Annotated in this window: 51 protein-coding genes and 4 pseudogenes (2 of these 55 cut by a window edge); 32 read left to right on the top strand and 23 right to left on the bottom strand. The window is 63.4% G+C overall.

Annotated features, from left to right (window positions below):
* Positions 1-142: the 3' end of a type II toxin-antitoxin system HipA family toxin gene (locus EAG14_RS16765; protein WP_121729553.1), read on the top strand. 1121 nt of this gene lie to the left of the window's left edge; the window shows 142 of its 1263 coding nt (coding positions 1122-1263); the start codon falls outside the window, past its left edge; it ends in the stop codon at positions 140-142.
* A 71-nt stretch (positions 143-213) separates the two neighbouring features.
* On the opposite strand, the gene EAG14_RS16760 is transcribed toward EAG14_RS16765, so the two are convergent.
* The gene (locus EAG14_RS16760) at positions 214-1089 is read right to left on the bottom strand and encodes a LysR family transcriptional regulator (protein WP_099658135.1); all 876 of its coding nucleotides are present in this window, start codon (positions 1087-1089) and stop codon (positions 214-216) included.
* Positions 1090-1168: 79 nt separating this feature from the next.
* Between EAG14_RS16760 and EAG14_RS16755 the strand changes: the two genes are divergently transcribed.
* The 4 genes from EAG14_RS16755 to EAG14_RS16740 all read left to right on the top strand — a co-directional run bounded on the left by EAG14_RS16755 (position 1169) and on the right by EAG14_RS16740 (position 6982).
* Positions 1169-2098, top strand: a complete 930-nt coding sequence (locus EAG14_RS16755; RefSeq protein WP_121729552.1) for a DMT family transporter — start codon at positions 1169-1171, stop codon at positions 2096-2098.
* 156 nt (positions 2099-2254) lie between these two features.
* A complete protein-coding gene (locus EAG14_RS16750) occupies positions 2255-3466 on the top strand; it encodes a DNA polymerase IV (RefSeq protein WP_240457068.1) in 1212 nt (403 codons plus the stop codon).
* Between the two features lie 155 nt (positions 3467-3621).
* Positions 3622-5181 (top strand): PAS domain-containing methyl-accepting chemotaxis protein, encoded by a 1560-nt coding sequence (locus EAG14_RS16745; protein ID WP_121729551.1) that lies wholly within the window; start codon positions 3622-3624, stop codon positions 5179-5181.
* Positions 5182-5419: 238 nt separating this feature from the next.
* Positions 5420-6982 carry a methyl-accepting chemotaxis protein gene (locus EAG14_RS16740; protein ID WP_121729550.1) on the top strand — a complete coding sequence of 521 codons (1563 nt, stop codon included), beginning with the start codon at positions 5420-5422 and terminating at the stop codon, positions 6980-6982.
* A gap of 89 nt (positions 6983-7071) precedes the next feature.
* Here EAG14_RS16740 and queF read toward each other — a convergent pair whose 3' ends face one another.
* From queF to EAG14_RS16720, 4 genes and pseudogenes are all read right to left on the bottom strand, one after another.
* The gene (queF, locus tag EAG14_RS16735; protein WP_121729549.1) at positions 7072-7920 is read right to left on the bottom strand and encodes an NADPH-dependent 7-cyano-7-deazaguanine reductase QueF; all 849 of its coding nucleotides are present in this window, start codon (positions 7918-7920) and stop codon (positions 7072-7074) included.
* A 61-nt stretch (positions 7921-7981) separates the two neighbouring features.
* Positions 7982-8877: pseudogene (locus tag EAG14_RS16730) on the bottom strand (2OG-Fe(II) oxygenase).
* A gap of 43 nt (positions 8878-8920) precedes the next feature.
* Positions 8921-9696, bottom strand: a pseudogene (gene yaaA / locus EAG14_RS16725) (peroxide stress protein YaaA).
* A 378-nt stretch (positions 9697-10074) separates the two neighbouring features.
* A pseudogene (locus EAG14_RS16720) lies at positions 10075-13109 on the bottom strand (ribonuclease E/G).
* Between the two features lie 582 nt (positions 13110-13691).
* Here EAG14_RS16720 and EAG14_RS16715 point away from each other — a divergent pair.
* The 4 genes from EAG14_RS16715 to EAG14_RS16700 all read left to right on the top strand — a co-directional run bounded on the left by EAG14_RS16715 (position 13692) and on the right by EAG14_RS16700 (position 16999).
* Complete coding sequence (locus EAG14_RS16715; protein ID WP_121729547.1) at positions 13692-14702, top strand: RluA family pseudouridine synthase; 1011 nt, start codon at positions 13692-13694, stop codon at positions 14700-14702.
* Between the two features lie 10 nt (positions 14703-14712).
* Positions 14713-15384, top strand: coding sequence for an HAD family hydrolase (locus tag EAG14_RS16710; RefSeq protein ID WP_121729546.1), 672 nt, complete (start codon positions 14713-14715; stop codon positions 15382-15384).
* A 52-nt stretch (positions 15385-15436) separates the two neighbouring features.
* Positions 15437-15805, top strand: coding sequence for a Rieske (2Fe-2S) protein (locus EAG14_RS16705; protein ID WP_369827673.1), 369 nt, complete (start codon positions 15437-15439; stop codon positions 15803-15805).
* A gap of 117 nt (positions 15806-15922) precedes the next feature.
* Entirely contained in the window at positions 15923-16999 is a 1077-nt protein-coding gene (locus EAG14_RS16700; RefSeq protein WP_121729545.1) for a S49 family peptidase, read from the top strand.
* Between the two features lie 135 nt (positions 17000-17134).
* Here the strand turns inward: EAG14_RS16700 and EAG14_RS16695 are convergent, their stop codons facing one another.
* Complete coding sequence (locus tag EAG14_RS16695) at positions 17135-17950, bottom strand: SAM-dependent methyltransferase (protein ID WP_121729544.1); 816 nt, start codon at positions 17948-17950, stop codon at positions 17135-17137.
* Entirely contained in the window at positions 17947-18546 is a 600-nt protein-coding gene (locus EAG14_RS16690; protein WP_121729543.1) for a Maf family nucleotide pyrophosphatase, read from the bottom strand. Before EAG14_RS16690 ends, EAG14_RS16695 begins: the two co-directional genes overlap by 4 nt.
* 25 nt (positions 18547-18571) lie before the next feature.
* Between EAG14_RS16690 and EAG14_RS16685 the strand changes: the two genes are divergently transcribed.
* The 22 genes from EAG14_RS16685 to nagZ all read left to right on the top strand — a co-directional run bounded on the left by EAG14_RS16685 (position 18572) and on the right by nagZ (position 38449).
* Positions 18572-19123 (top strand): DUF177 domain-containing protein, encoded by a 552-nt coding sequence (locus tag EAG14_RS16685; protein WP_099740221.1) that lies wholly within the window; start codon positions 18572-18574, stop codon positions 19121-19123.
* A gap of 101 nt (positions 19124-19224) precedes the next feature.
* Positions 19225-19407, top strand: coding sequence for a 50S ribosomal protein L32 (rpmF, locus tag EAG14_RS16680; protein ID WP_005794249.1), 183 nt, complete (start codon positions 19225-19227; stop codon positions 19405-19407).
* A 104-nt stretch (positions 19408-19511) separates the two neighbouring features.
* A complete protein-coding gene (gene plsX / locus EAG14_RS16675) occupies positions 19512-20564 on the top strand; it encodes a phosphate acyltransferase PlsX (RefSeq protein WP_099658149.1) in 1053 nt (350 codons plus the stop codon).
* Entirely contained in the window at positions 20564-21541 is a 978-nt protein-coding gene (locus EAG14_RS16670; protein WP_121729542.1) for a beta-ketoacyl-ACP synthase III, read from the top strand. Before plsX ends, EAG14_RS16670 begins: the two co-directional genes overlap by 1 nt.
* Positions 21542-21599: 58 nt before the next feature.
* Complete coding sequence (gene fabD, locus EAG14_RS16665) at positions 21600-22544, top strand: ACP S-malonyltransferase (RefSeq protein WP_121729541.1); 945 nt, start codon at positions 21600-21602, stop codon at positions 22542-22544.
* On the top strand, positions 22541-23287 hold the full coding sequence (gene fabG / locus EAG14_RS16660) for a 3-oxoacyl-ACP reductase FabG (RefSeq protein ID WP_121729540.1): 747 nt from the start codon (positions 22541-22543) through the stop codon (positions 23285-23287). Before fabD ends, fabG begins: the two co-directional genes overlap by 4 nt.
* A gap of 104 nt (positions 23288-23391) precedes the next feature.
* On the top strand, positions 23392-23631 hold the full coding sequence (gene acpP / locus EAG14_RS16655; protein WP_044397886.1) for an acyl carrier protein: 240 nt from the start codon (positions 23392-23394) through the stop codon (positions 23629-23631).
* A gap of 47 nt (positions 23632-23678) precedes the next feature.
* The gene (gene fabF / locus EAG14_RS16650; RefSeq protein ID WP_099658153.1) at positions 23679-24923 is read left to right on the top strand and encodes a beta-ketoacyl-ACP synthase II; all 1245 of its coding nucleotides are present in this window, start codon (positions 23679-23681) and stop codon (positions 24921-24923) included.
* 780 nt (positions 24924-25703) lie between these two features.
* Complete coding sequence (rpoE, locus tag EAG14_RS16640; RefSeq protein WP_099658155.1) at positions 25704-26330, top strand: RNA polymerase sigma factor RpoE; 627 nt, start codon at positions 25704-25706, stop codon at positions 26328-26330.
* Positions 26331-26466: 136 nt separating this feature from the next.
* Complete coding sequence (locus EAG14_RS16635; protein WP_121729538.1) at positions 26467-27066, top strand: sigma-E factor negative regulatory protein; 600 nt, start codon at positions 26467-26469, stop codon at positions 27064-27066.
* Between the two features lie 61 nt (positions 27067-27127).
* Positions 27128-28168 (top strand): MucB/RseB C-terminal domain-containing protein, encoded by a 1041-nt coding sequence (locus tag EAG14_RS16630; protein WP_371414369.1) that lies wholly within the window; start codon positions 27128-27130, stop codon positions 28166-28168.
* Positions 28169-28348: 180 nt separating this feature from the next.
* Entirely contained in the window at positions 28349-29812 is a 1464-nt protein-coding gene (locus EAG14_RS16625) for a DegQ family serine endoprotease (RefSeq protein WP_371414368.1), read from the top strand.
* A gap of 188 nt (positions 29813-30000) precedes the next feature.
* On the top strand, positions 30001-30264 hold the full coding sequence (locus EAG14_RS22900; RefSeq protein ID WP_162996021.1) for a hypothetical protein: 264 nt from the start codon (positions 30001-30003) through the stop codon (positions 30262-30264).
* 12 nt (positions 30265-30276) lie between these two features.
* Positions 30277-32085, top strand: coding sequence for a translation elongation factor 4 (gene lepA / locus EAG14_RS16620; protein ID WP_099740228.1), 1809 nt, complete (start codon positions 30277-30279; stop codon positions 32083-32085).
* Complete coding sequence (gene lepB / locus EAG14_RS16615) at positions 32085-33059, top strand: signal peptidase I (RefSeq protein WP_099658158.1); 975 nt, start codon at positions 32085-32087, stop codon at positions 33057-33059. The genes lepA and lepB overlap by 1 nt, the downstream gene beginning before the upstream one ends.
* Positions 33060-33097: 38 nt before the next feature.
* On the top strand, positions 33098-33463 hold the full coding sequence (locus EAG14_RS16610) for a DUF4845 domain-containing protein (RefSeq protein ID WP_121729536.1): 366 nt from the start codon (positions 33098-33100) through the stop codon (positions 33461-33463).
* Between the two features lie 3 nt (positions 33464-33466).
* Entirely contained in the window at positions 33467-34150 is a 684-nt protein-coding gene (gene rnc, locus EAG14_RS16605) for a ribonuclease III (RefSeq protein WP_121729535.1), read from the top strand.
* Positions 34147-35184 (top strand): GTPase Era, encoded by a 1038-nt coding sequence (gene era / locus EAG14_RS16600; protein WP_099740231.1) that lies wholly within the window; start codon positions 34147-34149, stop codon positions 35182-35184. Before rnc ends, era begins: the two co-directional genes overlap by 4 nt.
* A gap of 105 nt (positions 35185-35289) precedes the next feature.
* Entirely contained in the window at positions 35290-36054 is a 765-nt protein-coding gene (recO, locus tag EAG14_RS16595) for a DNA repair protein RecO (RefSeq protein ID WP_121729534.1), read from the top strand.
* Positions 36051-36827 (top strand): pyridoxine 5'-phosphate synthase, encoded by a 777-nt coding sequence (locus EAG14_RS16590; RefSeq protein ID WP_121729533.1) that lies wholly within the window; start codon positions 36051-36053, stop codon positions 36825-36827. Before recO ends, EAG14_RS16590 begins: the two co-directional genes overlap by 4 nt.
* A gap of 57 nt (positions 36828-36884) precedes the next feature.
* Entirely contained in the window at positions 36885-37307 is a 423-nt protein-coding gene (acpS, locus tag EAG14_RS16585; protein WP_121729532.1) for a holo-ACP synthase, read from the top strand.
* 50 nt (positions 37308-37357) lie between these two features.
* Positions 37358-38449 carry a beta-N-acetylhexosaminidase gene (gene nagZ / locus EAG14_RS16580; protein ID WP_121729531.1) on the top strand — a complete coding sequence of 364 codons (1092 nt, stop codon included), beginning with the start codon at positions 37358-37360 and terminating at the stop codon, positions 38447-38449.
* A gap of 49 nt (positions 38450-38498) precedes the next feature.
* On the opposite strand, the gene EAG14_RS16575 is transcribed toward nagZ, so the two are convergent.
* From EAG14_RS16575 to EAG14_RS16520, 12 genes are all read right to left on the bottom strand, one after another.
* A complete protein-coding gene (locus tag EAG14_RS16575) occupies positions 38499-39164 on the bottom strand; it encodes a mechanosensitive ion channel family protein (protein WP_121729530.1) in 666 nt (221 codons plus the stop codon).
* Positions 39165-39192: 28 nt separating this feature from the next.
* Positions 39193-40737, bottom strand: a complete 1545-nt coding sequence (lysS, locus tag EAG14_RS16570; protein WP_099658167.1) for a lysine--tRNA ligase — start codon at positions 40735-40737, stop codon at positions 39193-39195.
* A gap of 150 nt (positions 40738-40887) precedes the next feature.
* Positions 40888-41508, bottom strand: a complete 621-nt coding sequence (locus EAG14_RS16565; protein WP_099658168.1) for a sugar transferase — start codon at positions 41506-41508, stop codon at positions 40888-40890.
* A 29-nt stretch (positions 41509-41537) separates the two neighbouring features.
* Entirely contained in the window at positions 41538-42704 is a 1167-nt protein-coding gene (locus EAG14_RS16560) for a DegT/DnrJ/EryC1/StrS aminotransferase family protein (RefSeq protein ID WP_121730525.1), read from the bottom strand.
* A 5-nt stretch (positions 42705-42709) separates the two neighbouring features.
* The gene (locus tag EAG14_RS16555; RefSeq protein WP_121729529.1) at positions 42710-44044 is read right to left on the bottom strand and encodes a UDP-glucose/GDP-mannose dehydrogenase family protein; all 1335 of its coding nucleotides are present in this window, start codon (positions 44042-44044) and stop codon (positions 42710-42712) included.
* On the bottom strand, positions 44041-44781 hold the full coding sequence (locus EAG14_RS16550; RefSeq protein WP_121729528.1) for a class I SAM-dependent methyltransferase: 741 nt from the start codon (positions 44779-44781) through the stop codon (positions 44041-44043). The genes EAG14_RS16555 and EAG14_RS16550 overlap by 4 nt, the downstream gene beginning before the upstream one ends.
* Before the next feature lie 20 nt (positions 44782-44801).
* Positions 44802-45833, bottom strand: a complete 1032-nt coding sequence (locus EAG14_RS16545) for a glycosyltransferase family 2 protein (protein WP_121729527.1) — start codon at positions 45831-45833, stop codon at positions 44802-44804.
* A gap of 63 nt (positions 45834-45896) precedes the next feature.
* A complete protein-coding gene (locus tag EAG14_RS16540; RefSeq protein WP_121729526.1) occupies positions 45897-46979 on the bottom strand; it encodes a glycosyltransferase in 1083 nt (360 codons plus the stop codon).
* Between the two features lies 1 nt (position 46980).
* Positions 46981-47619, bottom strand: coding sequence for an acyltransferase (locus tag EAG14_RS16535; protein ID WP_121730524.1), 639 nt, complete (start codon positions 47617-47619; stop codon positions 46981-46983).
* Positions 47603-48883, bottom strand: a complete 1281-nt coding sequence (locus EAG14_RS16530) for a lipopolysaccharide biosynthesis protein (protein ID WP_121729525.1) — start codon at positions 48881-48883, stop codon at positions 47603-47605. The genes EAG14_RS16535 and EAG14_RS16530 overlap by 17 nt, the downstream gene beginning before the upstream one ends.
* Positions 48884-48896: 13 nt before the next feature.
* Complete coding sequence (locus EAG14_RS16525; RefSeq protein ID WP_240456811.1) at positions 48897-50870, bottom strand: nucleoside-diphosphate sugar epimerase/dehydratase; 1974 nt, start codon at positions 50868-50870, stop codon at positions 48897-48899.
* Between the two features lie 2 nt (positions 50871-50872).
* Positions 50873-51508 carry an LON peptidase substrate-binding domain-containing protein gene (locus EAG14_RS16520; protein WP_121729524.1) on the bottom strand — a complete coding sequence of 212 codons (636 nt, stop codon included), beginning with the start codon at positions 51506-51508 and terminating at the stop codon, positions 50873-50875.
* Positions 51509-51772: 264 nt separating this feature from the next.
* On the opposite strand from EAG14_RS16520, the gene EAG14_RS16515 reads away from it, so the two are divergent.
* Complete coding sequence (locus EAG14_RS16515; RefSeq protein ID WP_099658176.1) at positions 51773-52336, top strand: YggT family protein; 564 nt, start codon at positions 51773-51775, stop codon at positions 52334-52336.
* A 150-nt stretch (positions 52337-52486) separates the two neighbouring features.
* On the opposite strand, the gene accD is transcribed toward EAG14_RS16515, so the two are convergent.
* From accD to EAG14_RS16495, 4 genes and pseudogenes are all read right to left on the bottom strand, one after another.
* Positions 52487-53359 carry an acetyl-CoA carboxylase, carboxyltransferase subunit beta gene (accD, locus tag EAG14_RS16510; protein WP_099659040.1) on the bottom strand — a complete coding sequence of 291 codons (873 nt, stop codon included), beginning with the start codon at positions 53357-53359 and terminating at the stop codon, positions 52487-52489.
* A gap of 173 nt (positions 53360-53532) precedes the next feature.
* Entirely contained in the window at positions 53533-54366 is an 834-nt protein-coding gene (trpA, locus tag EAG14_RS16505; RefSeq protein ID WP_121729523.1) for a tryptophan synthase subunit alpha, read from the bottom strand.
* Positions 54363-55639 (bottom strand): annotated as a pseudogene (gene trpB, locus EAG14_RS16500) (tryptophan synthase subunit beta). Before trpB ends, trpA begins: the two are co-directional and overlap by 4 nt.
* Positions 55617-55967 carry the final stretch of a phosphoribosylanthranilate isomerase gene (locus EAG14_RS16495; protein ID WP_240457067.1) on the bottom strand. The gene runs 357 nt beyond the window's last position, so the window shows 351 of its 708 coding nt (coding positions 358-708); the start codon falls outside the window, past its right edge — the gene reads right to left on this strand; its stop codon occupies positions 55617-55619. The pseudogene trpB and the gene EAG14_RS16495 overlap by 23 nt, the downstream one beginning before the upstream one ends.

Below are 55967 nucleotides of genomic sequence, written 5' to 3'. Positions count from 1 at the left end.
ACTCATCCGGCAGGTGGTGCGTGTGGTCGATGGTTGGCTAGCCCACTTTGCACGGCAAGGCGTGGGCCGCACCGACATGGAGCTGCTGCATGCCAGCATTGACCGAGAGGCACTGCGAGCCCAACGCCGGGCCTTTGCCTGAGAGCCTGTTTGCGGTTTGTGGTTTGCAAGGGGCGTGCGCCGGGTGGTTCGAGCCGGTGCAAGTTGGGTGGGCTAAGCGGGCAAGATGCCCGATGGCCGCAGCGTCTGCACCAGCAACGCCTGCAGCCGGTCTACGGCTTTGGCTCCGCGCGAGGCGCGGCTGCGGTACACGGCGACCTCCATGGGGGCCAGTGGCCCCAGGCCATGTTCGGTGCCCAGCACCTGCAACTGCGGCGGCACGCTGCAGTGGGTGAGGGCGGCCACCGCCAGGCCGCTCTCCACCGCTGCAATCTGCCCGGCCAGGCTGGAGCTGTGATAGACCACCTTGTAACGCCGCCCTTGCTGTGCCAGCGCCTGGATGGCCCCGCGCCGCGCCAGGCTGGCGGATTCGTACACGGCAATGGGCAGCGGGTCGCGCGCCCACACATCGAACTGAGCTGAGCTCACCCACACCATGGGCTCGTGGAACAGCAGCATGCCCCGGCGTGCATGGTCGCGTGAGATGAGGGCCAGGTCCAGATCGCCGTTGGCCACGCGTGGGATCAGCGCGGTGGACTGCTCGCAGTCCAGCTCAATCTCCACCCCGCTGTGGCGCGGTGCAAAGCGCTGCAGCACGGGCGTGAGGTAGCGGGCAGCGTAGTCATCGGGTACGCCCAGCCGCACGCGGCCGGTGAGGGGCGCGCCGTGCATGGCGTCCTGTGCTTCGGCGTGCAGTGCCAGAATGCGGCGCGCGTAACCCAGCAGGGTTTCGCCCTGTGGCGTGAGGTGCTGTTTGCGTGCGTCACGCTCCAGCAGGCGGTGGCCTACGGCGTCTTCCAGCTTCTTGAGTTGCATGCTGACGGCGGATTGCGAGCGGTGCACCTCAGCGGCTGCGCCCGACAAAGAGCCCGCGTCCACCACCGCCACCAGGCATTGCAGCCAATCGAATTGCAGGTCTCGGTACGTCATGGGATGTATTCGATATTCGAACGGATGGGTTTTGAATAATGCGCTTTGCTGGCGATGATAGGCGGCCCACACTGCCGCCATGCGTTCATTGGCCTCTCGTCTCTTGGCTGTGTCTGACCGCCCTGGCTCCTTTGGGTTGCCTTCGGTGGTGTCGGGCACCTTGTGGTTCCTGCTGGGCAATGCGTTGCTGGGCAGCATTGGTGTTTTTGTGCACGAGGCGCAGGCTGCGCCACTCACCACCACCTGGTTTCGGTGTGCCTTCGGCCTGATCGGGCTCACGCTGTGGATGCTTTGGCGTGGGGCATGGCGCGACCTGTGGGTGGGTTGGCGCGCATTGCCCTGGGTGTTGCTGCTCAGTACCGGCATGTTGGCCAGCTGGTGGCTGTTCTTTACGGCCATGCACCATGTGCCTACGGGCATGGCGGTGGTGCTGTTCCATGTGCAGCCCTTGTGGCTGCTGTTGCTGGGGGCCTGGTGGCTCAAAGAGTCGGTATCGCGCCAGCGCTTGGCTTCTGTGCTGTGCGCCATGGTGGGGCTGGTGCTGGCCACGGGCGTGCTGCAGGGCAAGGCCGCTGCCAGCCCGGGCAGCTATGGGCTGGGTGTGGGGTTGTGCCTGCTGGGGGCGCTTTTCACCGCAGGCGTGACCTTGGTGGCCAAGCGCTTGCAGGCCCTGCCCGTGGGGGTGTTGGCCTGGTGGCAATGCGCGCTGGGCACTGCGGTGCTGTGGCTAGAGCCCTGGCAGCAGGGCTGGCCCGCCTGGGGGGCGGCCTGGGGGTGGTTGGCTGGGCTGGGTTTGGTCCACACGGCGTTAGCCTATACGCTGATGTATGTCGGCATGGCCCGCTTGCCCACAGCGCGTGTGGCGGTGCTGCAGTTTGCCTACCCTGTGGTCGCCATTGGCATGGATGCGGTGTATTTTGACGAGCCACTGCGTGCGCTGCAGGTGCTGGGTGTGGCACTGATGCTGGGTGCCATGGCCTTGGGAGAGCGGCGCAACGCAGCGCGTTGACCGTTGCAGGCCCATGCGTTGGGATGTCAGCAGCCTGTCTTGCCTCCGCGCAAAATAGACGGCGTGACCGCTGAACCCTCCGCAAAGCCCACCGCCGATACCGCTCCTACTGACGCCCCTGCGCCTGTCGGGCGCCGCCGCATTGCGCACCTGGACATGGATGCGTTCTATGCCTCGGTAGAGTTGTTGCGCTACCCGCAACTCAAGGGGTTGCCTGTGGTGATCGGGGGCGGGCGGCGCAAGGTGGATGACTTGCTGTTGCAGAACCCCGATGGCTCGGGGCCCAGGGAGCCATGTTTCATTCCTGTGGAGGACTTCCCGCTGCTCAAGGACTATGTGGGCCGGGGCGTGATCACCACGGCCACGTACGCGGCGCGGCAGTTTGGTGTGGGCTCGGCCATGGGCATGATGAAGGCGGCCAAGCTGTGCCCGCAGGCGATTGTGTTGCCGGTGGATTTTGAAGAGGTGCGCAAGTATTCGCGCACCTTCAAGAGCGCCATCACCGAGATCGCCCCGGTGATGCAGGACTGGGGCGTGGACGAGGTGTACATCGACTTCACCGATGTTCCCGGTGGCCAGCGCGAAGGCGGGCGGGTGCTGGCGCGGCTCATTCAGAAAAGCATTTTTGAAAAGACGGGGCTGACCTGCTCCATCGGCGTGGCGCCCAACCGGCTGCTGGCCAAGATGGCCAGCGAGTTCAACAAGCCCAACGGCATTTCCATCGTTTACGAGGAAGACCTGCAAAGCAAGGTCTGGCCGCTCAATGTGCGCAAGATCAACGGCATTGGCCCCAAGGCGGGCGAGAAGCTGGCGCGGCTGGGGATAGAGACCATTGGGCAACTGGCGGCGCAGGAGGAGCAATGGTTGATGGGGCATTTTGGCCAGTCCACCGGGGCCTGGATGCACCGCGTGGCCTGGGGCCGCGACGACAGCCCGGTGGTGACCGAAAGCGAGCCCGTGAGCATGAGCCGTGAAACCACGTTTGACCGCGACCTGCATGCCGTGCGCGACCGGGCCGAGTTGTCGCGCATCTTTACCGACCTGTGCCAGCGCGTGGCGCAGGACCTGCAGCGCAAGGGCTATGTGGGCAAGACGATTGGCATCAAGCTGCGCTATGAAGACTTCAAGACCGCCACGCGAGACCATACGCTGCCCGTGGCCACCAGTGATGCGGCCCTGATCCGGCGCACGGCGGGGCAGTGCCTCAAGCGCGTGCCGCTGGACAAACGCTTGCGCTTGCTGGGGGTGCGGGTGGGCACTTTGCAGCCTGCCGATGTCGAGGTGACGGAGTCCAAAGTGGGGGCTGCCCTTACCGTGCCAGCGCCCAAACCACGCCAGCGAGATGTGCACACGGCCCCTCTTTTTTGAATTGTCACCACAAAGTCAAATTCGTGTAACAAGTGGTTAAACTTGACGGGTATCAACCTGCGGCGCCGTGAATGAAGTGGTTGCGGCACAGGGCGCATGGAGCGGGTGCCTTGGGCCAGGAGGCGTTGGCGGTACAGACAAGAGAAGGAGACCGCATGCGCATCAACTTGCCCGTCACGCAGCAGCCATACGATTTTTCGGGCGATGAGTTGCTGGTGTCATGCACCAACACCAAGGGCGAGATCACGCATTGCAACCCGGCCTTTGTGCGGGTCAGCGGCTACCGCTACGAGGAGCTGATGGGGCAGCCCCACAACATCATCCGCCACCCCGACATGCCCGCCGCCGCCTACAAGGACCTGTGGCGCACCGTGGGCCGGGGGGAGCCCTGGACCGGCTTGGTCAAAAACCGCTGCAAAAATGGCGACCACTATTGGGTGCGGGCGAACGTCACGCCCATCATGGACGCCGGACGTCCCCGTGGCTACATGTCGGTGCGCACCAAGCCCACAGCGCAAGAGGCCGCTGCGGCTGAAGCCTTGTATGCGCAAATGCGGGCCGATTCCGCATCGGGCCAGGAGCGCTTTCGCCTGGAGGCCGGAGAGTTGCATGGCGTGGGTGTGCGTGGTGTGGCGCAGCGGCTGGGGCGCTTGTCCCTTACCCAGCGCATGGCGCTGATGTTGCTGTGGATGGCACTGCTGGTCTTGGTGCCCGATGCGCTGGGCTGGCAAGGCGTGGAGGCGGTGGCGGCACGGGGCGCGATTTTGCTGCTGGCTGCGGGTGCTGTTTTGTGGCGCTTTCAGGTGGCCGTGGTGCAGGGCCTTGAAGAGGCCAGCCGTTTTGCGGCGGACATCTCGGGTTGCAACCTCACGTCCACCGTGCGGGCCGATTACCCGCAGCCGCTGCAGGGCCTAGTGCACCGCCTGCAGCAAACCCAGGTGAACTTGCGCGCCGTGGTGGGCGATGTGCGCACGGAGGTACACCACTTCACCGAAGCTGCGGCAGAGATTGCGCAAGGCAGCCACGATCTGTCGGCACGTACCGAATCGCAAGCGAGCAGTTTGCAAGAGACTGCAGCGTCCATGGAAGAGCTGGCCAGCACCGTGCGCCAAACAGCCGACACGGCGGCCAAGGTTTCGCAAGAAAGTGCGCAAAGCAGCCAGATTGCCGCAGACGGTGGGCATGCGGTGCACGAGCTGGGGGAGGCCATGCGGCAAATGCAGCAGTCGTCGGCCAAGATCAATGAGATCGTGGGGTTGATTGAGGGCATTGCGTTTCAGACCAATTTGCTGGCGCTCAACGCCGCCGTGGAGGCGGCACGCGCAGGTGAGCAGGGCCGTGGCTTTGCGGTGGTGGCGGGCGAGGTGCGGGCCCTGGCGCAGCGCAGCGCTGGTGCGGCCAAAGAGATCAGCGGCCTCATCCATGTCACTGTCAACCAGATTGCCAGCGGAGCGCAGCAGATGGACCATGCGGGCGCCACCATTGGCGGGGTGGTGGATGCGGTGCAGCGCGTCAGCACGCTGGTGCAGCAAATCACTGCTGCCACCAAGGAGCAGGCCATTGGCATTGCGCAGGTGAATGAGGCCGTCACGCAACTCGACACCGTGACGCAGCAAAACGCCGCTTTGGTGGAAGAGTCCACCGCGTCTGCCCAAAACCTCAAGTCCAGCGCACACGCGCTGGGGTTGTCAGTCGATGTTTTTAAGATGAATTGAGCTTGAATCTTTTCCGAATTGTTTCTTGCTAAACCATGGCCCTGCAAAGCACAAGGCCTTGTGGTTGAAAAGCGTCCGATTGGCACAACGGGCGCGATGTGAGCGATTGCTTTAGGTCAATGGCGGGCGGTTGCGCTGCATTTGGCATGCCCGCAAAAGGGCGTTCTCTGGCACCTTGGAGGGCTGTTGCATCTACTAACAACTGCCGGATGCACAGATCCTCCAGCCTTCGCCGACCATGCGTACCAACCTCCCTGTCTCCCACAAAGAGTATTTCTTCCCTGAGTCTCAACTGCTGGTGTCCACCACCGACGCCAAGGGCTGCATCACCCACTGCAACACGGCGTTTGCCGAGGTCAGCGGCTACAGCTACGACGAACTCATGGGCCAGCCCCACAACCTGATTCGCCACCCCGACATGCCGCCGGAGGCCTTCAAGGACATGTGGGCCACGGTGGGGCGAGGGCGCCCGTGGTCGGGCATCGTCAAAAACCGCCGGGCCAATGGCGACTATTACTGGGTGGAGGCCAACGTCACGCCCATCCTCGATCACGGCAAGCCTGTGGGCTACATGTCGGTGCGCTTTCGGCCCACGCGCGAGCAGGTGGCGGCGGCCGAGGCGCTGTATGCCAAGGTGGCGCAGCAGCGTGAGAGCGGGCGCCACACCTTCAAGCTGCATGCCGGGCGCGTGCGGCCCCTGGGCTGGCGTGATCTGCTGGGGCCGCTGCACCGCATCACCCTCACGCAGCGGCTGGCGCTGGGTGTGGCTGCAGTGCTGGGTGTGGGGGCTTTGCCTGCGGCGCTGGGCATGACCGGGGGGGTTGCCCTGGCAGCGCAGTGGGGGCTCTCTGGCACGGCGGCGGCAGGCCTGCTGTGGTGGTTTCACTGGGGTGTGGCCAGTGTGCTCGATGAGCTGGATGACTTTGCAGGGGCTTTGGCGGCCTGCAACCTCAAGTCCAGCATGATCAAGCCGCACCCGCATGTGCTGGGTTCGCTGATCCGCAAGGTGTGGCAGGTGCAAGTCAACCTGCGCGCCGTGATTGGCGATGTGCGTGCCGAGGTGCAAGTGTTCACGCAGGCCACGACGCACATCTCGTCCAGCGCACAAGACCTGGCGGCCCGCACCGAAGACCAGGCCAGCAGCCTGCAGGAGACGGCGGCATCCATGGAGCAGCTGGCCAGCACGGTGCGCCAGACGGCCGATGCGGCCCGCCAGATTGCCGTGCAGAGCCAGCAAAGCAGCGACATCGCCCAGCAGGGCAGCGCAGCCGTCAGCAGTGCCAATGCCTCGATGCAGGCCATTGAGACGTCGTCGCGCCGCATGGAGGACATCATCGGCATCATCGAAGGCATTGCCTTCCAGACCAATATCCTGGCCCTCAATGCCGCAGTGGAGGCCGCCCGCGCCGGGGAGCAGGGCCGGGGCTTTGCGGTGGTGGCGTCAGAGGTGCGCGAGCTGGCCCAGCGCAGCGCGCAGGCCGCACGCGAGATTCACCAGCTCATCAGCGAATCGACCGGGCAGGTCAGCAGCGGCGCTGACTATGCGGCGCAGGCGCAGGCCACCATTGCCAGCGTGGAGCGATCAGTGCGGCAGGTGAGCCACCTGATGACGCAGATCACCAGCGCCACAGGGGAGCAGTCGATTGGCATTGCCCAGGTGAACGATGCCGTGAACCGGCTCGACAGCGTGACCCAGCAAAACGCCAACATGGTGGACCAGACGGCCGCCGCTGTGGGCGTGCTGAGCGACCGCACCAAGACGCTGTCGCGTGCGGTGCAGGTCTTTCACATGGATGTTTGAGGACAGGCCAGGCCGTGCGATGGGCTGGCTGCGGGCATCGCTTGCATCGCTGCGGGCGCGGGTAGCAGCAGGCCTGGTGCCCCAACGTTTTACTGCCGCGCCGTGCGCACGTTGGCCGGCAGTGCCTGGGGGTGGCTGGTGCGCAGGGGGTTGATGTCCAGCCCGCCCCGGCGCGTGTAGCGGGCATACACCATCAGCTTGATGGGTTTGCAGCGCGTCCACACGTCCATGAAGATGCGCTCCACGCACTGTTCGTGGAACTCGTTGTGGTTGCGAAAGCTCACGAGGTATTGCAGCAGCCCCTCCTGGTCGATCTGCGCTCCGGTGTAGCGGATCTGCACGCTGCCCCAGTCGGGTTGGCCGGTGACCAGGCAGTTGCTCTTGAGCAGGTTGCTGGTCAGCACCTCGGTCACCGGGGCTTCGTCAAACTGGGCTGTGAGCAGTTCGGGCGCGGGCTGGTAGTGGGTGCATTCCACGTCCAGGCGGTCCAGGCTCAGGCCGTCCAGCTCGTGCACGGGCTCCTGGTCAAACAGCTCGGGCGCAATCAGCTTGACCCCCACGGTGGCGGGGTGCGGTGCGCCGCGCCACGCGGCCTCGCTGATGTCGGCGCGCAGGCGCGCCTGCACCTCACTGGCTTCGGCAAAGCGGGTGTTGTTGAAGCTGTTGAGGTAGAGCTTGAAGGACTTGCTCTCGACGATGTTGGGCGACTCGCACGGGATGGTGAAGTGCACCAGCGCCACCTGGGGCTTGCCGCGCAGGTTGAGCCAAGACACCTCAAACGCCGTCCACAGGTCGGCCCCGAAAAACGGTGGCGCATCGGCAATGCCGATCTCGGCCCGCTTGCCCGCGCGCGGGATGGGGAACAGCAGCGTCGGGTCGTACTGGTCGGTGTAGGCCGAGGCCTTGCCCAACTGGGATTGTTCAGGGGTGTTGGTCATTTGCTATAAAAATAGTAGCTTCTTGCGCTTGTTAATCAAGCGCTAGAGCATGATTTGATGCTTATTTGAACTCGCGCTCGCGCAGCCACTTGGTGGCGATCCACTTCTCACCCGCAATCACCGGCGCGCCGCCGTGCAGCGTTTGGGTGGAGGGGTGGGGCCGCTCGTAGCTGAAGAACACAGCATTGCCGCGCTGGGGGGCCACTTCCAGGAATACATCGGGGAAGGTGGTGCCGCCGCCTTTTTCAGGCGTGTTGAGGTACATCACCAGCGTACCCACGCGTTGCCCACCGCGTTTGACGATGGTGGGCGTGCCGGGCTCGCTGGGGTCAAAGTAATCGTAGTGGGGCTTGTATTCGGCCCCGGGGCGGTAGTGCAGCACCTGCACGCCTTCACCGTTTTCGATGGGCCATTGCAGCAGCTTGGCAATGCGCTCTTCAATGGTCTGCACCAGGGTGCTTTCACCGCGCTGGAAGAACATGCCGTCGCTGGTGCGGTCGTCGTTCACCTCTTCGCCACCCGTCTTGGTGGCCACAGTGAGCGAGCGTGCCATGCGTGGGCTGGCGGCGGCAATCAGGGCATCGCATTCCTCTGGAGAAAGGAGGTTGCCAAACACCACCACGCGGGGTTTGGCCAGTTGCAGCAGCACTTGCACCTGGCGGTCGCCTGCGTCCAGCAGGGCAGGGGAGTCGCCCAGCAAGGGCTCGGGCACCGGCACGGCGCTGGGTTGGCCCTGTTGCACGGCCAGCTCGTTCAGGTGCTCTTGCAGCGTGGTTTCCATGGCGTCTGCGGCCACGTCCTCGTCCCAGCCTGCATCGCGCATGGACTGCAGCACCACAGGGGCCGCAAAACCCGCCTGGGCCTGCTCGATGATCCAGCGGCGCAGCTCGGGGTGATGGACTGGGCCGAGGGCTTGCGGGTGGTGGCGGTGCTGTGCTGGGCGGGGGATGGGGCCATGGTCGGGACCTCAAACGTGGACAAAACTAAACAGAGGGGCGGGTCAATCGGGCTTGCGCCGGAACACCAGGCGCTCAGGCTCGGATGCTAGCGCGTCAAAGGCATAGCCCTCCAGGTCAAAGCCTTCGAGCTGGTGCGGTGTGCTCAGCCGTTGGGTGATGGCATAGCGTGCCATCAACCCGCGTGCGCGCTTGGCGTAAAAGCTGATGATTTTGTAGGCGCCGCCTTTCCAGTCCTCAAACACGCATTCGATCACGCGGGCCTTGAGGGCCTTGCGGTCTACCGCCTTGAAGTATTCCTGCGAGGCGAGGTTGACGACCACGGGCGTGGTGTCTGAGCGCAACTGGGTGTTCAGGTGCTCGGCAATCTGGCGGCCCCAGTATTGGTACAGGGTGTTGCCCGCCTCGGTGGCCAGGCGCGTGCCCATCTCCAGCCGGTAGGGCTGCATGCGGTCCAGCGGGCGCAGCACGCCATACAGGCCGCTCAGGATCGCGACGTGGCGCTGCGCCCACTCCAGGTCGTCATGGCCCAGGCTGCGGGCTTGCAAACCCTCGTACACATCACCGTTGAAGGCCAGCACGGCTTGGCGTGAGTTGTGGGCCGTGAACTGGGGCTTCCAGGCCTGGTAGCGGGCCACATTCAGCGCCGCCAAGGGGTCGCTCAGGTCCATGAGCGAGGCAATGTCTTGCACAGACTTTTCGCGCAGCACTTCAATCAACGCGGTGGACTGGGGCACGAACTGTGGGCGTGTGTGCGGCAGGCTCTCTGGGACGGGGGTGTCGTAATCCAGTGATTTGGCGGGGACAGCAAAAACAGCATGGTGTGATGGAGGGGCAGGGTGGCTGATGGGTGGATCAGAGCGAAGCAGTGCAGGGCTTTGAACAGGTTCTTAGAGAGGCTAACAAAACTCTTCTGGCGTTGTTGTCGCGTCTTGTCGTACTGCTCGTGCTGTTCGTACTGTCTGCGACGCAGCGCCTGGCCAGAACCGCTTCGCTGAGTTTTGTTAGCCGCGCTGAGTGATCCTGCGCCATGCGCTCAACCTCTTATTTTGAGGGATGTGGGCATGGCGTGAGTACTCCTTTGGGCTGCAGCGCTTCATGCCCTGTGTTGGCGCGCTGCCCCCAAAAACAAAGGCGGCCAAGGCCGCCTTTGAGGGGTACAGCCGCGCTAGACGGCGCGGGCTGTGTGCGCCATGTGTTACGCCGCAGGAGGCTGCTCAAATGGCAGGGTCATGGCGGCCAGGTCGCGGCGGGTTTCCACCAGCACCAGCGGGCCTTCGTCCAACACCACAGCCGGTGGGCGTGCGCGGGGAACGTGCACCGGCTTGGGTTCTGCCGCAATGGCGGCCTGCACGGCAGCGACCTTGTCGCTGTCCGAGTTCACCCACTGCAGCCCTGAGGCGGTGGCCACTTGGTGCAGCGAATCCATCGGCAGCGTGTAGGACTGCACGCGGGGCATGCCCGCAGGCGCCACCGGGGCTGGTGCTGCCGAGGGCACTGTTGCGGGTTTGGCCGCAGGGGTTGCCGCTACAGGCGTTGCCACGGGGGCGGGGGGCACTTGCGCAGGGGCAGCCACTGCTGGCTCTGTCGCCGCGGGTGCCTCTGCCGCCGGGCTGCTGAAGTAGCTGCGGCGTGGTGCATCTTCGGACACGGCCGGGGCAGCGTCTGCTGCTGGGGCTGCGCTCAGTGGCTGTGCCTCTGCGGCGTTGTCACTGCCTTCACGGGGTGCACGTTCGCCACGTTCGCGGCGGTCGCGGCCGTAGCGGTCGCGGGAGCGGCGCTCACGCCGTTCTTCCGTCGCGGGCGCTGCCGGTGGGGTGGCAACCTCGTTGCCCGTCAGGTCCAGATCGGGCAGCGATGCCATGGGCGATGTGTCCACAAAGTCCATCGCTGGCGTGCTGCGCTCCTGGCCTTCGGCATTGCGCGGGCCGCGTTCACCGCGCTCGCGGCGGCCGCCCTCACCACGGTCACCGCGTTCACGGCGTGGGCCGCGTTCGCCACGTGCTGGTGCTGTGCCGGCATCAGCGCCATTGGCGTTGACGTTGGCCAGGGCTTCTGCGGGGGCCGCATTTTGCTCACCGCTCAGGGCGGCGTTGGTGCTGCGGCCTTCGGCGTCGCGGCGGCCACGGCCATCGCGACCATTGCGGCCCTCACGTGCCTCGGTGTTGCGGCCTTCGGCATTGCGGTTTTCGCCTTCTGGGCGGCGGTCTCCATCGCGCGGGGCACGGCCTTCGGCGCCGCGGTCGTTGCGGCGTCCACGGCCTTCGCTCACATTGCCGGCGGTATCGCGGTTGGCATCGCGGCCACCGTCACGGTTGCCATCGCGGGCGCCGTCACGGCTACCACGGCGGCCCCGGCCTTCGCTGCGGCCATCACGGCGCGATTCGCCGCGTCCGCTGCCGTCGCTAGGTGCTGCAGGCGCAGGCGTGGCCACCGGGGCGGTCGCAGGCGCGGCACCAAAGCCAAACAGGCTCTTGAGCCAGGCAAAGAAGCCCTTTTCTTGTGGCACAACTGCGGCGGGGGCCGGTGCTGGCGCGGCTTGTGCAGCAGTGCCGTTGCGGGGGGCGTGGCCATTGCCATTGCGGGCAGGGCGCGCAGCGCCTTCGGGGCGGGGCTCGGCCACTGGCGCGGGCGCATCGGGCAGCACACCCTTGATGACCGGGGTTTGCTTGTTGGTCGGCTCTTGCGAGCGGCGTGTCACGGCGGTGGGGTCTTCCACGTCTTCGGCCAGCTTGTAGCTCGCATCGATGTGGTCCAGGCGTGGGTCGTCGTGCTTGAGGCGCTCCAGGCGGTAGTTGGGGGTTTCCAGCGTCTTGTTGGGCACCATCAGCACGCTCACGCGCTGCTTGAGTTCGATCTTGGCGATCTCGGTGCGCTTTTCGTTGAGCAGGAACGAGGCCACTTCCACTGGCACCTGGCAGTGCACGGCGGCCGTGTTGTCCTTCATCGACTCTTCCTGAATGATCCGCAGGATCTGCAGGGCCGACGATTCGGTGTCACGGATGTGGCCTGCGCCGCCGCAGCGTGGGCAGGGGATGGAGGAGCCTTCGCTCAAGGCAGGCTTGAGGCGCTGGCGGCTCATTTCCATCAGGCCGAACTTGCTGATGGTGCCGAACTGCACGCGGGCGCGGTCTTGGCGCAGTGCGTCGCGCAGGCGGTTTTCCACTTCGCGGCGGTTCTTCGACTCTTCCATGTCGATGAAGTCGATCACGATCAGGCCGCCCAGGTCGCGCAGGCGCATCTGGCGGGCCACTTCGTCGGCTGCTTCCAGGTTGGTGCGGGTGGCGGTTTCCTCGATGTCGCCGCCCTTGATGGCGCGGGCCGAGTTCACGTCCACGCTGACAAGCGCTTCGGTGTGGTCGATCACGATGGCGCCGCCCGAGGGCAGTTGCACGGTGCGGGCGTAGGCCGATTCGATCTGGTGCTCGATCTGGAAGCGGCTGAACAGGGCGGCGTCGTCGCGGTAGCGCTTCACGCGGGCGGCATGCTCGGGCATGACGTGCGCCATGAACTGCTGCGCCTGTTCGTAGATGTCGTCGGTATCGATGAGGATGTCACCGATGTCGTTGTTGAAGTAGTCGCGGATCGCGCGGATCACCAGGCTCGATTCCTGGTAGATCAGGAAGGCACCCTTGCCACCCTTGGCTGCGCCGTCGATGGCGTTCCACAGCTTGAGCAGGTAGTTCAGGTCCCACTGCAGCTCGGGCGCGGTGCGGCCAATGCCAGCGGTGCGCGCGATGATGGACATGCCGTTGGGGTATTCCAACTGGTCCATCGCCTCCTTGAGCTCGGCGCGGTCCTCGCCCTCGATGCGGCGCGAAACGCCACCGCCACGGGGGTTGTTGGGCATCAGCACCACATAGCGGCCGGCCAGCGAGACGAAAGTGGTCAGGGCCGCGCCCTTGTTGCCGCGTTCTTCCTTTTCGACCTGGACCAGCAGCTCCTGGCCTTCCTTGATCACTTCATTGATGCGCGCCTGGCTGGGCGAGACACCGGGGTGAAGTAGCTGCGCGAGATTTCCTTGAAGGGCAGGAAGCCGTGGCGGTCTTCGCCGTAGTCCACAAAACAGGCTTCCAGCGAAGGCTCGACGCGCGTGACGACGGCCTTGTAGATGTTGCCCTTGCGCTGTTCGCGCCCTTCGATTTCGATTTCGTAGTCGAGGAGCTTTTGTCCGTCGACGATGGCCAGGCGGCGTTCTTCGGGCTGCGTGGCGTTGATGAGCATCCGCTTCATGATGCGATTCCTTCTCGTTGTTTCGCGGACAGCAGCGGCACAGCTCAGTTGCTGTAGCGGGCTGCCACCCACAGTTCCAAACCAATGACAAGCTCTATAGGAGCCGTAAATGCCTGGACTGACGGATCGAAACGAAGGGAATTGCCGGGGATGACTCAGGCTGCCGAGGGTGAACTCAGCACGGGAGGCAAGGGCGCTTGGATGGGGGCGAGTGAGAATGGCGCAGATTTGCTACAAATTTAATAGCTTCTTGCGCTTGCTGGCGGGGCGCTGCGGGCAATTGGACGTGCAGGGCCAGGGGCAAGTGCCGCCGCCACAAAGTCATCATCCATGCCATCAACAACCACATGCTCGCTTCGATCCACCGGCAGACCTGTCCCTGGTAGGGTGCATCTGCCGGCTTGGGGGATTCCGTATCAGTGTTTCAATTTGTCAGCCCGCCGACTGCCGCCCAGGCCATTGCAGGCATCTGGCCCGCAATCTGCGTGTGCGACACCCGCTGGCATCGACCTGCCTGCGCTAGTAGCATGGCTGAGTGGACTAAACTCCAGACAAATCAACCACTTACAAAACAACGCGCAGGTGAAACACATTATAGGGGGCAAACCACCGCTGGACCGGGCCCCGGCTTCCAACCCTCCTGCAGTCCGTATGGTCGAAGTCGATGAGGATTCGGCGGGGCAGCGGCTTGATAACTTTTTGATACGCCACCTCAAAGGGGTACCGAAAACCCACGTCTATCGCATCATCCGCAGCGGCGAGGTGCGCATCAATAAAGGCCGCGCCAGTGCCGACACCCGGGTGGAGTCTGGTGATGTGGTGCGCCTGCCGCCGGTGCGGGTGTCGGACAAAGTGGCCGAGAAGGCCGAGCGGCCCGCGCCCGCGCGTGAATTCCCCATTCTTCTGGAAGATGAGCATGTGCTCGCTATCGACAAGCCCGCCGGTGTGGCGGTGCATGGCGGCAGCGGCGTGAGCTTTGGCGTCATCGAGCAACTGCGCCAGGCACGCCCCCAGGCCAAGTTGCTGGAGCTGGTGCACCGACTGGACCGCGAAACCTCCGGTATCCTGCTGGTGGCTAAGAAGAGGTCTGCGCTCACTCACTTGCAAGACCAGTTCAGGGAGCGGGAGACTGGCAAAACCTACCTGGCGCTGGTCACGGGTCCATGGACGGCCAGCAACAAGGTGATCGACTTGCCACTGCACAAATACCTGCAGGCCGATGGCGAGCGCCGGGTGCGTGTCACCACGGTCGATGACCCCGACGGGATGCGTTCCATTACTTTGGTCAAGGTGCGCCAAGCGGTGCCTGCGCGGCCCTTGCAAGGCTTGCCTGCAATGACGTTGCTGGAGGTCACCATCAAGACCGGTCGCACGCACCAGATCCGGGTCCACTTGGCCAGCCAGGGCCATCCCATAGTGGGTGACGACAAATATGGCGACTTTGACCTGAACAAGCGGTTGCACAGACTGGGGCTCAAGCGCATGTTTTTGCATGCGTGGCGGTTACAGTTCAGCCACCCTGCCAGCGCGGAGCGTGTGACATTGAACGCCCCTCTGCCCCCTGAACTGGCAGACTTCATCCCCTCTGCTTGATTGCCTCGCCATGCCGTCCCAAGTCCGTTCGCGCCGCTTTGACCTGATCGCTTTTGATTGGGATGGCACCTTGTACGACTCCACCGCCATCATCGTGCGCTCCATCCAGGAGGCTGTGCGCGATGTGGGCGGCACGGTGCCATCGGACAAGGAAGCGGCCTATGTGATCGGCATGGCCCTGATGCCCGCCTTGGCGCATGCCGCACCGGATGTGCCGCCTGAAAAATACACCGAGCTGGGCAACCGCTACCGGTTTCACTACCTGCAGCACCAGGACGATTTGAGCTTGTTCGATGGCGTGTTGCCCATGTTGTCGGCCCTGCGCGAGCGTGGTCACCTGCTGGCCGTCGCCACCGGAAAAAGCCGCCGTGGCCTTGATGAGGTTTTGCAGGCCGTGGATTTGCGCGGGGTGTTTGATGGCTCGCGCACTGCTGACCAGACGGCGGGCAAGCCCCATCCTTTGATGCTGAAGGAGTTGATGGCAGAGTTTGATGTGCCCCCTGAGCACTTGCTGATGATTGGCGATACCACCCACGACCTGCAGATGGCCCAGAACGCAGGCTGCGCCAGCGTCGGTGTCAGCTATGGCGCCCACGAACCCGATGCGTTCCATGCGCTGCAACCGCTGTATGTGGCGCATTCGGTGGCGCAGTTGCACGAGTGGCTGCAGCAGGAGGCTTGAGGCGTGCTGCAGTCTTGCTTTTATCTCTCGCCACTGCCCAGGAGCGCCGCCTTTGTCTGAGCAGGCTGTTTTGTTGTGTGGCAGCGCAGAGCTGTGCGATGGGGGCATGGCCGTGCCGTTTGATGTGCAGTATGCGGGCCAGGTTTGCCGCGCATTTGCCATTCGGTACCAGGGTGTGGTGCATGCCTACCTGAACCGCTGCACCCATGTGCCCATGGAAATGGACTACCAGCCCAACCGTTTGTTTGATGACACAGGTCAATGGTTGTTGTGTGCCACGCACGGTGCTGCTTATTTGCCCAGCACTGGCCAGTGTGCTGGCGGGCCTTGTAGGGGCGGGCTGGTGAAAATTGCCTTGTCCGAGGCCGGTGGCCAGGTGCACTGGCATACTGCGCACAACCTGCAGCCGGTGGCGTTTTAGGGGTTGCTCCCAGGTGCCTTGTTCTGTTCTATTTCCCTGTTTTGTTGCTTGTTTTCTCTGTCCGCAGCGCTGTGCCGGGCCTGTTTCTGGGCCCGGGGTGTCTGCGGGAGGCTTTGAATGACTGATCCACAAAATCCCTCTTCCAATCATCCTGGCAGTGCTCAGGATTCTTTGCCCGCTTCTGATCTGTGGGCTACCCAGGCTGCCGCAGCTGCGCCATCCTCAAGCCCCGGTGGTGCCCCCCGTGCCACGCCGCCTGCCGAGCCTGGCTGGGAGCGTGCGGTGCTGGAAAAGCTCGCGTTGGCCGCGTTGACAGAGCAGCGTGCCGCCCGGCGCTGGAAGATTTTCTTTCGCTTTGCCTGGTTGCTCCTGGTGCTCGCCATTTTTGGCGGCGCGATGATGCAGGCTGCCCCGAGTGCCAATAAGAGCGCCCCCCATACGGCGGTGGTGGACATCAAGGGCGAAATCGCTTCAGGTGCTGAGGCCAGTGCCGAGTTCGTGGTGGCTGCCATGCGCAGCGCCTTCGAGGACGAGGGCTCCAAGGCCGTGGTGTTGTTGATCAACTCTCCGGGTGGCAGCCCGGTGCAGGCGGGCATCATCAATGACGAAATCCTTCGCCTCAAGGCCAAATACAACAAGCCTGTGTATGCAGTGGTTGAGGAGACCTGTGCCTCGGCGGCGTATTACATTGCTGCGGCAGCGGACGAAATCTTTGTGGACAAGGCCAGCATCGTGGGCAGCATTGGCGTGCTGATGGACGGTTTTGGTTTCACCGGCACGATGGAAAAACTGGGGGTGGAGCGCCGATTGCTCACGGCGGGTGAAAACAAGGGCTTTTTGGACCCTTTCAGCCCCCAGACGGAGCAACAGCGTGCGTACGCACAGGCCATGCTCAATCAGATCCATCAGCAGTTCATCGCCGTGGTGAAGTCGGGGCGCGGTGATCGGCTCAAGCCCACGCCCGAGACCTTCAGTGGCTTGTTCTGGACGGGCCAGCAGGCTGTGGAGATGGGCTTGGCGGACAAGCTGGGCAACCTCGACTATGTGGCCCGTGAAGTCGTCAAGGCGGAAGACATCATCGACTACACCCGCCGTGACAATGTGGCTGAGCGTTTGGTGAAGCGCTTTGGCGCGGCGATGGGGTATGGCGCAGCCAAGGCAGCCACTGCCATTGCGGCGCCGCAGCTGCGATAGTTGGGTGCGTCGCTGCCGCCTCGCTAGCGACGCTGCCAGTGGTGGTTTTCGAATCTGAACCCCCGGTTGCCTGTGTGGTAGCCGGGGGTTTTGCTTTGGCGTATCGGTTGGGGCGGCGTGGTGGCTGGCCTGCGCTTATCTGCCGATTAAGAACACGGTGGGCGTACGGTTGTCCACGGGCGCTGTTTTTTGGCGCCATTGCTTGACCGGCTGGCTGTGTATTTGGGATGTTTCCAGCGTTAGCCCAGCGGCCATGGCCAGTCGGGTGTTGGTTTGCAGGGTCTGGGTCAGGGCTTGCCACAGGGCGGCATTGCGGTAGGGGGTTTCAATGAACACCTGCGTTTGCCCTGTTTTCAGCGCGATGGATTCGAGCTCCTTCATGCGCTGCGCGCGCTCCGGCCCGCTTTGGGGCAAGTAGCCCACAAAAGCAAAGTTTTGCCCGTTCATGCCGCTGGCAGCCAGGGCCAGCAGTAAGGAGACGGGGCCTACCAGTGGCACCACGGCAATGCCCAGATCGTGTGCGGCACGCACAATGGACGAGCCTGGGTCTGCCACAGCAGGCATCCCCGCTTCGCTGACCAGGCCAATGTCGTGCCCTTGCAGTGCGGCCGACAGGAGAGGGCGGGCGTCAAATACGGGGGCGCCTTTGTCTCCATGGTCTCCCTTTTTGTGCACTTCGCGCGGTAACTCTGTAATTTGCTGGGCTTGAACCGGGACTGCGAGGGGTTCCAGCGCATCAACGCGTTTGAGGTATGCCCGGGTACTTTTGGCGTTCTCGCAAATCCAGTGGTTGAGCCGTGCGGCTTGCAGGATGGTGGATTGCGGCAGAACCTCTTGCAGGGGGGCTTGTGCGTCGCAGCCAAAGTCGAGTGGCGCTGGGACCAGATAAAGCCGACCCAGCGCGGCGTTAGTCGATGGTGTGCTGGCGACGGGTGCTGGCGACTGGCTCATGGCAGCACCAACCCTGCAGCGCGCAGCATGCGGCAGGTTCGAATCAGCGGCAGCCCGATCAAGGCGGTGGGATCGTCGCTCACGATGGCATCCAACAGGCTGATGCCCAGGCCTTCGCTTTTGGCGCTGCCAGCGCAGTCGTAAGGCTTTTCGGCCTGCAGGTAACGCTCGATTTCGTCTGGGTCGAGGGTTCTGAATTTGACTTCCACTGCAGCCAGGTCTACTTGTTGAAACCCGCTGCTGGCGCACACCACGGCCACTGCGGTTTGGAACACCACCGTCTGGCCGCTCATGGCTTGCAGTTGCAGGGTGGCTTTTTCATGGGTACCGGGCTTGCCCAGGGGTTCTCCCGCCAGATCGGCCACTTGGTCTGACCCAATGACGATGGCTTGCGGGTGCAGCAGTGCTACGGCCTGCGCTTTGGCCAGTGCCAGCCGCAAAGCCAGTGCGCGAGGGGCTTCGTTGGCTTGCGGGGTTTCATCGACATGGGGGGCGGCCACGTCAAAGGCGATGTTCAGGCGCGAGAGCAGCTCGCGCCGGTAGGGCGAGGTGGAGCCCAATACCAGAGGGCGTGGCAGGGTGGGGGATTGATGCATGCGCTGATTCTCTTACACTGCCGCCATGACCAAGGAATTCTCTCCGGACCGGCTTGACATCAAGGCTTTCGCGCAGGCGGGAGGTCAGCTGTCAGGTCACGACTCGCTTCTGAAATATGAGCGCTTGGCGCAAGAGGCCAAAGGCTTGCACCCGGATTTGCTCGTCGACTGGAAGGTGGCTGGTGAAGTGCGTACCGAGCTGGGGGGTACGGGCCAAGTCTGGTTGCATCTGGCGGTGCACGCCAGCTTCCCGATGGAATGCCAGCGGTGCATGACACCTGTGGATGTGCCTCTGGATGTGGAGCGCTCGTTCCGATTTGTGGCTGATGAGGCCACCGCCGAAGCCCTGGATGACGATTGCGATGAGGACTTGCTGGCACTGAGCCGGGAGTTTGACTTGCGTGAGTTGATTGAAGATGAGTTGCTGATGGCCTTGCCTGTGGTGCCAAAGCATGATGAGTGCCCAAGCTCGGTCCCTCTGGCATCGTCGGACGAGGACTTTGAGGCCGCGAACTCAGAAAAGCCCAACCCCTTTGCAGCGCTCGCCTCGCTGCGAAAAGACGAAAAAGGGACATGATTTATTGTTTGGGTTATAATCGAGGGCTTCTCGCGAATCCCCCTCGTGTCTTATTGGGCTGATCGCGTTTTTACCAACCCTATTCAAGACCAGGAGCCATCATGGCAGTTCAGCAAAACAAAAAGTCCCCTTCCAAGCGCGGTATGCACCGCTCGCACAATGCACTGAATGTGCCAGGCATTGCTGTGGAACCTACCACTGGTGAAACCCACCTGCGTCACCACATCAGCCCTAACGGTTTCTACCGTGGCCGCCAAGTGCTGAAGAACAAGTCTGAAGCCTAATTTCAGCACCCATCAAGGCCCGCAACTACTTTGTGTAGTGCGGGCCTTTGTTTTGATCGTCGTATTTTTCTTTCAGCCAAAGCCGTTGGCTGGACAAGTCGCCCATGATCACACTGGCTGTTGACTGCATGGGGGGCGACCATGGCCCCCGCGTCACGCTCGCGGCGTGTCGCCAGTTTCTAGATTCCCACCCCCAAGCCCGTTTGCTGCTGGTCGGCTTGCAGGAGAGTCTCCAATCGTTCTCGCACGAGCGGGCCAGTGTTGTGCTGGCCTCTGAAGTGGTCGCCATGGATGACCCTGTGGAAGTGGCTTTGCGCAAGAAGAAAGATTCTTCCATGCGCGTGGCCATTCAGCAGGTCAAGGATGGAGCGGCCGCTGCGGCTGTGTCCGCGGGCAACACGGGTGCCTTGATGGCGATCGCTCGCTACATCTTGAAAACCCTGGATGGCATTGACCGCCCTGCCATTGCGACCCAGCTGCCCAATGCACAAGGTGGTGCCACCACGGTGCTGGATTTGGGGGCCAATGTGGATTGCTCGGCCGAGCATCTGTTGCAATTCGCTGTCATGGGGTCTGCGCTGGTGTCAGCCCTCCAGGACGGAGGGGAGCCCACTGTGGGCTTGCTCAATATTGGTGAGGAAATCATCAAAGGCAGCGAAGTCATCAAAAAAGCAGGTGAATTGCTGCGATCTGCGGCCAGTTTGGGTGATCTGAACTTCTACGGCAACGTGGAAGGCAATGACATCTTCAAGGGTACCGTTGACATCGTGGTGTGTGACGGCTTTGTCGGCAACGTTGCGTTGAAAGCCAGCGAAGGCGTAGCTTCCATGGTGGTGGGTGGGCTCAAAAATGAGTTTTCTCGCAATATTTTCACCAAAGCTGCAGCCATCGTTGCTTATCCTGTTTTAAAAGCTTTGATGAAGCGCATTGACTACCGCCGCTACAACGGTGCGGCCCTTTTGGGGCTGCGCGGGCTGGTGTTCAAGAGCCATGGATCGGCGGACGTGCTGGCTTTCGAGCAGGCTTTGAACCGGGCGTATGATGCAGCCCGCAACAACCTGCTCGACCGTGTCCGGACCCGGATTGCGCATGCGGCGCCCCTCCTGGCCCCCGCTGATGTACAAGCCAAGGCCGGTGTTTCGGCGACGACACATTGATGAGACGTTATTCCCGCATCACCGGCACAGGCAGCTACCTGCCTCCACGCCGATTGACCAACGCTGATCTGGTGGCTGAATTGGGCCAGCGTGGTATTGAAACCTCTGATGAATGGATTGTGGAGCGCACGGGCATCCGAGCGCGGCACTTTGCTGAGCCGGACGTCGCCAGCAGCGACCTGGGGCTTGAGGCTGCACGCCAAGCCTTGGAGGCTGCGGGTGTGCAGCCCCAAGACATTGACTTGATCATTGTGGCGACCTCCACGCCAGACATGGTGTTCCCGTCCACGGCTTGCATCTTGCAGAACAAGTTGGGTGCCAATGGTTGCCCCGCGTTTGATGTGCAAGCGGTTTGCAGCGGCTTCGTGTACGCGCTGTCGGTGGCTGACGCGATGATCCAGTCGGGCGCAGCCAGCCGTGCGCTGGTGGTGGGTGCCGAGGTTTTCAGCCGCATTCTCGACTTCAATGACCGCACCACTTGTGTCTTGTTTGGTGATGGTGCTGGGGCGGTGGTGCTGGAGGCTTCTGACAAGCCTGGCATTCTGGCCAGCGACTTGCACGCCGATGGCAAGCATGTGGGCATTCTTTGCGTTCCTGGCAATGTGTCTGGCGGACACATATTGGGTGACCCTGTCTTGAAGATGGATGGTCAAGCGGTGTTCAAGCTGGCGGTGGGTGTGCTGGAGAAGGCGGCCCATGCGGTGCTGCAAAAAGCCGGTCTGGCAGAAGCCGACATCGACTGGTTGATTCCCCATCAGGCCAACATCCGCATCATGCAGGGCACGGCCCGCAAGCTGAAGCTGTCCATGGACAAGGTGGTGGTGACGGTGGATCAGCATGGCAACACCTCGGCCGCTTCTATTCCCTTGGCGCTCGATCATGCGGTGCGCAATGGCCAGGTGACCGCCGGGCAGACGGTGCTGCTTGAAGGGGTGGGCGGCGGATTTACCTGGGGTGCAGTGCTATTGAAAATGTAGCTGCTAGCGCTTTATTGATGCGCGCTATAGGCTATTTTTATCTGGATATTGCAGAGCTATGAAATCATTCGCATTTGTTTTTCCTGGACAAGGCTCGCAGTCAGTGGGCATGCTGGATGCCTGGGGCGACCACCCGGCGGTGCAGCAAACGCTGCGCGAGGCCTCCGATGCCTTGGGTGAAGATGTGGGGCGTCTTATTCATGAAGGTCCCAAGGAATCCTTGGCATTGACCACCAACACGCAGCCTGTGATGCTCGTGGCGGGTGTGGCCGCTTGGCGTGTGTGGTGCGCAGCGGGTGGGGCCAAGCCATCGGCGCTGGCGGGCCATTCGTTGGGCGAGTATTCGGCTTTGGTGGCGGCAGGTGTGTTGACTTTGGCGCAAGCAGCGCCGCTGGTGCGGCTGCGTGCGGCGGCGATGCAAGAGGCTGTGCCTGTTGGGGTGGGGGGCATGGCGGCCATTTTGGGGCTGGAAGCCTCCAAGGTCATTGCAGGCTGCGCTGAGGCTGTGGTGGTGTTGGGTAGCGGCGAGGTGGTGGAGGCTGTCAATTTCAATGATCCTGCCCAAACCGTGATTGCTGGCACCAAGGTGGGCGTGGACAAGGCCTGTGAGCTTCTCAAGGCAGCTGGTGCCAAGCGCGCCTTGCCATTGCCGGTGTCTGCCCCTTTCCATTCCAGCCTGATGAAGCCTGCTGCGCAGAAGCTGCGCCTGGCTTTGGACGGCTTGGCATTGGCTGAGCCGCAGATTCCCGTGGTCAACAACATTGATGTGGCCGTCTGCACTGATGCGGGACAGATCCGTGATGCCCTCTATCGCCAGGCCTTTGGTCCTGTGCGCTGGGTGGAATGTGTGCAGGCGTTGAAAGCGCGCGGCGTTACGCATGTGGTGGAAGCGGGCCCTGGCAAGGTGCTGGCCGGTTTGACCAAGCGCATCGATGCCGAGTTGACGGGCGTGCCCCTGTATGACCCAGCCACCCTGGCTGAAGCGATGGAGATTGTGAAATGACGAATTCGGTAAAAGCAGTGCAGGTGGCCTTGGTGACGGGTGCCTCTCGCGGCATTGGCGCTGCCATTGCCCTGGAGTTGGCCGTGCGTGGCTATCAAGTGGTGGGAACCGCTACGACCGATGAAGGCGCTGCCCGTATTGGCCAGGCGCTGGCGGCTTACCCCGGTTGCCGTGGTGCCAACTTGAATGTCAATGACGTGGCTGCTGTCGAGGCGCTCATGGATGGCATCGTCAAGCAGCAAGGCGGCTTGCATGTACTGGTGAACAACGCGGGTATTACCCGTGACACGCTGGCCATGCGCATGAAGGACGAGGACTGGGATGCTGTGCTCGACACCAATTTGAAGGCAGTCTTTCGCGTGAGCCGGGCGGCCATTCGTCCGATGATGAAGCAGCGTTTTGGCCGCATCATCAGCATCACCAGTGTGGTTGGTGCTTCGGGCAATCCAGGGCAGGCCAACTATGCTGCCGCCAAGGCCGGTGTGGCTGGCATGACGCGTGCACTGGCCCGTGAACTGGGCAGCCGCAACATCACTGTCAACTGCGTGGCACCCGGTTTCATCGAGACCGACATGACCTCCGTGTTGCCCGAAGAACAGCAAAAAGCCCTCAATGCCCAGATCCCGTTGGGCCACATGGGCAAGCCGCAAGACATCGCACACGCAGTGGCCTACCTGGCCTCGAATGAAGCTGGCTATGTGACGGGGCAGGAGTTGCACGTCAATGGCGGCATGTACATGTAATTGAGACAAGTTAACGCCGCTTTATCCCGACGGCGGGCTGATGAGGAGGGAATCTCCTTACCAGCTAGAATCGCGGATTCATTCACAACCCCCAGAGGGAAACCATGAGCGATATCGAAGCACGCGTCAAAAAAATCATTGCCGAACAACTCGGAGTGGAAGAGTCCCAAGTCACCAACGAAAAGTCTTTCGTGGCTGACCTCGGCGCAGACTCCCTCGACACCGTGGAACTGGTGATGGCACTGGAAGACGAGTTCGGCATCGAGATCCCCGACGAAGACGCGGAAAAGATCACCACGGTGCAAAACGCCATCGACTACGCCAACAATCACCAGAAGGCCTGAGCGGCGCCCTGCGCCTGACTCAAGCGATCAGTAGAAGGTTTTCACGCATGAGCCGTCGTCGCGTTGTCGTGACCGGCCTGGGTTGCGTCAGCCCCGTGGGTAACACGGTGGCCGATGCCTGGGCCAACATCCTTGCCGGCAAGTCCGGCATTGACCTCATTACCAAGTTCGATGCGTCGAATTTTTCCTGCCAGATTGCAGGCGAGGTCAAGGGATTGGACCTGGAGTCCTACATCAGCGCCAAAGATGCGCGTGCGATGGACTCCTTCATTCATTTTGGTATCGCAGCAGCAGCGCAGGCTGTGCAGGATGCGGGTTTGCCTACGGGCGAGGCGCTCGATGAAGAGTTTGCCACCCGCATTGCCTGTGTGATTGGTTCTGGCATCGGCGGTTTGCCGCTGATAGAAAACACCCACGTCGAGTACGCCAGCCGGGGTCCTCGTCGTATCACGCCATTCTTTGTGCCTGCCTCCATCATCAATATGGTGGCTGGGCATGTGTCGATGCGTTTTGGTTTCAAGGGCCCTAACCTGGCTGTGGTGACCGCATGTACGACGGGCTTGCACTGCATTGGAGAAGCCGGTCGCATGATCGAATACGGCGACGCTGATGTGGTGGTGGCCGGTGGTACAGAGTCCACGGTGTCTCCGCTGGGCATTGGCGGCTTTGCTGCCATGCGCGCCTTGTCCACCCGCAACGATGACCCTAAGACGGCCTCGCGCCCCTGGGACAAAGACCGCGATGGTTTTGTGTTGGGTGAAGGCGCTGGTGTGATGGTGCTGGAAGAGTACGAACACGCCAAGGCACGTGGAGCAAAAATCTACGCGGAGTTGACAGGCTTTGGCATGAGTGCTGATGCAGGGCACATGACTGCTCCCAGCATGGATGGGCCACGCCGCGCCATGCTCAATGCGTTGCGCAATGCGGGCATCAATGCCGATCAGGTGGATTACCTCAACGCCCACGGCACCTCAACCCCGCTGGGTGATTTGAACGAAACGAATGCCATCAAGGCTGCTTTGGGTGACCATGCGCGCCACACGGTGGTCAGCTCGACCAAGTCGATGACCGGGCACTTGCTCGGCGGCGCGGGTGGCATCGAAAGTGTTTTCACGGTGCTTGCGCTGTACCATCAAAAGGCGCCACCGACGATCAACATCTTTAACCAGGATCCTGAGTGTGATCTGGATTACTGTGCCAATACGGCGCGTGACATGAAGATCGACATTGCTCTCAAGAACAACTTTGGTTTTGGGGGCACCAACGGCTCGCTGGTTTTCAAGCGGGTTTGATGCACGGATACAAGCTACGTTGCGCTGAGCGCTTGGTGGCCTTAGGGTGGATATCCCATGTTTTTGATGTGGGATGTCTGCCCTTTTGTCTTTTGGGGGTGCAGTTGCGAAAGCTTCAGCGGCCTTCGCAGGGGTGGTTGAGCCTGGGTTCGTTGGGTTTGCCCTGTGGCCGCTCCTGCATTGGCCTGCTGCGACTGCCTTTTTTACGCCCAAACAACAGCCGTCCCGGGATGCCATGATGGCCTCTGTCAAATATACGGCTCCAGCTGTGCGCTACCCTTTTGCAAGGAGTGCCGCATTGGGCTGGCTTTGCGTGTGGCTGGCTGTGGTTTCCGGTGGTGGGGTTGCTTGGTATGCAGCGAGTGTGTGGACTGCAGGGGGTCGCGGTGTCTTTGCCCTGGTGGCGATTGTGGGCTGGGTGATCGCGGCTTTGGGTGCTTTGGAGTACTGGCGCCGGTCTCCGCATGGCTTGTTGGCCTGGAACGGGCAAGTTTGGGCCTTACAAGTTGCCGATTCGGAGCAGGTGGGGGTGTCTGAGGACGACGCAGCCTTGCGGCAGGCGCCCGCCGTTATTCTGGATTGGCAGTACACGCTGTGGATCCTGGTGTACAGGGATGGCCATGCTCCGCTTTGGTTGTGGCTTGAACGCTCGCAGCGCCCTGAACGCTGGGGTGATTTGCGCCGTGCGGTATATTCGCCCGCCATGCAGGCAGCCCCCACGGCTGTCCAATCTACCGAGGCGCCAAGCCGAGAGCCCTAAGGCGTGATTTCTGAGTGCCCATGAATGTAACCCCGCCTTCCCTTCCTGCAGACAGCGATCTCCAACTGGTGGAGCGCACGGTTGCAGGTGACCAGCGAGCCTACGAGCTGCTGGTCATCAAATACCAAAGGCGCATCGAGCGCCTGATCGGCCGGATGGTGCGCGACACAGATCTGGTGCAGGACATCGCGCAGGAGACCTTCATCCGGGCTTATCGGGCGCTGCACCAGTTTCGGGGGGATGCCCAGTTTTACACTTGGCTCTACCGCATTGCTGTGAACACCGCCAAAAAGGCGTTGATGGACATGAAACGCAATCCGGTCATCTCCGAGAACGCCCTCAGAGGCGGAGACGATGAGGATGAAACTTCCCGCGTTGACAATGAACTAACCACCGAAGAAACGCCAGAAACCGTTTTGGCTGCACAGGAAATTGCACGGGTGGTGAATGCCGCTATGGAGGCTTTGCCTGAGGATTTGCGGCAGGCTGTGACGCTGCGCGAGATTGAGGGGCTGAGCTACGAAGAAATTTCGCTGGCGATGAATTGCCCTATTGGCACGGTTCGGTCCCGGATTTTTCGGGCCCGTGAGGCGATTTCTGCGAAAGTGCGCCCGCTGTTGGACAAACAGTCTGGCAAGCGGTGGTGACTGGGGCATGGCTGCGCCTCTTTCCTTTTTTCCGCGAGATTGCGGCTGGGCGAGGTTGCTTTGGTCGGGTGCGGAAGAAGACGATACCGAAGTGTGCAGATCTGTATGTGTGGGGGCTGGTTAGACAGGTGACATCATGGACAAAGATTTGAATCAGTGCGAGCAGTTGTCGGCGTTAATGGATGGTGAGCTCGAAAGCGAGGCCTTGGCTGAGGCCCTGCGCTTGGCCCACGGTGAAGAGAGCCAAGCCACGTGGGAGCTCTACCATCTGGTGGGAGATGTGTTGCGCTCGCCTGAATTGGCTGCGCACGCATCGAGCCCTTTGCTCGGGCGCTTGCGGGAGCAACTGGCCCAGGAGCCTGCCGCTGCACGTGTGCCTTTGGTATTGCAATCTGAATCGCCGGTGGTGTCTGTCCATGTGCCGCAGCACGCAGCCAATGCGTCGGTGTTTCGCTGGAAGATGGTGGCCGGTATTGCGTCGATGGCTGCGGTCGCCGCCATCGGTTGGAATTCTGTTGAAGCCTTGAGGGGCGGCGGCGCGCAATTGGCTTCTGCTCCAGTTGCGCCACCGGCTTCGGTGGTGGCCGTTTCGGAAGGGGCTGGGCAGCCTGTGATGTTGCGCGACCCACGCCTGGACGAGCTGTTGCAAGCCCACAAACAATTCGGTAGCACTTCGGCTCTTCAGATGCCTGCGGGCTTTTTGCGCAATGCCACTTTTGAAGAGCCTTCTCGGTAACTCGCCTTGGCTGGTGCAGGGGAGGTCTCTCTTCTGTGTTTCGCAAGCCTCCGTGGATCGAATGGCTGGCCTTTGGGGGCGTGTCGCAGTTCTTGCGCTCACCTTGGGATGGGGTGTGCCCATGGCAGTGGCTGCGGAGTCTTCTGCATCTGCTGCTCCCTTGCCTTCGGCGCAAGCCGTATCAGTGGACCTTGATGTCGCGCAATGGATGGCTCACATGCGAGGGGCTGCGTGTCGGCGCTCGTATGTGGGTACTTTTGTTGTGATCTCGGCCACAGGGGCCATGTCCAGTTCCCGCATTGCCCACGCTTGTGATGGGAGTTTGCAAGTGGAGCGTGTGGAAACCTTGTCGGGTGTGCCGCGCACCGTATTTCGGCGCAACGGTGAGGTCAGGACCTTCTTTGCATCGTCGCGCACCGTGCGCACGGATCGCAGTGACACTCCAGCCTTGTTTCCACAGCCTTCCGTAGTGGCGGGCACCAAGCTCTCACAGTTCTACGCTGTGCAGCGTTTGGGACTGGAGCGTGTGGCTGGACGGAGTGCGGACGTGCTGTGGCTCAAGCCTCAAGACGATCTGCGGCTGGGCTACCGCATTTGGGCGGACCAGGAAACGGGGCTGGTCATGAAGCTGCAAACCTTGTCGCCCAACGCCAAGGTGATGGAGCAGGCTGCGTTCTCGGAAATTGACTGGAATGCCAGTGTGAAAGCGGAAGACCTGTCACGCGCGATGGACGCTGTGGACGGATTCCAGCGCGTGTCACCTGAGGTACGCAAGACCTCTGCCCAGGAAGAGGGGTGGGTATTGCGCCAGCCGGTGGAGGGCTTTGTTCCTGTCCAATGCTATCGGCGCACACTGTCTGTAGAGGCCGGTGCACGCAGTGTCTTGCAGTGCCTGTACTCTGACGGCCTAGCGTCTGTATCGCTGTTCATGGAGCCCATGGACGCTACGCGGCACGGTGGTGTGGCGGTGCAGGAGGTCAGCATGGGGGCAACCCAGATGCTGGCGCGCAGAGCAGGTGAAGACACCTGGCTGACCATCGTGGGAGAAGTCCCGCGCAAGACGCTGCACCTTTTCTCTAAGCACTGGGAGCGGTCGCGCTGACCCGTTTCGGTGAACGTGTCTGCCGGTGTATTCACTCGTCTGCCGAGTGTGCCGCCTGTATCGGTCTTCTGTTTTAAAAAATCGGCTCCCAAATCAGCCCGTGTTTGGGAACCTATTCGCTTGGGTGCTCTTCAGAGATGCATTCGTGATTGGTAATTGTTACCTCGATTTGAAAGGCCCATGATGTCTACTCTGGATTGGAAGTTGCTGCGTTCTGTTGCCTTGGCTGGTGTGTTCACTGGTCTGTCTGGGCTGACGGCGTTGGTGCCTGTCTCCGCTGCTGCGCAATCAGCGGTGGTGCGTGGCCTGCCAGACTTTACGGAACTTGTAGAGCTGGCGGGTCCCTCGGTGGTCAATATCCGCACCACCGAGAAAGCCTCAGCCCGCTCTGGGGCGGGAGCGATGGACGAAGAGATGGCGGAATTCTTCAAGCGCTTCGGTGTGCCTATTCCCAACGCGCCGCGCCAGCAGCGCCCCCAGCAAGATGAGCAGCCACGCGGTGTGGGCTCGGGGTTCATTCTCACGGCCGACGGCGTTGTGATGACCAATGCGCATGTGGTCGAAGGGGCCGATGAAGTGATCGTGACCCTCGCAGACAAACGGGAGTTCAAGGCGAGGATCGTGGGCGCCGACAAGCGCACGGACGTGGCTGTGGTCAAAATTGAGGCCAGTGGTTTGCCTGCGGTGAAGGTGGGTGATGTCAGCCGCCTGAAGGTCGGCGAGTGGGTGATGGCGATTGGCTCTCCGTTTGGTCTGGAGAACACGGTCACGGCAGGCATCGTGAGTGCCAAGCAGCGTGATACGGGTGACTACCTGCCATTCATTCAGACCGATGTGGCGATCAATCCTGGCAATTCTGGCGGGCCGCTGATCAACATGCGCGGAGAGGTGGTGGGCATCAACAGCCAGATTTACTCGCGCTCTGGGGGGTTTATGGGGATTTCATTTGCTATCCCCATGGATGAGGCGATGCGAGTGAGCGAGCAACTGCGTGCCTCCGGCCGCGTGACGCGTGGGCGTATTGGCGTGCAGATTGGCCCCGTGACCAAGGACGTGGCTGAGTCTCTGGGCCTGGGCAAGGCGCAAGGTGCGTTGGTGACGGGGGTGGAGTCGGGCTCGCCAGCGGAAAAAGCCGGTGTCGAGGCGGGAGACATCATCATCCGCTTTGAGGGCAAGGCGATTGAAAAAGTGGCCGATCTGCCTCGCTTGGTGGGTAACACCAAACCGGGTAGCAAGAGCAGCTTGACGGTGTTTCGTCGCGGGCAAAGCCGTGACCTTGCTGTCACCATTGCCGAGATTGAGCCAGACAAAGTGGCAGTGAAAACGACGGACCGTGAGGAGCGCGCCAAGGCTTCTTCGGCTGGGCAGCAGGTGGGGTTGACGGTGACGGAGTTGCCGGACGCTCAAAAGAAGGAACTCAAGCTCAAGGGCGGTGTTTTGGTTTCGGCCGCTGTCGATGGCGCTGCCAGGGCTGGCTTGCGTGAGGGTGACATCATCCTGGCAATCGCCAATACCGAGGTGTCTGGCGTGAAGGACTTTGATGCCATCTTGGGCAAGGTCGACAAGAGCAAAACCTTGAGTGTGTTGTACCGCCGTGGGGAGTGGGCGCAATACGCGCTGATTCGCCCTGCGCCAGCCCGTTGAATTGGATGATGGCTGTGCGCCTGCGGGGATATGCCGCGGCAAGTCAAGCCATTGCACGCTCTCAAAATGGTCTGAAAGTTAGTTGTCACCAACTTAAAATTTGTGCAATTACCGATTTCGATAGAATAGAGCCCGCTCTCAGCGCTTGAATGCATATCGGCGAGGTCTTCCTCCACGATACGGTATGCATGAAAGCCATTCACAGCTGTTCCACAGCTCGCCCACATGTTGTGCACCAATTAAGCGGCGATGTTGTGGATAAACTGTGTGTAAGTATTTTGTTGCAACGTGGCAACGACCCCCGCATGCGGTGGAGCGGGCTGTTTGGTATGGCCTTTTTGCCTACAATGAAGCTCCAACCATCGCAGTTGCCAATGATTGTTGGTTCAGGGCGCGTCGCCATTCGACGCGCCCTTTTTTCTTGTGCGCGCCTTTCTCATCCCATTATTTGACGCTTTTCGTTGATGAATCACATCAGAAATTTCTCCATCATTGCGCACATCGACCATGGTAAGTCGACGCTGGCAGACCGCTTGATCCAGCGTTGCGGCGGGCTTGCTGAGCGCGATATGGAGGCCCAGGTCCTGGACTCCATGGACATTGAAAAGGAACGCGGGATCACGATCAAGGCACAGACTGCGGCGCTGCAATACAAGGCCAAGGATGGACAGGTCTATAACCTTAACCTGATCGACACGCCCGGGCATGTGGACTTCTCGTACGAAGTGAGTCGCTCCCTGTCTGCGTGCGAGGGCGCGTTGCTGGTGGTCGATGCATCGCAGGGGGTTGAGGCCCAGACGGTGGCCAACTGCTACACCGCGCTGGAGCTGGGCGTAGAGGTGCTTCCTGTTCTGAACAAGATGGATCTGCCCAACGCTGATCCTGACAACGCCAAGGCAGAGATCGAGGATGTCATCGGCATTGATGCTGCGGACGCTATCCCTTGTTCCGCGAAAACGGGTTTGGGCATTGAAGAAATCCTGGAGCTGATCGTCGCCAAGGTGCCTGCCCCCAAGGGCAACCCCACGGGCCCTTTGCGCGCCATGATCATTGACAGCTGGTTCGACCCCTATGTCGGGGTTGTGATGCTGGTGCGTGTTGTGGACGGCCGCTTGGCCAAGGGTGAACGCTTCAAGATGATGGCCACGGGGGCTGTGTACAACGCGGACAACCTGGGTGTATTCACACCGGCCAACCTGGCCTTGGAAGCGCTGGAGGCCGGGCAGGTGGGTTACATCATTGCGGGCATCAAAGAACTGCAGGCCGCAAAGGTGGGGGACACCATCACCCTGGAAAAAAAGCTGCCCAACAACGCCGGACCTGCGACAGAAGCCCTGCCGGGTTTCAAGGAAATCCAGCCCCAGGTGTTTGCTGGTCTGTATCCCACCGAAGCGAGCGAGTACGACTCCTTGCGCGATGCGCTGGAAAAACTCAAGCTCAACGATGCCTCGCTGCACTATGAGCCCGAAGTCAGCCAGGCTTTGGGTTTTGGCTTCCGATGCGGCTTCCTGGGCCTGTTGCATATGGAAATCGTGCAGGAGCGTCTGGAGCGCGAGTTTGATCAGGACCTGATCACCACGGCCCCCAGCGTGGTCTACCAAGTGGTCAAGGCCGATGGTGAAGTCATCATGGTCGAGAACCCCTCCAAGATGCCTGACCAGGGGCGTCTGGAGGAAATTCGCGAGCCCATCGTCACTGTGCACCTGTACATGCCGCAGGACTACGTGGGGCCCGTGATGACGCTGGCCAATCAAAAGCGCGGCGTGCAAATGAACATGGCCTACCACGGGCGGCAGGTGATGTTGACGTACGAAATGCCTTTGGGCGAAATCGTGCTCGACTTCTTCGACAAGCTCAAATCGGTGTCGCGCGGTTATGCGTCCATGGACTACGAGTTCAAGGAGTACCGCGCCTCGGATGTGGTGAAGGTGGACATCCTGCTCAATGGCGAGAAGGTGGACGCTTTGTCCATCATCGTGCACCGCTCACAGTCGCAATACCGCGGCCGTGCGGTGGTGGCCAAGATGCGCGAAATCATCAGTCGCCAGATGTACGACGTGGCCATTCAGGCGGCCATCGGTGCCAACATCATTGCGCGCGAGACCATCAAGGCCCTGCGCAAGAACGTGCTGGCCAAATGTTACGGTGGCGACATCAGCCGCAAGCGCAAGCTGCTCGAAAAGCAGAAGGCCGGTAAGAAGCGGATGAAACAGATTGGCTCGGTGGAGGTGCCCCAAGAGGCGTTTCTGGCCATTTTGCAGGTGGAAGATTAATGCGGTTCATGCAAACTCTCACGTCGCTGATTTTGGCGGCTTTTGCCGGGTACATCGGTGCTTGGTATTTTGGTGCGCTGGAAGGCAACTTTGCCTTGCTGCTGTTTTTGGCCACCGTTGTGACGGGGGCCTATTGGCTGGGCGAACGCTTTTACTTTTTGCCCCAGCGCCGCAAGGCTGCGCAAGCCATCGAAGATGCCGCTGTGCAGCGCCGGGCCGAGCTGGACCGCATGGGCATCCAGAAGGTGGATGTGGACGCCGAAGAAGCCAAGGGCCGCATCCTTATGCAGCCCTGGTGGCTGGACTGGACCGCAGGCCTGTTCCCCGTCATCGTGGCCGTGTTTGTGTTGCGCTCCTTTCTGTTTGAGCCGTTCAAGATTCCTTCGGGCTCCATGATTCCGACCTTGCGGGTGGGCGACCTGATCCTTGTGAACAAGTTCACCTACGGCGTGCGTTTGCCGGTCATTCACACCAAGATCACCGAGGGCAACAAGCCCGCACGCGGTGATGTGCTGGTGTTCCGTTACCCTCCACAGCCTACGCTTGACTACATCAAGCGTGTGGTGGGCGTGCCGGGGGACGAGGTAGCCTATCTGAACAAGCGCTTGACCATCAATGGCAAGCCCGTGCAGACCGCTGCCCAGCCTGACTTTCTGGAAGAAGAAAGCATGCGCTACTTCAAGCAGTTTGAAGAGCAACTGGGCGCGCAACCGCATCGACTTATCAACAACCCTGAAGCTCCTGCATTTGTGCAAGGTGCCAGCAATTTTGCCTACCGCGAAAACTGCCGCTACAGTGTGGAGGGTGTGGTTTGCAAGGTGCCTGAAGGCCACTATTTCATGATGGGCGACAACCGCGATAACTCCCTGGACTCCCGCTATTGGGGGTTTGTGCCTGAAGGCAATATCGTGGGCAAGGCGTTTTTCGTGTGGATGAACTTTGGCGACTTCAAGCGCATTGGGCCGTTTCACTGAGCAGGCCAGTGGCCGTATACAACAGGAGGGTGTTTGGTATGAATTTGCGTTACACAACAGCGCGTGCGCGTCAACGTGGCCTGTCTTTTGTCGGTGTCATTTTCATTGGTGTGCTGGCCGTGGCGACTTTTGCGATTGGCGGGCAGTCGGTGCCGATTTTTCTGGAGTACCAGGCGATCCGCAAGGCCACTCTCAAGGCCTCTAAAGAGGGTTCCACGGTGGCGGACATCCGTGCCTCGTTTGATCGAGCCGGGGCCATTGACAACATCAGCTCCATTGCCGGCAAGGATTTGGAGATCACCAAGCGCGGTGACAAGACCGTTGTCGGCTTCAAGTACTCCCGCGAGATTGCGTTGGCTGGCCCAGCCTTCCTTGTCTACCGTTTGCAATACCAGACCGAATAATTAGTGCATCCCAGTCTCTCTTCGCTGCAGGCCCGTCTGCAGCATGTTTTTTCCGATCCCTCGCTATTGCAGCGGGCTGTCACCCACCGCAGCTTTTCGGCCGACCACAACGAACGGCTGGAGTTCCTGGGGGATTCTGTCTTGAACCTGGCAGTGGCCAGCTTGCTGTACCAGCGGCTGGCGCAGTTGCCTGAAGGGGACCTTTCGCGTGTGCGGGCCAATCTGGTCAAGCAAGACACCTTGCACCAGTTGGCTTTGCGCTTGAAGGTGTCCGAGGTGCTTCGCTTGGGCGAGGGCGAGTCCAAGTCCGGTGGGCAGCAGCGCCCCTCCATCTTGGCCGATGCCCTGGAGGCCTTGATTGGAGCGGTCTATCTGGATGCAGGCTATGCGGGTGCCGAGGCACTGGTGCACCGTCTGTTCGAGGGGGTGGAGATCAACCCTCAGATGCAGGCCGTGGCCAAAGACCCCAAGACCGCATTGCAGGAGTGGCTGCAGGGCCGCAAAATGAAACTGCCGCAATACCGCGTGGTCGGCACCGTGGGTGAGGCCCACCGCCAGACCTTCGATGTGGAATGCGACATCACCGAACTGGGGCTGACCGAACGTGGCATCGGCGGCTCCCGCAGGGCGGGGGAACAAGCCGCCGCTGGCGCCATGCTGGCCACATTGAAAGCGAAGAAATTATGAACGATGCTACTAAAAATGTAGCTGCTGGCGCAGAATCTGCGAGCGCACAAGGCCCGGATGACTTGAATGCCATGCTGGCCGCAGCCCGTGCGGCGGGTGCTGTCAAGGCGGCGGCGGGTGTACCTGCTGCGCCGGTCGATGGCCAACGCTGCGGCCTGATCGCCATCGTGGGCAAGCCCAACGTGGGCAAGTCCACGCTGCTCAATGCACTGGTGGGGCAGAAGATCAGCATCACCTCGCGCAAGGCGCAGACCACGCGCCACCGCATCACCGGCATCCGCACGCTGGGGGCCACGCAGTTTGTGTTTGTCGACACACCAGGCTTCCAGACCCGGCACAGCACTGCGCTGAACAAATCGCTCAACAAGACCGTGATGGGCGCCATCGGTGATGTGGACCTGATCTTGTTTGTGGTCGAAGCAGGCAACTTCACCCTGGCCGATGCCAAAGTGCTGTCCTTGTTCAAGCCCGGCATCCCGACGCTGCTGGTGGCCAATAAGCTCGACACCGTGAACCGCCGTGCAGAGCTGGCCCCCTGGCTCAAGAGCATGCAAGAGCGCCACCCGTTTGCCGAGTTTGTGCCCATGTCGGCCAAGAACAAGGGTGATGTGGAGCGGCTCTTTGGTATTTGCGAAAAATACCTGCCAGAGCAAGGCTGGTGGTACGCCGAGGACGAGTTGACCGACCGCAGCGAGAAATTCCTGGTCAGCGAAACCGTCCGCGAAAAGCTCTTTCGCTTCACTGGCGATGAACTGCCTTACACCTCCACCGTGGTCATCGACAAGTTCGATGAGGAACCCAGCAAGGCGCACAAGCGCTTTGTGCGCGTGGCTGCGACCATCGTGGTCGAGCGCGATGGCCACAAAGCCATGGTGATTGGTGAAAAGGGCGAGCGCCTCAAGCGCATCAGCACCGAAGCCCGGCAAGAGCTGGAAAAGTTGCTCGAAGCCAAGGTGTTCCTGGAAGTGTGGGTCAAGGTGCGTTCGGGCTGGGCCGACGACGAAGCCCGCGTGCGCTCCTTCGGCTACGAGTAAGCGCATTCCATCGGCGCCTGCCGTCCTTTCTTTGGGCGGTGGTGCTGGGTCGAATGCCTTCATTGCCACCATCGCCTTTCCTCAAGCCCACCAATACGCCCTCCCGTGGCCGCCGCCAAGCGCATCACCGACGAACCCGCCTACGTGCTGCACAGCTACGACTGGAGCGAGTCCAGTCTGATCCTGGAGGTGTTTTGCCGCCGCCAGGGGCGCGTAGCACTGGTGGCCAAGGGGGCCAAAAAGCCCACCTCCAACTTCCGACCCGTGCTGCTGCCGCTGCAGCCACTGTTGCTCACCTACACCCTGGCCGGTGACGGGGTGGGCGACATCCACACCCTCAAAGGCGCCGAGTGGGTGGGCGGGCATGTGATGCCCACGGGCGATGCCCTGCTGTCGGGCCTGTACCTCAACGAATTGCTGCTGCGCCTGCTGGCCCGTGCCGATGCGCATGCGGGCCTGTTTGACGTGTATGCGGGCGTGGTGCGCGTGCTGGCCAGCGAGCATGGCGATGCCCTGGAGCCCGTGCTGCGCAGCTTTGAACTGCTGCTGCTGCGTGAGTTGGGCCTGCTGCCCACGCTCGATGTTGAGACCGCTACGTTCGCCACCCTGCGGCCTGAGGGCCGTTACACCCTGGTGGCCGAAGGCGGCTTGCGGGCGGCTTCTGGCACCGACCGCGCCAGCCTCTGTGGCAACCAATGGCGTGCGCTGCAAACGGCGCTGGACCAAGCCGCCAGCTACACCGCCACGCTGCGCGCCTGCGCCCCTGTGGCGGCCGAACTCAAACCCCAGCTGCGCGCCGTGCTGCAATACCATTGCGGTAGCCCGGTGCTGCGCACCCGCCAGCTCATGATGGATTTGCAAAGCTTATGACCACCCACCCACATTCCCGCACCGCACTGTCCGTCAACGTCAACAAGGTGGCCCTGGTGCGCAACACGCGCCACCTGGGCATTCCCAGCGTGACCCGTGCGGCCACGCTGTGCCTGCAGGCTGGGGCGCAGGGCATTACCGTGCACCCTCGGCCCGATGAACGCCACATTCGTGGCGACGATGTGTACGCCCTGGCCGAGTTGATGAAGGCCTGGCCCGACCGCGAATACAACATTGAAGGCAACCCATCGCAGAACCTGATGGAGTTCATTCGCACCGTGCGCCCTCACCAGGCCACCTTTGTGCCCGACAGCGAAGACCAGTTCACCAGCGACCACGGCTGGAGCTTTCCGCAAGACGCCGAGCGTCTGGCCCCGCTGATCGCCGAATGCAAGGCGCTGGGTGTGCGCGTGAGCCTGTTCATGGACCCAGTGCCCGAGCAAATGGCCGCCGCCCGTGCCGTGGGCGCTGACCGCGTGGAGCTGTACACCGAACCCTATGCCGCAGCCTGGGGTACCCCCCAGCAGGCCGAGCAACTGGCCCGCTACACCGCAGCAGCCCAGGCTGCGCTGGACGCAGGCCTGGGCGTGAACGCCGGGCATGACCTCAACCGCGACAACCTGGCTGCCTTTGTGCGCGAGGTGCCCGGTGTGCTCGAAGTCTCCATCGGCCACGCCCTGATTGCCGACGCGCTGGAGCTGGGCTACGCCGCCACGGTGCAGGCCTACCAGGCATGCATCGACGCGGGCTTTAAAGATTGCAATCACTCCTGATTTGATAGCTGCTTGCGCTGATTTATCAAGCGCTAGCTGCATATTGGGCTCAAAACCATGATCTACGGCATTGGCACCGACATCTGCGATGTGCGCCGCATCCGCGAAAGCCTGGAGCGCCACGGCGACCGCTTTGCCGAAAAAGTACTGGCGGCGGGCGAGCTGGCTGTGTGGCGCGAACGCACCGAGCGCTGGCCCGACCGGGGCCTTCGCTACCTGGCCACGCGCTTCTCTGCCAAAGAGGCCTTCAGCAAGGCCGTGGGGCTGGGCATGCGTATGCCCATGACCTGGCGGCACTGCGAAGTGGCCAAGCTGCCCAGCGGCCAGCCCGTCATCGTGCTGCACGGGGCCCTGAAAACCTGGTTTGAAGAACGCGGCCTGCATGCCCACCTGAGCGTAACGGACGAGACCGATTACGCCGCCAGCTTCTGCGTGGTGGAGCGTTTTGAGGGGAATAGCCCTCCAGCGCTTTCCCTATAAGCGCAAGCAGCTCTTGATTTGATAGCAATTCATCACCCATCCGATCTTCCATGACCGAACACGCCCCCCTCATCATTGACGTAGCCGGCACTGAACTCACCGCCACCGACCGCCGCCGCCTGGCCCACCCGTTGGTGGGCGGCGTCATCCTGTTCGCCCGCAACTGGGTGGACCGTGCCCAGCTGCTGCAGCTCACCAGCAGCATCAAGGCGGTGCGCGACGACCTGTTGATCTGCGTGGACCACGAAGGCGGGCGCGTGCAGCGTTTTCGCACCGATGGCTTCACCCACTTGCCGCCCATGCGCGCGCTGGGCGAGATGTGGATGGATGACGGCAAGGGCGCCAAGGCTGTGCCCGGCAGCGGCGCGCTGCGGGCCACCAATGCGGCCACGGCGGCGGGCTACGTGCTGGGCACAGAGTTGCGGGCCTGTGGTGTGGATTTTTCGTTCACCCCGGTTCTCGATCTCGATTGGGGCGAGAGCAGCGTGATTGGCGACCGTTCCTTCCACCGCGATCCGCGTGTGGTGGCCCTGCTGGCCAAGAGCCTGATGCACGGCCTGCTGCAGGCGGGCATGGCCAACTGCGGCAAGCACTTTCCTGGCCACGGATTCGTCAAGGCCGATTCGCACACCGAAGTGCCGGTGGACAAGCGCAGCCTCAAGGCCATCCTGGCCGACGACGCCGCGCCGTACCCGTGGCTCAGCACCACGCTCACCAGCGTGATGCCTGCGCATGTCATCTATCCCAAGGTGGACAGCCGCCCCGCAGGCTTCTCGCAGCGCTGGCTGCAAGAGATTTTGCGCCGCCAGATGCGCTTTGACGGCGCCATCTTCAGCGACGACCTGAGCATGGAAGGTGCCCGCCGCCTGGACGGCCAGGTGGTGAGCTACACCGCTGCTGCCGTGGCGGCGCTGGAGGCGGGCTGCGACCTAGTGCTGCTGTGCAACCAGAGCCTGGGCGAGGGCCAAGCGGTGGACGAATTGATCGACGGCCTGGAAAAGGCCCAAGCCCAGGGCCTGTGGCAGCCCAGCGTGGACAGCGAATCGCGCCGCCTGGCACTGCTGCCCGAGACACTGCCCCAGCCTTGGGATGAGCTGATGCTGCAGCCTGCGTACATGCAGGCGTTGGACCTGTTGATGTGAGGAAACGACAGCGATAACGCCACCCGAGGGACGGGTGGTGCTGCTGAGGTCAAGGCGCGGGGACGGTGGCCTGTGCCACAGGACTGGCGGTTGGGCTGGCTGCTTGGGGCTCTGCGCCCGTGGCAGGCATGGCGGGAGCCAAGGCGGCCGGTGAGGGCGGCTCCCCGTGCCAGCGCCGCACCACGCGCTGGAAGATCAGCGCATTCGGTATCTGCACCCAGGCGCTGCCCGGCGGGGTGTTGAATTCTTCCAGCGTGGTGTAGAGCAGGTTCACGTCCACCACACGGCCCTTGGCACCGGGCTTTTCGGCGGTGTCGAGCACCTCGACATGGTCACCAATGCGAAATGGCCGCACGGTGAAGATGAGCAGTGCGCAGAACAGGTTGGACAGCACGCTCCACGCCGCAAAAAACGCCACGGCGCCCACGGTGGCAAAGCCGGTGAAGGCCGTCCACAGCACGGTGGCCGAGACGCCCAGGCGCTCCAGCACCAGCAGCACGGCGCTGGCCATGATGGTCCAGCGGATGAGCCCGTTGATAGGCACCACCAGCTCGCCGGGCAACTGGTAATGCCGTGCCGCCTTGCGCACCAGCCGCCGCAGCAGCCCTTGCAGCAAAAAGGCGACCAGCATGATGCCCAGGATCTGGCCGCCGGGCACGATCACCTCCAGCCAGTCTTGCACCCACTCCGGCAGGCGGTGTTTGGGAATCGCCATGGATATCCGAGGTAACGCGGTCTGTGGATCAGCCTTCGCGGCGCAGGGCCGGGAACAGGATCACGTCGCGGATGCTGGGGCTGTCGGTCAGCAGCATCATCAGGCGGTCAATGCCAATGCCGCAGCCGCCTGTGGGGGGCATGCCGTATTCCAGAGCGCGCACAAAGTCGTGGTCGTAGAACATGGCTTCGTCGTCGCCGCTGTCCTTGGCGGCCACCTGGGCGTGGAAGCGCGCGGCCTGGTCTTCGGCGTCGTTCAGTTCGCTGAAGCCGTTGCCAAATTCGCGGCCGGTGATGTACAGCTCAAAGCGCTCGGTCACCTCGGGGCGGGTGTCGTTGGCGCGGGCCAGCGGGCTGATTTCGGTGGGGTGCTCCATGATGAAGGTGGGCTGCCACAGCTTGTCTTCCACGGTTTCTTCAAAGTAGAACACCTGCAGGCTGGCTAGCGAGCGGGTGGAGAGCTTGTCCTTCTCTTCCGACATGCCCAGCTTCTTGAGGGCGCTGATGAGCCAGGCGGCGTCGTCCACATGGGCACCGGCTTCGGTGTACTGGAAGATGGCTTCGCGGATCGTCAGGCGGGCAAACGGCTGGCTCAGGTCCACCTCGCGGCCGCCGTAGCTCAGTTGCAGCGAGCCGGTGGCCTTCAGCGCCACTTCGCGGATCAGCTTTTCGGTGAATTCCATCAGGTCCTGGTAGTTCCAGTACGCGGCGTAGAACTCCATCATCGTGAACTCGGGGTTGTGGCGCACCGAGATGCCTTCGTTGCGGTAGCTGCGGTTGATTTCAAACACGCGCTCAAAACCGCCCACGATCAGGCGCTTGAGGTACAGCTCGGGCGCAATGCGCAGGAACATCTCTTGTTCCAGCGCGTTGTGGTGCGTCACAAACGGCTTGGCATTGGCGCCGCCCGGGATGGGGTGCAGCATGGGCGTCTCGACTTCCAGGAAGTCGTTTTGCACCATGAATTCGCGCAGCCCTGCCACGGCCTTGCTGCGGGCCACAAAGCGCTTGCGGGCCTGCTCGTCGGTGATCAGGTCCACATAGCGCTGGCGGTACTTTTGTTCCTGGTCGCTCATGCCGTGGAACTTGTCGGGCAGTGGGCGCAGGCTCTTGGTAAGCAGGCGCAGGCTGGTGACCTTGATCGACAGTTCGCCCGTCTTGGTCTTCATCAGCGTGCCTTCGGCACCCACGATGTCACCCAGGTCCCAGTGCTTGAAGGCGGCGTACAGCTCTTCGCCCACGGCATCGCGGGTGATGTAGAGCTGGATGCGGCCACCGGTGTCGCCCAGCGAGCCGTCTTGCACGGTGGCAAAGCTGGCCTTGCCCATCACGCGCTTGAGCATCATGCGGCCGCCCACGCTCACGGTGACGGGGTTGGCTTCCAGCGCCTCTGCGTCTGCACCACTGTGCGCGGCTTGCAGGGCAGCGGCCTTGTGGGCGGGCTTGAAGTTGTTGGGGAACGCCACGGCGCCGCCCTGGGCCTGGGCTTCACGCAGGGCGCGGAGCTTTTCGCGGCGCTCGGCGATGAGCTGGTTCTCGTCTTGGGGGGCGGGTGCGTGGTTCTGTTCAGACATAGGGGCTGGGTGCAGTGGCTGCAGGGCTTTTGGAAGGGGCCACGGCGCGCAAAGGGGCGGCAGTGGGGTGGCAGTGGGGTGGCTTCGGCGCTGTAGGGGGCGAAATCAGCAGGCTGAGAAGGATGTCCTTGCACAGCCGAACCGGTGATTTTAAGGTTTCTGTGGGCCCGCTGGCGCACGGAACACGGCGGCAGCGGTGCGGGCAATGATGCGCAGGTCCAGCCACAGGCTGCGCTGCTGCACATATTGGCAGGCGTATTGCAGCTTGGCGGGCAAAATTTCTTGCACATAGGACCGCTCGGGGTCGCTGCTGCGCGCCAGCACTTCGCTCTCATCGCGGTACGCCAGCGAGGCCAGGTCGGTGATGCCGGGGCGCACGCTCAGCACCTGCGCAGCGACCTCGGCGGGGTACAGCGCCACGTACCTGGGCACCTCAGGCCTCGGGCCCACCACGCTCATGTCGCCGCACAGCACATTGGCAAACTGGGGCAGCTCGTCGAGCTTGGTGCGGCGCAAAAATCGGCCCGCGCGGGTGATGCGCGCATCGGCCCCGACGGTGATCTGCGGCCCTGCAGCCTCTGCGCCAGCGCGCATGGTGCGGAACTTGTAGATGCGAAACAGCTGCCCATGCCGCCCCACGCGCTCTTGCTGGTAGATGACCGGGCCGGGCGAGTCGCGGCGCACCCACAGCGCAATCACGGCCAGCAGCGGTGCCAACAGCAGCAGCACGGTGGCCGAGAAGGCCATGTCAAAAGCGCGCTTGATCCACATGGTTGACAGAGGTTGGTGGGCAGAGTTCTTCAGCCCAGCAGCTCGTGCAGCGCGGCAATCACGCGTTCCTGGTCTGCATCGCCCATGGCTGTGAACAGCGGCAGGCTCACCATGGCCTGGTAGGCGGCATCGGCTTGCGGAAACTGCTCGGGCGTGAGCTGGTAGCGATCGCGCCAGTAGGGGTGGCGGTGCAGCGGCACATAGTGCACGCTGGTGCCAATGCCCCGGTCCGACAGGCCCTGGATCAGTGCATCGCGGTCCATGCGTGCCTGCGGAGCCAGGCGCACCACGTACAGGTGCCAGGCATGCACGTCGCCAGATGGGGCTGTGGCGGGCAGCACCAGGGGCAGGCTGGCCAGTGCAGCGTGGTAGCGCTGGGCCAGCTGCTCGCGCCGCTGCACAAACTGCGGCAGGCGTGCCAGCTGCTGCACGCCCATGGCGGCGGCCACATCGGTCATGTTGTATTTGAAGCCGGGGGCCACCACCTCGTAGTACCAGGCCGGGGTCTTGGAGGTGAAGCGGTCAAACGCATCGCGGTTCATGCCGTGCAGGCGCATCACGCGCATGCGCTGGGCCAGTGCGGCATCGCGCGTCACGGCCATGCCGCCTTCGCCGGTGGTGATGGTCTTGTTGGCGTAGAAGCTGAACACCGTCACGTCGGACTGCAACTGCCCCACCAGTGCGCTGCGCCAGGTGGTGGGCAGCGCATGGGCTGCGTCTTCCACCACCTTCAGGCCGTGCTCTTTGGCAATCGCCAGGATTGCGTCCATGTCGCACGCCAGGCCGCCGTAGTGCACGGGCATGATGGCTTTGGTGCGCGGCGTGATGGCGGCGCGGATCTTTTCCGGGTCGATGTTCAGCGTCACCGGGTCCACATCCACCAGCACCGCGTCGGCCCCCAGGTAGCGCACCACCTCGACGGTGGCAGTGAAGGTGAGGGTGGGGGCAATCACCTCGTCCCCCGGGCCAATGCCCAGGGCCTCCAGCGCCAGGTGCAGCCCGGCCGTGGCCGAATTCACGGCCACGCCCTGCAGCCCGCCACCCAGGTAGTCCACAAAGTTCTGCTCAAACTGGCGCGTCACGGGGCCGGTGGTGACCCAGCCAGAGCGCATGGCCTCGGTCACGGCGGCGATTTCGGCATCGCCAATGTCGGGGCGGGCGAAGGGAAGGAAGGGGTTTGACGGTGCTGTAGACATGGCGATCAAGAGAGTGGGGCCGCACGGCCGATGGGGTGGTACTCCAGTCCGGCGGTGCGCATCGTGTCGGGCTCAAACAGGTTGCGCCCGTCAAACACCACCGGGTGCTTCAGCGTGGCGGCCAGGTGGGCAAAGTCGGGGCTGCGGAATTCCTTCCACTCGGTGACGATGACCAGCGCATCCGCGCCTGCCAGGGCCGCATCGGCCTGGGGTGCGTAGTACAGGTGGGGCCGTGGGCCCAGCACGGCCTGTGCTTGCAGCATGGCCTGGGGGTCATAGGCCACCACTTCCGCACCCCGCGCCAGCAGTTGCTCTATCACCGTCAGGCTGGGCGCCTCGCGCATGTCGTCCGTGCCGGGCTTGAAGGCCAGGCCCCACAGCGCAAAGCGGCGGCCCTGCAAGTCGGCGCCGAAGCGGGCCACGATCTTGTCGACGAGCACCTGCTTTTGCCGCTGGTTCACTGCCTGCACGGCCTGCAGAATCTGCAGCGGCTGGCCCGAGCTTTCGCCCATCTGGATCAGGGCACGCACATCTTTGGGAAAGCACGAGCCGCCATAGCCGGTGCCCGCGTACAAAAAGTGCGTGCCAATGCGCGGGTCGGTGCCGATGCCGGTGCGCACCTGCTCAATGTCCGCCCCCAGCTTCTCGGCCAGCAGGGCCAGCTCGTTCATGAAGCTGATGCGCGTGGCCAGCATGGCGTTGGCGGCGTACTTGGTGAATTCGGCACTGCGCACGTCCATCTCAATCAACCGCTCGCGGTTGCGCATGAAGGGGGCGTACAGGGTGCGCATCAGGGCGGTGGCGTGCTCGTTGTCGCTGCCCACGATCACCCGGTCGGGCCGCATGAAGTCCTGCACTGCAGAGCCTTCTTTGAGGAACTCGGGGTTGGACACGACGGAAAAGTCGGGCGACAGCCCGCGTGCGGCGAGCACCGCAGCCACCTCACGCGCTACGGCATCGGCGGTGCCTACGGGCACCGTGCTCTTGTTGATGATGAGCTTGTAGCCCTGCATCCGTTCGGCCACGGCCCGTGCAGCGGCCAGCACATGCTGCAGGTCGGCCGATCCGTCCTCGCTGGGCGGTGTGCCCACGGAAATGAACTGCAGCAGGCCGTGCGCCACGGCGGTGTCGATGTCGGTGGTGAAGCGCAGGCGCCCGGCTTGGGCATTGCGCGCCACCACATCGCCCAGGCCGGGCTCGTGGATGGGCATCTCGCCCCGGTTCAGCGCGGCGATGCGCTGGGCGTCCAGATCCAGGCAGACCACCTGGTTGCCCATTTCTGCGAGGCAAGCGCCAGTGACCAGGCCCACATAGCCGGTGCCGATGACGGTGATTTTCATGACGGTAAAGCTTCTGGCCCTGCACTGAGGGCCGGTTTCACCGCCCAGGTCAGGCGGTGGGTGCGTAAGAAGGGTAGCAGCGTGGCGCAGGGCGCAATCAGGCCTCCAGGCAGGCGGCGTGCCACGGGCGGTGCCAGCGTGACGCGCTGTGAATGCAGTTGTGCTTGCGGGAATAGTCGCCGCACTTCGGCCAGCGGCACGCCCTGCACATCGGGGTTGCGCGGGTTGTTGACGACAAAGTCGTACACCAGCACGCCACCACCGGGGGCCACCCATTGCCACATCTGCTGCGCAAGCGCAGTGCGAAATTCGGCACCGAGCAGTGAACTGAACAGGGTGAACGCGAGCACGGCCTGCTGGCTGCCGGGGGCGATGGTGGCGCTTGCGGCATCGCCTGCATGGATGGCCAGCGCGTCGGGCAGGGTTGCACGGGCCTGGGCTGCGCGTTCGTGCAGCAATTCCAGCCCTTGCAGGTGCTGAGGCTGGGCGCCCAGGCGCACCAGGTCGTGCAGGTTGCCGCCGCTGCCACAGCCCACTTCGGTGATCTGCAGGCCCGCCAGGCTTTGCCAGCCGTGCGTGCGCCACAGCTGCACCATGGCCCGCAGCCGCTCTTGCTGGGCCTGCAGGGCCGAGGCGCTGGCGTACAGGCTGTAGTGCTGCGCGTCGGCCACCGCATTGCGCCGGGCGTAGCGGGCCTGCACGGCAGCGGGTTCGTGTGGAGGTTCTGTGGGGCTCATGGCAAAAGCGTGCAGGGGCTTCAGCGCGTGATGCGCGCAAACTGGGCCGAAGGCTGGCGGCCGCGCAGCATGTCCCACAGGCCACGCCAGGTGCCCAGGCCGTAGGCGACGTGGTAGGCTGCAATCACCACCGGCAGGCGCGCCAGGGTGTGCCACTGGCCTGCAGTGCGGGCGGCCAGCACCGAAGCAGCGCCCACATAGCCGCCGTACGCTGCAAGCAGGGCCACCAGTGGCCAGGCACTCCAGGGGCTGATGGCGAGCAGGCCCACCAAAGCCGCCACAAAGGCCGCAGGCACCAGTTGCCGCACGGAGCCCGGCTGGCCGTGTTTGCGCATGACAAAGGGGCGCCAGTAGCCGTACTGCCGCTGCTGCGCAAACAGGTGGCGCAGCGAATCGCGCGGGCGGTAGCTCGATTGGATGCGCCCGCTTTGCCAGATGCGCGCACCGCCCAGGCGCAGCCGCAGGTTGTGCTCGTCGTCCTGGTTGCGCACCAGGGTTTCGTCAAAGCCACCAAACCGCTCTAGCGTGGCGCGGGGCCAGCAGCCCAGGTACACGGTGTCTACGGGGCCTTCGTAGGCTTTGTTGCGCGACAGGGCCCCGCCCACCACCCAGCGGCTCTGGAAGGCCGTGGCGATCGCACTGCCCATGGGGCCGCGCCCCTCGGCCACCCAGGGGCCGCCCACGTTGTCGGCCCCGGTGCGCTCCAGCGTGGCCAGGCACTGGGCGAGGTAATCGGGCGCAAACTGGGTGTGCACATCCAGCCGTGCCACCACGCTGCCGCGCGCCAGGCGCAGGCAGGCGTTGAGCCCGGTGGAGACGATGCGGCCAGGGTTGTCCACCCAGCGCAAGCGCGGGTCGGCCGCGCAGCGCTGCTGCAGCCGCTCGCGCGTGCCGTCGTCGCTGCAGCCATCTGCCACCAGCACTTCCATCTGCCAGCCGGGGGGCAACTGCTGCTGCAAGGCGCTGTCGCAAAAGGCGTCGATGTGCGCAGCCTCGTTGCGGCAGGGCACGATGACGCTGAGCAGCTGGGGCTGGGCGGGTTGGGTGAACATGGTTGCTATATTTTATGTAGCTGCTAGCGCTTTATCTGATTGCCCTAGCGGCCAATTTTCTTGTTATTTGGTGTTGACGATGCCGGTTACAGGACGCTGCAGCAGCCCACGGTACAGCGCATCCATGCGGTCCATTTGCACAGCGCGGTCGCCCTCTTGCTGAATGCGCTGGGCATTGCGCTGGCCTGCCGCATGGGCTGCGGCGTCGTTTTGTGCCAGGGTGGCTAGCTTGTGTGCCAGGGCGCTGCTGTCGTGTGCGGGCACCAGCCATTTGGCTGGCAGCCAATGGGCGTTGGCTTGCAATGGGGTGGCCACCACGGGCAGGCCGCAGGCCATGCTTTCGAGCACCGAGACCGAGGTGGCATCTTGCGTGGGCACCGACACTGAGACCTTGCACCGCGCCAGCACACGGGCCATGCCTGCGTCGTCCAGCCGCCCGTGAAAGGTCACTGCCTCGCCCAAGCCCAGCCGGGCGACTTGCTCGCGCAGGGCCGCCTCCAGGCTGCCGCCGCCCAGCAGGTGCAGGTGCATTGGCACGGCGGGTTGCTTGGCCCGCAGGTGCGCCACGGCGTCGATGATGGTGGCGATGTTGTAGTTGGGCTCCCACGAGCGCAGGCTCACGATCTCAAAGCCAGGTTTGGCTTGCCACGGCGCAGGCGCAAAGCGCGCCAGGTCCACGCCCCAGTGGATGCAGTGCACTGCAGCGCGCGGGCGGTAGCTGTGCGCGGCATCGACCAGGCTTTGCGAATCGCCTGTGATGAGGTCAGCGCGGCGCAGCGTCCAGCTGGTGAGCCAGCGCATCCACGGGCTGGTGTGCGGCGTTACCAGCAAGTCGCTGCCCCAGGCGGTCATCACCAGCGGGTGGCGGCCGCAGCGTGCGCCCAGGTAGCCGTAGGAGGTGGTGTAGTGCGCGTGCACGATGTCGGGGGCCAGGGCCTGCACAGCGCGGCGTGTCTCGCCCGCGCGCAGCAGCCACTGGGCCGAGCGGCGCACCGGGCGCAGCACATGCTGCCCCACGCCCTCGATGGGCGCGGGCCGCGCAGTGACCAGCGACACGCGGTAGCAGCGCCCCTGCATCTCGCGCGCCCAGCGCTGGATATGGGGGCTGGTGGCATCGCCCAGCAGGCACAGGTGGATGGGGGGCATGTCAGGCGCGATCAGAAGGTGGCGTGGGTGTGGATGCAGGGACGGGCGAGGTGGGCAGCATGTCAGCCCAGGCAGCGTAGTGCGCCTGCATCTCGGGGTATTGCGCCAGCAAGGCGGCATCGCGCGTGCGCACATCGCCCACCACGCGGGCTGGTTGCCCGGCGACGATGGCAAAGTCTGGTACCTCGCCGCGCACCTGGGCATAGGCGCACACCACGGCCCCCTTGCCGATGCGGCTGCCCGCTTCGATCAGGCTGTGCGGGCCGACAAAGGCATAGGCGCCAATGTGCACCGGTGCCTGCAGGTAGCCGGGGCGTGCAGCCGCCGCGCCTGCATGCGCCGCATAGCTGCGCCCCATGAGGCGCACGGCCCGGTGCGAGCTGTGGGTGACGATGCTCACAAAGTTGGTGATCTGCACGCCCTCGTCGATGCGCAGGCCGCCTGCGGCGTCCAGAAAGTTGAAGTGGCCGATGAACACATGGTCTGCGAGCTGCAGGCCCTCTTCGCCCTCAATGCAGGTGCTGGGCGCGATGCGGGTGTGGGGCAGGGGCGTGCCTTGCGCAGTGCGCTCGCCAAACACCATGCGGTAGAACAGCGCCTGCCACAGGCGGCGGCGCCAGCGGTTAAGCCAGGCTTTCATCGCGTCCTTCATGGGGGATGTCCTTCCAGGTGGCCAGGGCCCAAAAATAGTAGCCAAAGTACAGCAGCATGGAGGCCGAAATGCCCCAGGCCGCACCAGTGAGCCCATCCAGCGCCAGGCCTGTCAGCAGTCCTGCAAAAAACGCCACCTGGCCCACCAGCGCCAGGCGCAGTGCCCAGGCCTGGGCCTTCCAGGCCAGCGTGGTGACGGCCAGGGGCGATGCAATGAAGTGCAGCGCAATGTAGGGGGCCAGTGCCCGGGCCAGCTCGCCCGCCCCCGCCCAGCGGCTGCCAAAAAAGGCGGTGAACAAGGCCGGCCCCCACAGCAGCAGCACGGCGGCCATGGGCAGTGCGATGGCGGCCAACAGCCGCATGCTGTGGTGCACGGCCTGGCGCGCCGCCTTGGCGTTGGGGGCCTGCACCAGCCGGGGGTACAGCGCTTGCGACAAAGCCCCGCCCAGCAGGCTGGCGGGGGCCTTCAGGTAGCGCAGCGACATGGCCCACAGGCCTGCGGCCGCGTCACCCGACCAGGCGGTGACGGCCAGCAGGGTGAGCGTGTCTTGCAGTGCGCCCACAAACGCATGGGGCGTGTTGAGCAGTGGGAAGTCGCGGTGGCGCAGCGCCATGGCGCGCAACGCGGGCCACGGGGCGCGCAGGCAGGCCGCCCAGCCGTCCAGCGGGGCCGGCCGCGCCAGCAGCCAGGCGGCCAGTAGTGCTGTGGCGATGGCGCCTGCACACAACCCCCACAGCCCAGCGCCATCGGTTGATGCGGTGTGCTCCGTCGGCCCAAAAGCCCACCAGCCCAGCGCCAGTTGCAGCACAGCGCCCCCACCGTACTGCACCAGCCGGGCGCTGGACAGCAGGCCAAAGCGCTCTGAGCGCGTGGCCCACATCGTGAGCCACTGGGTGGCCCCCAAGGCCAGCACCGCCAGTGGCAGCAGCCAGTAGGTGGCCATGCCGCTGCGCCAGGCCAGCACGCCAGCAGCGCACAGCGTGGCCAGGCCCACGGCAGCCAGCACATGGCCGCACAACGCCATCAGCTGCGCGGCCTCGGGCTCGGCGCGCTCCAGCGGCAGGGCGTATTCATAGCGTGCACAGGCCACCACGGCCACATTGGTGGCCAGGGCCCACAGCAGGGCGAACTGGCCGAAGGCCTCGGGCGAGTAGGTGCGGGTGAGCGCGGGCCCCAGCAGCAAGGGCAGGGCGTGGGCGGCCACGCTGCCGGTGAGCAGCGTGGCGGTGGCTTTGAATAGCCCTTGGGTCATGCCACCTGTTCAGTCATGCCGCCTGCGCAGCCACTTCGGGTGGGTCGGGCTGATCGGGCTGGTAGCCCGGAACCAGGGTGTGCAGCAGCGCCCGCATGCCGTCGGGGTCGTTGGCCAGCGCAGCCGCCTGCAGGCGGGTCAGCAGGGCGCTCAGCGTGGCCCAGTCAAAGCGCTCCTCTTGCGCCCGCAAGATGCGCGGGTGCGCCGTGGGCAGGGGGTTGTCGCCAATCAGCAGCTCTTCGTAGAGCTTTTCGCCCGGGCGCAGACCAGTGAAGGTGATGGCGATGTCGCCGCTGGGGTGCTGTGCATCACGCACCGTCAGGCCCGCCAGGGTCACCATGCGCTCGGCCAGTTCGCGGATGCGGATGGGCTCGCCCATGTCGAGCACAAACACATCGCCCCCTTCGGCCATGGCGCCTGCCTGCAGCACCAGCTGGGCGGCTTCGGGGATGGTCATGAAATAGCGGGTGACCTCGGGGTGCGTCACGGTGATGGGGCCGCCGTGCGCGATTTGCTGGCGAAACAGCGGGATCACGCTGCCGCTGGAGCCCAGCACGTTGCCAAAGCGCACCATGGAAAAACGGGTGGGGCTGCGCCAGGGCGTGTTGGTGGCGCTGGCTTGTGGGCCTGCAGGTGGGGCTGAAAAGGGGGGCAGCGTAGCGTGGGCCATGGCTTGCAGCACCAGCTCGGCCACGCGCTTGCTGGCGCCCATCACGTTGGTGGGGCGCACGGCCTTGTCGGTGGAGACGAGTACAAAGTGCCCCACGCCTTGCTCCAGCGCCACACGCACCATGTTCAGGGTGCCAAACACGTTGTTCTGGATGCCTTCGGCCGCGTTGGCCTCGACCATGGGCACATGCTTGTAGGCGGCGGCGTGGTAGATGCAGACGGGGCGGTGCAGGCGGCACAGCTCGGCCATGCGCTGCGGGTTGTTCACGCTGGCCAGCAGGGGCGTGAGCTGGGTCTGGACCACGCCTTGGTGTGCGAGGGCCTGCAGCTCCTGGTGGATGCTGTAGAGCGCAAATTCACTGTGATCGACCAGCAGCAACTGCGTAGCGCCCAGCTGCGCCAGTTGGCGGCACAGCTCGCTGCCAATGCTGCCGCCCGCGCCGGTGACCAGCACCACCTGGCCTGCGATGTGTTGCTGCATCAGGGGCAGGTCGGGGGCCACGGGCGCACGCCCCAGCAGGTCTTCAATGTCCAGGTCCTGGAAGTCGGTCACCGTCACCTTGCCGCTGGCCAGGTCGGTCAGGCCAGGCAGGGTGCGGATGCGCACCGGCAGCGGGCGCAGGCTTTCGATAATTTGCTGGCGCCGCTGGCGGGGCACGCTGGGCAGCGCCAGCAGCACGTCGGTGATGCCCAGGCGCTGCACCGTGGCGGGCAGGGCCTCGGGCGCATACACGCGCACACCGTTGATGCTGCGGCCCGCTTTGCTGGTGTCGTCGTCGGCAAAGGCCAGCAGGTGGTAGCTGCGCGCGCTGACCAGCCCCGCAGCGGTTTGCGCCCCGGCTGTGCCCGCGCCGTAAATCAGCAACCGGTGGGGGGCTGCCGCGGTGCGCCCCGCCAGCCACAGCCAGCCCAGCGAGCGGCTGGCGCCCACCAGCAGCAGAAAAATCACCGGCTGCAAAATGCCCACGCTGCGCGGAATCCCCTCCCACTTGCCAATGAGCAGCGTGAGCAGCAGCACCGCGCCGTAGATGGCCACGGCCTTGCCTGTGGTGAGCAAGGCCTGAATGCCGGTGTAGCGGAAGATGGCGCGGTACAGCCCCAGGTTCATCAGGATAGGAAACGCCAGTGCTGGGGCCAGGGCGTAGGCAATCCACTGCTTGCCCTCAGGCCAGTGCAGAGTGTCCAGCCGCAGGGTGAAGGCCACCCACATGGCAAACAGGCCCATGCCTGCGTCCAGCGCGGCCACAAACAGGCGCTTGGTGCTGCGGGGCCAAGAGAGGATGTGCTGCAGCACCGCGCGGTCGTCCAGGCCCTGCATGCTCACTGCGCAATGCCCGTGCGTTCCAGTACGTCGCCGACCAGCTCCAGCCGCACCAGCGGGTTGTCCAGCTCCATCAGGCGCTGCTTGAGCTCCATGGGCACGGGCAGCAGCTCGCACCAGCGGTTGGCCACCCAGCCGCAGTCGTCCAGCTGCTGCGGGGTGGGCAATATGGCGGTGGGGTTGAGGGCATCGCGCGCGTGCAGGGTGTGCAGCACCTGCATCAGGGCCGTGGCGGTTTTCTTCAGGTCGTCGGGGATGGGGATGCTCAGGTCCCGGTCCAGCTGGCCCACGTTGGCAATCCACAGGCCGTGCACCAGGTGGTTGCGCTGGGTGATGCGAAACCGCTCCGTGCCCCGGCACAGCAGGGTGATCAGCCCGGGCTGGGGCATGTCCAGCTGGTCAATGATGGCGAGGGTGCCCACGTCGTGAAACTGCTCATCGGGGGCGCCGGCCTGGCGCACCTCGTTGCCTTGGGTGAGTGACACCACACCGAAGGGGGCGCCGGTCTGGTGGCATTTGCGCACCATGTCGAGGTAGCGCACTTCAAACACGCGCAAGGCCAGCAGGCCGTCGGGGAACAGCACCGAAGCCAGCGGGAAAAGGGGCAGGGAAGAGAGGGTCAGCGTTTGGGTCATGGGCAGGGCCTTGGAAGCTGCTCAAAGTGGTCTGCGTTGGGTGGCGGCATCGGGCGCGCACACCAGGCGGGCAGGGGTTGCATCCTGGCCAGCGGGTGCGCCCCTCAGGCCGGGGCTGGGCGTGCATCGCACCCCCTGTGGAGTGGCGTGATGCCCGGGCGGCTGCCGCAATCCCCCAGACGGCGAGGAACAGTTTCTCAGGTCGCTATCATCCCACGGCGCTGCCCACTTTCGCTGGGTGCGCCTTTTCATTCCCTCACGCCCATGCTCTACCAGATCGCTACGTTGTTGCTTGATGTCATTGGAGGCCTGCTGACCGGGGCCTGCCTGCTGCGTCTTTACATGCAGTGGCAGCGTGTGCCGTTCTCCAACCCCGTGGGAGCCCTGGTGTTTGCGTTGACGGACTGGTTCATCCTGCCGCTGCGGCGGCTGATTCCGCCCACTGGGCGCTGGGATGTGTCGAGCTTGGTGGGGGCGCTGCTGGTGCAGCAAGTGCAATACGGTCTGCTGTGGCTGATTGCGGGTGGTGCGATCTCCGGCACGGTGGTGCCACTCATGGCGGCATTTGGCCTGATGCGTGTGGCCATTTCTGGCCTGATTGGCCTGTTGATCGTGCATGCCATCTTGTCGTGGGTGCAGACCCGTTCGCCCATGGCCGATGTGATTGGCCGCCTGTGCGCCCCCTTGCTGCGGCCCGTGCAGCGGGTGATTCCGCTGATCGGCGGGCTCGATCTGTCACCCCTGGTGCTGCTGGTGCTGCTGCAGATCGCGATGATCGTGCTGGGGCATTTGCAGGCGGCGGCGTTGACAGGGGTCTTGCGGTTTTGAGGACGCAGCGCGGCTTCGGCCGGCGTAACCAACCTCTGCAAACCTGGGGGTTTAAATAAAAATAGCTGCCAGCGCTTATGGATTAAGTGCTGGCAGCTATTGAGTTAATAGCAATTTTATCGCATGCCCCTTTGGCAAGGGGCAGCAGATTCACATCACCGCGTCGGCTGGCAGGCGCTGCAGCATGGCCAGGCTGCTGGCCACGGTGTTGCGCAGTTCGCGGCGGTCGCAGATGAAGTCCACGGCGCCCTTGGTCTGCAGGAATTCGGCCCGCTGGAAGCCTTCGGGCAACGTCACGCGCACGGTGGATTCGATCACGCGAGGGCCGGCAAAACCGATCAGGGCCTTGGGTTCGGCAATCACGATGTCGCCCACAAAGGCAAAGCCAGCGCTCACGCCGCCCATGGTGGGGTCGGTCAGCACGCTGATGTAGGGCAGACCCTTCTTGGCCAGGCGGGTCAGCGCCGCATTGGTCTTGGCCATTTGCATGAGCGACAGCAGGCCTTCTTGCATGCGGGCGCCGCCTGTGGCGGTGAAGCAGATGAAGGGCACCTTCTGTTCAATGGCGGTTTCCACGCCACGCACAAAGCGCTCGCCCACCACGGAGCCCATGGAACCACCCATAAAGTCGAACTCGAAGCACGCGGCGACCACATTGATGCTCTTGACCGCGCCGCCCATGACGATGAGCGCATCGGTCTCGCCTGTGTTCTCCAGGGCTTCCTTCAGGCGCTCAGGGTACTTGCGGCTGTCCTTGAACTTGAGGGCGTCCACGGGCAGCACTTCCTGGCCGATTTCATAGCGGCCTTCGGCGTCCAAAAACGCATCCAGCCGCGCGCGGGCGCCGATGCGGTGGTGGTGGCTGCAATGGGGGCAGACGTTCTGGTTCTGTTCCAGATCGGCCTTGTAGAGCACCGTTTCGCAGCTCGGGCACTTGATCCACAGCCCTTCGGGCACCTGGCGGCGCTCGGTGGGGTCGGTTTGCTGGATCTTGGAAGGCAGAAGTTTTTCGAGCCAGGACATGGTGTTTTCCTCTGTAAGAATGGGGCAGCGGCACGGCCTTGACGCTAGCACGGGTCCAAAGATCAGTGCTCCCGCGCAAGGGCCGCCCCGCCGCGCTGGGAGCGTCCCCCTTAATGTGCGCAGCACAAGAGAAGGGGGAAGCGGCAAAGCCGCTCAGGGGGATGCCCTCTATTTTATGCGTCGAGTGCCTTACGCACCCCGCGAAGGAAGTCCACCGTGATGGGGACCACCTTGGCGTGCTCCTGGTCTTCAATGAGCTGGATGATGCGGCTGCCGATGACCACGGCGTCGGCCACCTTGCCAATCGCCTGGGCCGTGGCCGCATCGCGGATGCCAAAACCCACGCCGACGGGAATCTGCACGTGCTGGCGGATGCGGGGCAGCATTTGCTCCACTGCTGCCGTGTCCAGCGCGCCCGAGCCCGTCACGCCCTTGAGCGACACGTAGTACACGTAACCACTGGCCACGCGGGCCACCTGGGCCATGCGCTCATCGGTGCTGGTGGGGGCCAGCAGGAAGATCAGGTCCATGCCGTGGGCACGCAGATCGGCCGCAAAGGCCTCGCACTCTTCGGGCGGATAGTCCACGATGAGCACGCCGTCCACCCCGGCCTCGGCGGCATCGCGCACGAACGCACTACCTGTGGCACTACCAGTGCCTGCCTTGCCGTGCTTTTGGTCGTAGCGCTCCACCGGGTTGGCGTAGCCCATCAACACGACGGGGGTGGTGGTGTTGCGCTTGCGGAATTCGCGCACGTGATCGAGCACCTGCACCATGCCGATGCCCATGCTCAGGGCCTTTTCGCCTGCTTTCTGGATGACCGGGCCATCGGCCATGGGATCTGAAAAGGGCACGCCCAGTTCGATCACGTCGGCACCGGCCTCGACCATGCCGTGCATGAGCGAGGGGGTGATGTCCGCAAACGGGAACCCGGCCGTGACGTAGGGGATCAGCGCCTTGCGGCCCTGGGCTTGCAGTTGGTTGAAAGTGGTCTGGATGCGGCTCATGGCTTGGCTTCTCCCACAGCGCCCTTGACGGACAGGCCGCGCATGGAGGGGCGGTCGTAAAAATCTTCGCCGGACAAGTCGGCCACCGTGCCGATGTCTTTGTCCCCCGGCCCGACAGGTTCACGAGGATGGACTGGTCAGGGCGCATGGTTTTGGCCAGCTTCAGGGCATAGGCCACTGCGTGGCTGGATTCGAGTGCAGGGATGATGCCCTCGGTGCGGCACAGGTAGTGAAACGCTTCCAGTGCTTCCTTGTCGGTGATGCCGACATATTCGGCCCGGCCGATTTCCTGCAACCAGGCGTGTTCTGGCCCCACGCCTGGGTAGTCCAGCCCTGCGCTGATGCTGTGGGTTTCGGTGATCTGGCCGTTGTCATCCTGCAGGATGAAGGTGCGGTTGCCATGCAGCACCCCGGCGCTGCCTTTTTGCAGCGAGGCCGAGTGCTTGCCTGACTCCAGCCCTTCGCCAGCCGCCTCCACGCCAATCAGGCGGGTTTTCTCAAACGGAATGTAGGGGTGGAAGATACCCATGGCGTTGCTGCCGCCGCCCACGCAGGCAATCACCGCGTCGGGTTGCTGGGCGGGCAGCTTTTGCTCGGCCAGCATGGGGGGCATCTGCTCGATGGATTCCTTGCCGATCACGCTCTGGAAGTCGCGCACCATCATCGGGTAGGGGTGGGGGCCTGCCACCGTGCCGATGATGTAGAAGGTGTTGTCCACGTTGGCGACCCAGTCGCGCATGGCCTCGTTGAGCGCATCTTTCAGCGTCTTGCTGCCCGATTCGACCGGCACCACGGTGGCGCCCAGCAGCTTCATGCGGAACACATTGGGGCTTTGGCGCTTGACGTCTTCGCTGCCCATGTAGACCACGCATTCGAGCCCATAGCGCGCGCAGATGGTGGCGGTGGCCACGCCGTGCTGGCCGGCGCCTGTCTCGGCAATCACGCGGGGTTTGCCCATGCGCTTGGCCAGCATGGCCTGGCCGATCACGTTGTTGATTTTGTGCGCGCCCGTGTGGTTGAGGTCTTCGCGCTTGAGGTAAATCTGCGCGCCGCCCATTTCGCGGCTGGTGCGTGCTGCGTGGTAGACCGGCGAGGGGCGGCCCACGAAGTGCTTGAGTTCGTATTCGAACTCGGCCAGAAACTCAGGGTCGTGCTGGTAGCGGGCGTAGGCGCCGCGCAGTTCCTGGATGGCGTGGGTCAGGGTTTCACTGACAAAACTGCCGCCGTAGGGGCCAAAGTGGCCGGAAGCATCAGGTTGCTGATAGGAGCTCATGGGGGTTCTTTGCAAGTTGGGCATCGGCCGCACGCACGGCGGCAACGAAGCGGTGGATTTTTTCGGCGTCCTTGAGGCCTTTGATGGGCTTGCCATCGGGGCCATCGGCTTCGACGCCGGAGCTGACATCAACCGCCAGCGAGAGGCCTCGCGGGCGGACTTGCAAAATGCCATCGGTCACGTTTGCAGGCGTGAGTCCACCAGACAAAACGAGGTGAGAGCTGACGCTTGGTGGAAGGAGTGACCAATTGAATGCCTTGCCGCCGCCGCCATAGCCGTCGACATGGGCGTCGAGCAGGATGGCTTGGGCGTGTGAAAAATCCTGGGC

Source organism: Acidovorax sp. 1608163 (assembly GCF_003669015.1).
Taxonomy (GTDB): domain Bacteria; phylum Pseudomonadota; class Gammaproteobacteria; order Burkholderiales; family Burkholderiaceae_C; genus Acidovorax.
This window is presented reverse-complemented; position numbering and strand designations above follow the sequence as displayed.

Coding starts and splice junctions, on each gene's coding strand:
- EAG14_RS16610 (WP_121729536.1), top strand. CDS start 33,098: ATGAATTTGCGTTACACAACAGCGCGTGCGCGTCAACGTGGCCTGTCT.
- EAG14_RS16575 (WP_121729530.1), bottom strand. CDS start 39,164: ATGGCGATTCCCAAACACCGCCTGCCGGAGTGGGTGCAAGACTGGCTG.
- EAG14_RS16550 (WP_121729528.1), bottom strand. CDS start 44,781: ATGAGCCCCACAGAACCTCCACACGAACCCGCTGCCGTGCAGGCCCGC.
- EAG14_RS16695 (WP_121729544.1), bottom strand. CDS start 17,950: ATGAGCCAGTCGCCAGCACCCGTCGCCAGCACACCATCGACTAACGCC.
- plsX (WP_099658149.1), top strand. CDS start 19,512: ATGATCACACTGGCTGTTGACTGCATGGGGGGCGACCATGGCCCCCGC.
- EAG14_RS16755 (WP_121729552.1), top strand. CDS start 1,169: ATGCGTTCATTGGCCTCTCGTCTCTTGGCTGTGTCTGACCGCCCTGGC.
- EAG14_RS16635 (WP_121729538.1), top strand. CDS start 26,467: ATGGACAAAGATTTGAATCAGTGCGAGCAGTTGTCGGCGTTAATGGAT.
- rpoE (WP_099658155.1), top strand. CDS start 25,704: ATGAATGTAACCCCGCCTTCCCTTCCTGCAGACAGCGATCTCCAACTG.
- EAG14_RS16750 (WP_240457068.1), top strand. CDS start 2,255: ATGGATGCGTTCTATGCCTCGGTAGAGTTGTTGCGCTACCCGCAACTC.
- EAG14_RS16560 (WP_121730525.1), bottom strand. CDS start 42,704: ATGTCTACAGCACCGTCAAACCCCTTCCTTCCCTTCGCCCGCCCCGAC.
- fabG (WP_121729540.1), top strand. CDS start 22,541: ATGACGAATTCGGTAAAAGCAGTGCAGGTGGCCTTGGTGACGGGTGCC.
- lepA (WP_099740228.1), top strand. CDS start 30,277: ATGAATCACATCAGAAATTTCTCCATCATTGCGCACATCGACCATGGT.
- fabD (WP_121729541.1), top strand. CDS start 21,600: ATGAAATCATTCGCATTTGTTTTTCCTGGACAAGGCTCGCAGTCAGTG.
- fabF (WP_099658153.1), top strand. CDS start 23,679: ATGAGCCGTCGTCGCGTTGTCGTGACCGGCCTGGGTTGCGTCAGCCCC.
- EAG14_RS16520 (WP_121729524.1), bottom strand. CDS start 51,508: ATGACCCAAACGCTGACCCTCTCTTCCCTGCCCCTTTTCCCGCTGGCT.
- EAG14_RS16565 (WP_099658168.1), bottom strand. CDS start 41,508: ATGTGGATCAAGCGCGCTTTTGACATGGCCTTCTCGGCCACCGTGCTG.
- EAG14_RS16515 (WP_099658176.1), top strand. CDS start 51,773: ATGCTCTACCAGATCGCTACGTTGTTGCTTGATGTCATTGGAGGCCTG.
- EAG14_RS16545 (WP_121729527.1), bottom strand. CDS start 45,833: ATGTTCACCCAACCCGCCCAGCCCCAGCTGCTCAGCGTCATCGTGCCC.
- nagZ (WP_121729531.1), top strand. CDS start 37,358: ATGACCGAACACGCCCCCCTCATCATTGACGTAGCCGGCACTGAACTC.
- EAG14_RS22900 (WP_162996021.1), top strand. CDS start 30,001: ATGAAAGCCATTCACAGCTGTTCCACAGCTCGCCCACATGTTGTGCAC.
- queF (WP_121729549.1), bottom strand. CDS start 7,920: ATGACCAACACCCCTGAACAATCCCAGTTGGGCAAGGCCTCGGCCTAC.
- era (WP_099740231.1), top strand. CDS start 34,147: ATGAACGATGCTACTAAAAATGTAGCTGCTGGCGCAGAATCTGCGAGC.
- EAG14_RS16590 (WP_121729533.1), top strand. CDS start 36,051: ATGACCACCCACCCACATTCCCGCACCGCACTGTCCGTCAACGTCAAC.
- EAG14_RS16690 (WP_121729543.1), bottom strand. CDS start 18,546: ATGCATCAATCCCCCACCCTGCCACGCCCTCTGGTATTGGGCTCCACC.
- acpS (WP_121729532.1), top strand. CDS start 36,885: ATGATCTACGGCATTGGCACCGACATCTGCGATGTGCGCCGCATCCGC.
- EAG14_RS16685 (WP_099740221.1), top strand. CDS start 18,572: ATGACCAAGGAATTCTCTCCGGACCGGCTTGACATCAAGGCTTTCGCG.
- EAG14_RS16760 (WP_099658135.1), bottom strand. CDS start 1,089: ATGACGTACCGAGACCTGCAATTCGATTGGCTGCAATGCCTGGTGGCG.
- EAG14_RS16710 (WP_121729546.1), top strand. CDS start 14,713: ATGCCGTCCCAAGTCCGTTCGCGCCGCTTTGACCTGATCGCTTTTGAT.
- lysS (WP_099658167.1), bottom strand. CDS start 40,737: ATGTCTGAACAGAACCACGCACCCGCCCCCCAAGACGAGAACCAGCTC.
- EAG14_RS16535 (WP_121730524.1), bottom strand. CDS start 47,619: ATGAAAGCCTGGCTTAACCGCTGGCGCCGCCGCCTGTGGCAGGCGCTG.
- EAG14_RS16740 (WP_121729550.1), top strand. CDS start 5,420: ATGCGTACCAACCTCCCTGTCTCCCACAAAGAGTATTTCTTCCCTGAG.
- EAG14_RS16630 (WP_371414369.1), top strand. CDS start 27,128: ATGGCTGGCCTTTGGGGGCGTGTCGCAGTTCTTGCGCTCACCTTGGGA.
- EAG14_RS16530 (WP_121729525.1), bottom strand. CDS start 48,883: ATGACCCAAGGGCTATTCAAAGCCACCGCCACGCTGCTCACCGGCAGC.
- accD (WP_099659040.1), bottom strand. CDS start 53,359: ATGTCCTGGCTCGAAAAACTTCTGCCTTCCAAGATCCAGCAAACCGAC.
- rpmF (WP_005794249.1), top strand. CDS start 19,225: ATGGCAGTTCAGCAAAACAAAAAGTCCCCTTCCAAGCGCGGTATGCAC.
- EAG14_RS16540 (WP_121729526.1), bottom strand. CDS start 46,979: ATGCCCCCCATCCACCTGTGCCTGCTGGGCGATGCCACCAGCCCCCAT.
- EAG14_RS16670 (WP_121729542.1), top strand. CDS start 20,564: ATGAGACGTTATTCCCGCATCACCGGCACAGGCAGCTACCTGCCTCCA.
- EAG14_RS16555 (WP_121729529.1), bottom strand. CDS start 44,044: ATGAAAATCACCGTCATCGGCACCGGCTATGTGGGCCTGGTCACTGGC.
- EAG14_RS16700 (WP_121729545.1), top strand. CDS start 15,923: ATGACTGATCCACAAAATCCCTCTTCCAATCATCCTGGCAGTGCTCAG.
- EAG14_RS16745 (WP_121729551.1), top strand. CDS start 3,622: ATGCGCATCAACTTGCCCGTCACGCAGCAGCCATACGATTTTTCGGGC.
- EAG14_RS16525 (WP_240456811.1), bottom strand. CDS start 50,870: ATGCAGGGCCTGGACGACCGCGCGGTGCTGCAGCACATCCTCTCTTGG.
- acpP (WP_044397886.1), top strand. CDS start 23,392: ATGAGCGATATCGAAGCACGCGTCAAAAAAATCATTGCCGAACAACTC.
- trpA (WP_121729523.1), bottom strand. CDS start 54,366: ATGAGCCGCATCCAGACCACTTTCAACCAACTGCAAGCCCAGGGCCGC.
- lepB (WP_099658158.1), top strand. CDS start 32,085: ATGCGGTTCATGCAAACTCTCACGTCGCTGATTTTGGCGGCTTTTGCC.
- EAG14_RS16625 (WP_371414368.1), top strand. CDS start 28,349: ATGATGTCTACTCTGGATTGGAAGTTGCTGCGTTCTGTTGCCTTGGCT.